Origin of the sequence: Neglectibacter caecimuris, assembly GCF_034335015.1 — a bacterium.
In the GTDB taxonomy this organism is placed as follows: domain Bacteria; phylum Bacillota; class Clostridia; order Oscillospirales; family Acutalibacteraceae; genus Acutalibacter; species Acutalibacter caecimuris_A.
Map to the genome: position 1 here is coordinate 173,015 of NZ_JAWXXK010000006.1, position 57,671 is coordinate 230,685.

The following is a 57,671-nucleotide window of genomic DNA, read 5'->3' on the forward strand; positions in this document are numbered from 1 at the left end:
TTCTGTCACCGCTGGTGGCAAGCACCGTCAGGGTATCGGAAATTTTCTGGTACATTTCATCATTTGCCATAGCGCCCCGGTAGAGCTGGTGGAACACCTGGCCGTCCTTGATGAACAGCACCCGGTTGGCGCAGCTTGCCGCCTGAATGGAATGGGTCACCATCAGAATGGTCTGCCCGTCCCGGTTGATGCCGGAGAAGATCTCCATGATTTGCCCGGCGGAGCGGGAATCCAGTGCGCCGGTGGGCTCATCGGCCAGGATCAGCTGGGGCTTTGTGATAAGGGCCCGGGCAATGGCGGTACGCTGCTTCTGTCCGCCGGAGATCTCGTAGGGGAATTTTTGCAGAAGCTCTGCGATGCCGAGCTTTGCGGCAATGGGCTCCAGCCGGGATTTCATTTCCTGGTAGCGCTTGCCGGAAAGCACCAGGGGCAGGAAGATGTTATCCTGCACGGAGAAAGTGTCCAGCAGGTTAAAATCCTGAAACACGAAGCCCAGGTTATCCCGGCGGAAGGCAGAGATTTCTTTTTCTCCCAGGGTGACAATGTTCCGCATGTTGAGAAACACCTCGCCGCTTGTGGGCTTATCCAGCCCTGCCAGAATATTCAAAAGAGTGGTTTTGCCGGAGCCCGATTCGCCCATGATCGCCACAAATTCCCCCTGCTCTACCGCAAAGGTCACATTGGAAAGGGCTTGCACCTGCGTGCCGCCCAAACGGGTGGAATACACTTTCTTCAGGTTGTTTACATTTAAGAGAGCCATGTTATGATCCTTCCTTTCGCTGTCTTATTTCCAGCTCTTAGTATAAATTTGATTTCTTACAAAATCCATAAGACGGGCTTACAAAACAAAGGCGCAGTCTTACACTTTCGTAAGATTGCACCGGGATTAGATACTGGAAGGCAGACGTAATGAGGAATGAGCAATGAAGGGCAAGGGAAAAACAGCAGGTGGTGTGCGGTAAAGTATAGTTTATAATGCCCTTAGGCTCCACTTATTTATAAGGGGAGCTGTCACGGCAGCGCCGTGACTGAGGGGATCGTAACTAGAGATTCTATGATAGTCTCTGCGTGTGACTATCCCTTCCACCGAGTCTCACCTGTCGGTTCGGTCGGTTCGCACCAGCGTCCCAGTGGGACGCGCTCACCCGTCCGGCGATCCCCCTCCCCTTGCGGAGCAAGGGGAGACTAAGGGCAGATAGATTCCAACTTATCAAACTCAGCCCGCATTCGTAATTGCTAATTACTAATTCCCTTCAAAAGTGCTTCATCTTCTCCTTGTGAAGGAAAAGACGCACCTGGGTGCCCTTTCCCGGCTCAGAGGTGATTTCCATGGGGGTGCTGAGTTTTTTCAGGATCTGCCTGGTCAGATAAAGGCCCAGCCCGGAGGAGGTTTTTTCCTGCCTGCCGTTAAAGCCGGTAAAGCCCCGTTCGCAGATACGGGGAAGGTCCTCGGCGGAAATGCCGATGCCGGTATCCCGGATCGTCAGCACATCGTTTTCGTCCATGGAGATGGTGATGGTTCCGGTTTTTGTGTATTTCAGGGCGTTGGAAAGCAGCTGCTCCACGGCAAAGCCCAGCCACTTTTCATCGGTGAGGACCCGGTTTTCAAATTCCGGAAATTCCAGGGTCAGCTTTTGGTAGATGAACAGGGGAGCGAATTTTTTCACGGCCTGGCGGACAATATCATAAGCGGAGCAGGTTTCCAAACGGAGATCGGCGCTCATGGTTTCCATGCGCAGATAGCCCAGGGCCATTTCTACATAACGCTCCACCTTAAAAAGCTCCTGGGCCAGAGCCTCGCTTTCCGCGCCGGGAGCGGATTGTAAAATCAGCCGCATGGCGGAAAGGGGCGTTTTGATCTGATGGACCCACAGGGTATAATATTCCAGCATATCCTGCCCCCGCTCCAGGGAAAGCTGTTCCAGCTCCTTCAGGCGCTTACAGAGAAGTTCCAGGGAATCCAGCAGCACGGTTTCCGGCAAAGTGCCGGAAATGGCCGGGATCTCCCACAGGGTGGAAAGGTTTTCCTGAAGCTGCTTCAGCTTCCGCACTTTCCGGTGATAAAGTAAAAAATCCGGGATCGCGAAGCAGAGAACGGCAACAAACAGAATGGAAAAGGTGTAAAACAGGGGCTCTACTGGCAGGTCAAAAAGATAAAACAGAAAAACGGACAGCGCGGTAAGCACCGCGGCGCACAGCAGAGCCTTCCAGCGGTCCTTCCAATAATGTTTTAGCAAACGCATGCTGTCACCGGCTTTCTAAGATGCTGAAATGGGTAAGGACGGGAAGAAATGACGGCTCCTTTCAGGAAATCAAATACCCGATCCCCTTTTTGGTCGTGATGAAATTCGGCAGCCCCAGCTCCTCCAGCTTTTTCCGCAGCCGGGTCATGTTGACTGTCAGAGTGTTGTCGTCAATAAACGCGTCGCTTTCCCACAGCCGGGTGATCAGGTTGCCCCGGCTCACCACATGGCCCGCGTTTTCCATCAGCACCTGAAGGATCCGAAACTCATTCTTTGTCAGCTCCAGCTTCCCTCCGGGGCAGGAAAGAGTGCAGGCGGAAAGATCCAGCAAAACACCCTTGTGCTCGATGAGGTTGGTGCTGCCCCGGAAGGAATAGGTTCTGCGCAGCACCGCCTGGATCTTCGCGGTGAGCACAGGAAGATCAAAGGGCTTGGGGATAAAATCATCGGCGCCCAGATCGATGGCGGTGATGATGTTCATGTTGTCTGAAGCAGAGGAAAGAAAAACGATCGGAACCTTGGAGCGCTTTCTGATCTCCTCGCACCAGTAGTAGCCGTTTCGGTGGGGCAGCCCGATATCCAAAAGCACCAGGTGGGGAGAAAATTCCGTAAATTCCTCCAGCACCAGCCGGAAATCCTGCACGGTCCGGATCTCATACCCCCACATGGTCAGGTGGTTTTCCACTGCCTTGGCGATCACGGGATCGTCCTCAATGAGATAAATCTTATTCATTTCCACGGCGCCCTCCCTGCTTTTCCACAATTTGCTTACAGTCTGTACAGCAGCTCCAAAATTTCCTGATAGCTTTTTGCCTGATAGGTATAGGGCACGCTGCCGGAAGCGTCCTGCCAGGCCCCGGTGTACCAAATGCTGTCAAGCCCGGCGTTTACCGCGCCCTGCATATCGGAGGTAAGGGAATCGCCGATCACAACGGCCCGCTCCTTTTCAAAGCCGGGAATATGGTCAAATACATATTGAAAATACCGGGGATCGGGCTTTCCCACGCCTACGGCGTCTGAAACGAAAACGTCCCGCAGATAGGGAAGAAGGCCGGAGCGCTCCAGCCGGGTGCGCTGGGAAACGGCGTTGCCGTTTGTGATAAGATAGAGAGAGAAGTCCTCCGAAAGTTTCTTTACCAGCTCCAAAGCGCCGGGATATACCGCGCCGCCCTGACCCAGAAAGGTAAAGTACAGGAGGTTCATTTCATCGGGATCGCCGGAAAGGCCGGTTTCCGCGAGGAAGTCTACAAAACGGTTTCGGAACAGCTCCGGCTTTGTGCATTCCTGCTTCTCAAATTTGTCCCACCACCTGGTATTGCAGACTTCATAAGCTTCCAGCATAGCCGGGGAGTAGGGAATACGCTCAGAAAAACCGCAGCTTTCGTAAAGGCTTTGGAAGGCGGCGGTCATATCCGCGTCGAAATCCAGAAGCGTGCGGTCGGCGTCAAACAGAAGAAAACGATATTTCCGAAAGCTTGTCTGATCCGTCATGGGGGAAGCCTCCACAGCATAAATTTGTCCATATGATACTTCAAAATCATTTTGGTGTCAAATAGAAGAAAGCGCGGTTTTTCCCGCTTTTCAAAAAGAAAGGAACAGCAGCAATGGGAAAATTCAATTTGAAAAAATACAATTACGTGATCCTATGGCTTTCTTTGGTATTGACAGTGGGGATCGTATGGCTTTTCGGCAAAGGACTGCCAAAGGGAAATGCTCCGGCAAACAGTGCGCCCTTATCCTCTGTATCTTCCTCCGCTCCCGCACCGGCGGAAAGCATTTTGAATCTGCCGGCGGAGGAGACCCGGGAACAGACCATGCTTTCCGGCGTTTGGGTCCCTTATATGTCCCTCTCCACGGCGGAGCATACCCAGGCGGCCTTTGAGGAGAATTTTAAAAAGATCGCGGACTCTGCCAGGGAAAAGGGGATCAATGCCCTGTTTGTCCATGTGCGTCCCTTTTGCGACGCTTTGTACCCCTCCAAGCTGTACCCCTGGTCCCATATCCTCACCGGAGAGCAGGGAAAGGACCCCGGCTTTGATCCGCTGGCCTTTATGGTAGAATACGCCCACAGCCAGGGCATGGAATTCCACGCCTGGCTGAACCCGCTGCGGGTCAAGACCCCGGAGACTCCGGCGGAGCTGGGAGCGGAAAACCCCTATACGCTGCTGGGGGAGGAAAGTCCCTATTACTTTATGGAATACGGCGGCGGGATCTATCTGGATCCAGCCTATCCTTACGTGCGCGGGATGATTGCCGATGGGGCTGCGGAGATCGTGGAAAATTATGAGGTAGATGGGATCCATTTTGACGATTATTTCTACCCCAGCGAGGAGGAAGAACTGGATCGGGAAGCCTATGAGCTGTACACTCAGTCGGTGGAAGAGCCGCTTCCTCTTTTGGAATGGCGGCAGGCCAATGTAAGCGCCATGGTGCAGGAAGTATATGAAAAGGTAAAAAAAGCGAATCCAAAGGCGGTATTCGGTATCTCCCCCCAGGGCAATCTGGAAAATGATAAAAACATGGGGGCAGATGTGAAGGCCTGGTGTGCGGTCCCGGGATATCTTGATTATATCTGCCCCCAGCTTTACTACAGCTTTGAAAACCCGGCGCTGGGGTATTCCCAGGCGCTGGAGGAGTGGACTTCTCTCACTAGGCACGATGGGTTGAAGCTTTACGCAGGCCTGGCGCTCTATAAGGCCGGAAGCGACGCGGACAGCGGCACCTGGCAGCTGTCCGGCGATATCATCAAGCGGCAGATCGAAGAGGCTAAGGCCGCCCAGTGCAGCGGCATTCTGCTGTATTCCTCCGATTATCTCGATACAGAGCAGACAGCGCAGGAAGTGCAAAACGCCGTGGAGGTGCTGGCGCCCCCAGCGGCCGGGGAGGCTGATCCGGAAAAATAAGTAATTAGCAATTAGCGGTTAAGAATGTGGGCAGAATTCGGTAAATTGGGATTTTCGGTGAGGCACCGCAGCCGCTCGTGAAGCTGATTGGTGCGGGAAGTTGATCACTGACCCGACCGTTAGTAAGCAGATAAATTGGAATTTGGCGGTTATTCACTCACCTCTCTCCTGTCATCCTGAGCAGACAAGCACAAAAAGCTATAGCTTTTTAACCTTGCTTTCTCGGCGAAGGATCTCGTCCTTTGGCTCTTTACTCAGGAATTAAGGGCGAGATTCTTCGTCACGCTGTTCCTCAGAATGACAAGGAGGGCAATTAGTACGATAAATTGGAATTTGGCGGTTACTTGCTCATTTTCCAACTGTCATTACTGAGCAGAAAGCAAGGAGAACCTTGCTTTTTGCTCAGTAATGACAAAGGAGGGGGCCTGCTCTTTTCTAACGACTAACAACTAACGGCTAACGACTAGTTCGCTCAGCTCCCGCCTTTCATTCCTGTCAAAAATTTTTGGTTATCCGCGGCTGATTTTATCAAAAGAACCTATAATGAACCGAAGAACGCTTCCTCTATTGACGGAAAGCGCCGGAAAGTGCTATACTTTTTGCGGCTAAATTAAGAACCTGTATTCACAACCTGCAAACGCCGTCTGAGCGGACTTCTTCGTGCTGCTCGTCGTTAAATTTGTTTGCCATACGACAGTATGCCTGCCCAAATTTGCCTAGAGCAACACGAAAAATTCTCGCTCTTCCGGCATCTTCGGTTATGAATACAGGTTCTAAGAAAAAGGAGTAAGGGATATGAGCGAGATCAACGAGATCGGGGCCCGCCTGCGGGAGCTGCGGGAAGTCAGCGAATATACGGTAGAGCAGGTCGCTGCCGAATTGGGGCTCGAACCGGAACTGTACCGCTCTTACGAGGAAGACGGCAAGGATATTCCCATCAGCGTTATTTTCGGGGTAGCCAATATGTTCGGCGTGGATTTCACGGAGATCGTCACCGGCTCTCCCGCCCGGCTGGATACCTACCACATCGTAAAGCGCGGGGACGGCAAGGTGGTAAACAGGAACCCGGAATACCACTTTGAGGATCTGGCGTACCGCTATGCGGACAAGATCATGCAGCCGCTGCTGGTCACACTGGAGCCCACAGATACGCCCGCCAAGCTGATCACCCATTCCGGCCAGGAATTCAACATGGTGCTGGAGGGCACGGTGATCCTCTGTATCGGAGATAAGGAATTTTCCCTGACGGCGGGAGATTCCATCTATTTCAACCCCGCCATTCCTCACGGCCAGCGCTGCGGCGGCACAGAAAAAGCCAGGTTCCTGACAATGATCGCCGAGTAGGCGATCATTTGGATCGCTGAATAGACGGCGGTTTACGCCCATCGGAATTTGAAAACAGCTGCTGCCGCGATTTGCTGACCGGCAGGGCAAGGAAGGAAGAATGCCCCATGGATATGCTGCTCAAAAAATATCTTCCCAGGATCGAGTTCGATTCCTATGAGGATTTCAAAAATAATTTCAAAATAAACGCGTCGGAGGATTTCAACTTCGGTTACGACGTAGTGGATGCCTGGGCCGAAGCCGAGCCGGAGAAGCGGGCGCTGGTCTGGTGCAACGAGGCCAATGAAGAAAAGATCTTTACCTTTACGGAGATCAAGCGGCTTTCCAATCAGGCGGCAAATTTCTTCCGCGGCCTGGGAGTGAAAAAAGGCTCGGTAGTTATGCTGATCCTGCGCCGACGCTGGGAATACTGGATCTGTGCCACGGCGCTGCACAAGCTGGGGGCCACTTTGATCCCCGGCACCCTGCAACTGACGAAAAAAGATATCGTATATCGGGGCAATTCCGCTCAGGTGTGCGCCGTGGTATGCGTCAACGACCCCTTTGTGGTCTCCCAGGTGGAGGCCGCTGAGGGAGAGATCCCTTCTCTGAAAAACAAGATCATGGTGCAGGAGCACCGGGAAGGCTGGCTGGATTTTAACGATGAGATCGCGAAATTTCCGGAGGAGTTCCCCCGCCCCACAGGGGAGGAAGCCACCCGGTGGAGTGATATCATGCTGGTGTATTTCACCTCCGGCACCACGGGAATGCCCAAAATGGTACAGCACAATTTTCTGTATCCCCTGGGCCATATCATCACGGCAAAATACTGGCAGAGAGTGGAGGAAAACCGCCTGCATATAAGCGTGTCCGATTCCGGCTGGGCAAAATTTGGCTGGGGGAAGATCTATGGGCAGTGGCTTAGCGGCGCCACGATTTTCTGCTATGACATGGAGGGCAAATTTGAGCCGAAGCACCTGCTGGAAAAGGTGGAAAAGTACAAGGTGACCACCTTCTGCGCACCTCCCACTACCTTCCGCTTCATGCTTCAGGAGGATCTGTCAAAGTATGATCTTTCCTGTATTCACCACTGCGTTACCGCCGGAGAGCCCTTGAATCCGGAGGTCACCAAGCGCTGGAAGGAGTATACGGGCCTACAGATCTACGAGGGCTTCGGCCAGTCCGAGGGCCCGGTGCTGCTGGCGAATTTCTATCCCTGGGTCACGCCGATCCCCGGCTCTACCGGAAAGCCCTCTCCGCTTTATGATATCCAGCTGGTGGATAAGGACGGCAAGCTCTGTGAAGACGGCGACGAGGGCTCTCTCACCATCATGGACGTAAAAAATCACCCTCCTGTGGGTTTGTTTACCGGGTATTTCCGCAACCCGGAAATGACGGAGGAGCACCTGGGCGGCATAGGCTATAACACCGGCGATATGCTATGGCGGGACAGCGACGGCTATTTCTGGTTTGTGGGCCGCAACGACGACGTGATCAAATGCTCCGGCTACCGCATTGGGCCCTTTGAGGTGGAATCCGCCCTGATCGAGCACCCGGCGGTGGTGGAATGCGCCATCACTGGCGCGCCCGACCCCATTCGGGGCCAGGTGGTAAAGGCCACCATCGTGCTGGCGAAGGGCTATGAGGGCACTCCTGAACTGACAAAGGAGCTGCAAAACTATGTGAAAAAGGTCACCGCGCCTTATAAATACCCCCGCGTGGTGGAGTATGTGGAAGAGCTGCCCAAAACCCTGGGCGGCAAGATCAAGCGGGCGGAGATCCGCAAAGCGGACGAGCAGAAGTGAGAGGGTTTTCATGAAGGCAGGGCAGAAGCCGAAAAACACGTGGTTCGACTGGCTCTTGACCGTTTTGGGCTTGGGCGCTCTGGCGGCGGTAAGCCTTTATGTTGCCCTTTGCTGGGAACAGCTTCCGGCGGAGCTTCCCACCCATTTCAACGCCGCCGGGGAGATGGACGCTTTCGGCGGAAAAGCTTCCCTTCTGGGGCTTTTGGCCATCGCCTGGGCACTGTACGGGATCATTTCCTTGATCGAAGCGATTCCCGCTGTGTGGAATACCGGGACAAAAACCACTCCGGAAAACAGCAGAGCCGTATATCGAACTGTCAAAACCATGCTGTCCGTCCTGAAGCTGACGCTTGCCCTGTTTTTCGCCTATGTAATCTTGTGCGCCGCCCTGTGCAGACCCTTAACCCCCTTTGCCATGCCGGTGTATCTTCTCGCCATTTTCGGCACGCTCCTATGGTGCGGCATTCGCATTTTCAAAAAACGATAAAATATAGAAAGGCTGCTTCCCACCGGGAAGCAGCCTTTTTTCTAACTACTAACAATTAATTACTAACAACTAACCGTGGCAAGCCTCGCACTCCGGAATTTCCCCCACAATGGGCGTGGGGTCAATGCCCTGCCGCCTGTAGTAATCCGCCACGGCGGATTTGATGGCCTGTTCCGCCAGTACGGAGCAATGCACCTTTACCGGCGGCAAACCGTCCAGGGCCTCCATGACCGCCTTGTTGGTGAGCTTCAAGGCGTCGTCAATGGACTTTCCCTTGATCATTTCGGTTGCCATGCTGCTGGTGGCGATGGCCGCCCCGCAGCCGAAGGTCATAAAGGAAACATCGGTGATGATGTTGTTTTCCACCTTGAGATACATTCTCATGATATCGCCGCATTTCGGGTTTCCCACCTCGCCCACGCCGCTGGGGTCTTTCATTTCTCCCACATTTCTGGGATTGGAAAAGTGATCCATTACCTTTGCGCTGTATGCCATATTACATTTCCTTTCCTGAAAGCTGTACGCTTTATTATTATAAATCGTAGTTTACTTTTCCCTGCTGAATGGCGTCCCACAGGGGGGACATGGAGCGCAGGCGCTCGATGATAGGGGGCAGGGTCTCCAAAATGTAGTCCACGTCCTCTTCCGTGTTGCAGTCCCCCAGGGAAAGCCGCACGGAGCCGTGAGCCACCTCATGGGGCAGCCCAATGGAAAGCAGCACATGGCTGGGGTCCAGAGAGCCGCTGGTGCAGGCGGAGCCGGAGGAAGCGCAGATCCCTTTGAGATCCAGCATTAAAAGAAGAGACTCTCCCTCCACGCCCTCAAAGCAGAAGCTGACGTTGCCCGGCAGCCGATGCTCCCGGTCGCCGTTCAAGTGGCTGCGGGGAATTTTGGAAAGCCCCTCGATCAGCTTGTCCCGCAGGGGCGTCAGCCGGGCGGCCCGTTCCTCTATGGTGGAGCAGGCGTGCTTCATGGCAACGCCCAGCCCAACGATCCCCGCCACGTTTTCTGTGCCGGCCCGTTTTCCCCGTTCCTGGGCGCCGCCGTCCAGAAGGGTTTGAAGAACCGTGCCGTTTCGCACATACAAAGCGCCCACGCCCTTGGGCGCATGGAGCTTGTGGCCGCTGAGAGAAAGCAGGTCGATATTCTGCTCTTTTACGTTGATTTCCACATTCCCCACAGCCTGTACCGCGTCGGTGTGAAACAGCACGCCGTGCCGCTTGCAGATGGCTCCGATCGCGGCAATGGGCTGAATGGTGCCGATCTCATTGTTGGCGTACATAATGGTGACAAGAGCCGTTCGATCCGTGATGGCGGCCTCTACTTCTTCAGGACGGACAATGCCGTTTCTGTGTACGTCCAGATAGGTGACGGAAAAGCCCTCTTTTTCCAGTGCGGCACAGGTGTGCAGCACCGCGTGATGCTCGAAGGCGGTGGTGATAATGTGATCTTTGCCCTTGCTTCGAAGGGTTCGGGCCGCACCCTTAATGGCCCAGTTGTCGCTTTCACTGCCGCAGCCGGTAAAATAGATCTCTCTTTGGTCGGCCCCCAGGCACTGAGCTGCTGTGGCTCTGGCTTCCTCCAGAGCAGCCTTTGCCTCCTGCCCCAGCCCGTAAAGGCTGGAGGGGTTTCCGTAAGCCTCCCGGTAAAAGGGGAGCATCGCTTCCAGAACCTCGGGCGAAACAGCGGTGGTGGCGGCGTTATCCGCATAAACCGTTTTCCTCATAGGAATGACCACGTTCCTTTCCTTATTTTCAGGCAGCCCGCACAACTCTAAGGTGCGGCGTTGCCATAGTTTTTGTCAGAACAGGTTTAATATACACCTTTTTAGTATACTTTTCAATACCCCAAAGCGGACTTTGAAAAAATTTTTTCACGCTTTCAGGCAAAAAGCGGAATAACAGTCACGATTTCGGCAAAAACTGGAAAAGAAAGAGTCTTGTGAGGCGGGGAGCGAAGGCTTTCCAAAAGAATCCGGCTTGACAGCATTGCCCGGAAAAGGTAAAATATAGGAAAAGCAAAGTCAGACGGGGATAGGATCCGCGTACTTTTGCTTTTCCAGTTTTGGATCATTTTGCGGTGAGACCGCTTTTGATAGAACGGATTCAGAAAAGGCAGCGGGTGAACATTCGCCTGCCGGAAGCGCCGAAGGCTTCCGGGCCGGATCGTCGAAAGCAGAAAACAGGCAGAAAGCGCCGGGGAAATATCCGGCGCTTCTGGTGTTATTCCGTTTTTTGAGGGTCCGGCAGGCCGTTGTGCGCAAAAAAGCAGCGCCACGGTATTTTGGTAAAGCAGGGAAAAGCCGCTGCCATTTTGTGAAGACAAATTTTTAATTTTACTTTGAAAAAACAGGAGGAAATTACAGTGGCAGAGAAAAACAGCCGCCCCCGCCGGACGCCGGCAAGCAACGGAAACACAGGCAGGAAGCAGGATCAGGTTCTCAGCGGCGCCGTGGACGCGCCTCAGATCGGAAAGATCGCCGGGCCGAAGAAACCGGCTGCGGGGCAGCGGCGGAAGCCGGAAAGCGGAGCGAAGCGTTCGCAGTCCGGGGAAGCCGGACAGGAAAAGACCCCTAAAAACAGTTCAGCGGGAAAGAGCACGCCGAAGGCTGGAACAGCCAGGCGTACCCCGCCTAAAAAAGCGGGAGCTCCCAAAGCGGAACCCGCACAGAAAACGGAACAGAAAAAAGCGGCAGGAAGCCGGGGCGGCCAGTCCCGCAGGCGCCAAAACCTCGGAACCGCGCCCATCGCCGCGGCACAGCAGGCACAGGCCGCTCAACAGGCGGCCGCGGCGGAAGCCTCGGCGCGGCCCCAGCAAAAGAAGGGAAGGGGCCGGCAGAAAGTGAAGCCCCCCATTCGGGCCTATTTTCTGGGAGGCCTCAACGAGATCGGCAAGAATTTTACCGTGTATGAATGCCAGGGCGATATGGTCATCGTTGACTGCGGCCTCAGCTTTCCCGATGAGGAAATGCTGGGGGTGGATCTGGTGATCCCGGATTTCACCTTTGTGGAAAAAAACAGAGATAAAATTCGGGGCATCGTGATCACCCACGGCCATGAGGATCATATCGGAGCGATCCCTTATCTTTTGAAAAAGCTGAATGTGCCGGTATACGCCACCGCGCTGACGGTGGGACTGATCGAAGGAAAGCTTCAGGAGCACGGCCTTACCGGGTCTGCCCGGCTTTTCGTGACCCCTCCGGGTTCCAGAATCCGCATGGGGTGCATGGAGATCGAATTGATCCATGTAAACCATTCTATTGCGGACGCCGTGGCGCTGGCCATTCACAGCCCGGCGGGCGTGGTGGTGCACACCGGAGATTTCAAAATAGATTGCACCCCCGCCGAGGGCAGAATGATCGACTTAGCCAGGTTCGCGGAGCTGGGAAAGGAAGGCGTGCTGGCCCTGCTGGCGGATTCCACCAACGCGGAGCGCCCCGGCTATACCCAGACAGAGCAAACGGTCAATAATTCCCTGGACGCCCTGTTCCAGCGGGCGGAAGGCAAGCGCATTATCGTGGCGACCTTCGCTTCCTCCATCAGCCGGGTGCAGATGATCATCAACTGTGCCGTGAAGTATGGGCGCAAGGTGGCCCTTTCCGGCAGAAGCATGGTGAATGTGATGGGCATTGCCAGCGAGCTGGGGTATCTGCATATTCCGGATGGCGTGTTGGTGGATCTGAACCTCATCAACCGCTATGAGCCGGGGCAGCTGGTGCTGATCACTACAGGAAGCCAGGGAGAGCCCATGTCCGCCTTGACCAGAATGGCATTTTCCGACCACCGGCAGGTGGCCATCAATCCCAATGATTTTATCATTCTCTCCGCCCGGCCCATTCCCGGCAACGAAAAGACCGTAGGGGCCGTGGTAGATGAGCTTTTGAAGCAGGGCTGTACCGTGATCTATGAATCCATGTACGAGGTACATGTGTCCGGCCACGCCTGCCAGGAGGAATTGAAGCTCATGCAGGGGCTGACAAAGCCCAAATACTTTATTCCCGTTCACGGTGAGCAAAAGCACCTGCAAAAGCACGCCGGGCTGGCTATGGCCATGGGAATGCCGAGGGAGAATATTTTTATCGGTACCATTGGCAATGTGCTGGAGCTGCATGAGGACCATATGCGGCAGCTGGGAGACGTTCCCGCCGGCAGCGTCATGGTGGACGGCCTGGGCGTTGGCGATGTGGGCAGCGTGGTACTGCGGGACAGAAAGCATCTGGCGGAGGACGGCCTGATCGTGGCGGTCTGCTCTATCGATTCCAACTCCGGCCATGTGGTTTCCGGCCCGGATATCGTATCCCGGGGCTTTGTGTATGTCAGAGAATCAGAACAGCTTATGGACGAAGCGCGAAAGCTGGTGTATAATACTCTGGAAAGCTGTGCAAGAGAGCACGTCCGTGACTGGACGGGGCTGAAGCAGAATGTGAAGGAAGAGCTTTCCCGGTTCCTGTACCGGAAGACCCAGCGCAATCCGATGATCCTGCCGATCATTATGGAAGTGTAAGGGCTTTTACCGCAAAAAGGAACGGCGAGGAAGGCGAAAGGGCGGGGTGAAGTACAGTGCGCAGGAAAAAGGTTTGGGTGATCTCTCCTCTTTTTTATCTGATGGCGGCGGGCATGATTGTTATGGCGGTCATCACCTATCGCTTTAATAAGATCGCCGCCGCGGTGGAGTTGACGGCGGCGGTGCTCGCGCTGCTTTCTGTATTCACCTCCGACATTTTGTACCGCAGAAATGTGTCTCTGGCTGTAAAAAGCGCGAAGCGGGTGCTGACCGCCGAGGAACGGCATGCCCTTGATGAATTTGCCCTGCCTGTGGCGGTGGCGGCCCCGGCGGGAGATATTGTATGGGCCAACGAGGCATTCTCCGCCAGCCTGTGCGGCGGCGGAGAATATCTGGGAGAAAATATCCTTCGGTTCCTTTACCCCAAAACCTTTCGGCAGGTCATGGGGGAGAAGGGCGCGGCGGTTTCCTACCGGGGGCGGGAATATACGGTATACAGCGCCCGGGCAAAGGCAGGTTACATTTTTTATTTTGTGGACGATACCTACTTTAAGGCCATTCACAAGGAATACCGGGAAAAGAAAACGGTAGTGTGTGTGGCGGTATTTGATAATCAGGAAGAATTGATCCGAAACAGCTCCGGCGGCGATGATTCCCGGATCACGGCCGATGTGGAGGCCGTGCTGCGCCGTTGGGCGGTGGAGGATATGGGCGGCTTTATCCGCCGGCTGAACAACGGCCGGTATCTGGTGGTCACAGACGACGCCCATGTGGAGGCCGCCAAGCAGCGGCGATTCCGCATGCTGGACGATGTACGGGAGGTAAAAAGCGCCAGTGGCATGAGCGCCACGGTGTCCATCGGCGTGGGCCGGGGCGCGGATACCGCCGCGGAAAGCGAGCGCTGGGCCCGGCAGGCCCTGGATATGGCTCTGGGCCGAGGCGGCGACCAGGTGGCGGTAAAGCAGCAGGGCGATACTTACGAGTTTTTCGGCGGCCTTTCCAAGGGTGTGGAAAAGCGGGATAAAGTGCGTACCAGGGTCATTGCCGCCACGCTCTCCGACCATGTAAAGGGCAGCGACCATGTGTTTCTCATGGGCCACAGAAATTCCGACCTGGACAGTATCGGCGCCGCGGTGGGAATGTGGGCGGCTATTCGCAAGGGGCTGGAAAAGCCCGCCAGCATCGTCCTGAACAGGGGACAAACGCTGGCAGGAGCGCTGGTGGACCGTGTAGAGGAAGCCTATGGGCAGGAAGAGGCCCTGTTTATTTCTCCCGCTGAGGCAATGCAGAGCGCCACGGAGCGCTCCCTGTTGATTGTAGTGGATACCCACTCGGTGAATTTTGTAGAGAACTCCGATCTGCTGGAGCATATTCCCCGGATCGTGGTGATCGACCATCACAGAATGATGATCTCTCACATCAAAAACGCTCTGATCTTCTATCATGAGCCCTATGCCAGCTCCGCCTCCGAAATGGTAACAGAGCTGGTGCAGTACATCAGAGGCTCCGCCATTGACAGCATCGATGCCGAGGCGCTGATGGCCGGCATTGCGCTGGATACGAAAAATTTTGTGCTGAAAACAGGTGTGCGAACCTTTGAGGCTTCCGCCTTCCTGCGCAGGCGCGGAGCTGATACCGTAACGGTAAAGAAGCTGTTTTCCAATACGCTAGACAGCTATAAGCAAAAGGCCCAGCTGGTGTCCGGGGCGGAGCTTTATAAGGGCTGCGCCATTGCCACCTCCAACTGGGATTTTGAGGATCTGCGGGTAGCGGCGGCCCAGGCTGCCGACGAGCTTTTGTCCATTCAGGGGGTGCGGGCTTCTTTCGTGCTGTACCGCACCGGGACCGATGTGAATATCTCTGCCCGAAGCCTGGGAGATATCAATGTGCAGGTGATCTTGGAGGAATTCGGCGGCGGCGGCCATTTTACCCAGGCCGGAGCCCAGATCAAGAACATCAGCATGAGCGACGCCCGCCGGGCGCTGGTTCGCACGCTGGACGTGAAGCTTCAGGAAACTGCGGCAAATTAGAGAGGTGCTCGCAAAATGATATACGATGAGTTTGATTCGGAGCGCCGGGCAATTATCAATCCGGAGGAATGCTGCCGCCCGGTAGAGGGGTTTCCAGAGCTCTGTATCGGCGTTTTTTCCAAGCCGATTATGGACTGGGTGCTGAAACGCTTTGGAGGTCTGGAAATCAGCCGCTTTAGTTGCTGTACCGGCACATTTCCAATTTATGAGGTAGAGGCCTATGGCGCCAAGGCGGCGGTATACATGCCCATGATAGGCGGCCCGGCCGCTGCTTCCGTCCTGGAGGAAAGTATCCCCAAGGGCGGAAAGTATTTTGTGTTTTTTGGCGCTGCGGGAGTGCTGGTAAAAAATGTTTCTCACGGAAAATTGCTGCTGCCTACCGCCGCAATCCGGGACGAGGGCCTGTCTTACCACTATCTGCCTGCGTCAGATGAGGTGGAGCTGTCTCCGGCGGATGTGAACGCCTGCCGGGCCGCTATGACGGAGCTGGGAGTTCCCTATACGGAAGGAAAAACCTGGACTACCGATGCCTTCTACCGCGAGACCCGCGCAAAAGCCTCCAGGCGGAAGGAGCAGGGCTGCATTTCGGTAGAAATGGAATGCGCCAGCCTGGCGGCAGTCGCCCGATTCCGGGGAGTGCACTTCGCGGAGTTTTTCTACGCCACTGATACCGTGGACGATGCGGGCTGGAATGGCGGTATTTTACATGAAAAGGGCGCCGGCTTGGAAGAAATATGTTTCCGCACAGCGGTAGAGACCGGAAAACGGATGAAACTGCTAGAAAGTACATAAAAATTCTGTCAGGAAAGGATGAGCAAAGATGAAGGTAGTATTGCTGCAGGACGTAAAGTCCATTGGAAAAAAAGGAGAGCTTGTCAATGTCTCCGACGGGTACGCAAGGAATTTCCTGCTGCCCAGGAAGCTTGCGAAGGAAGCCAACGCCCAGGCCATGAACGAGCTGAAAAACGCCGAGGCGGCCAAGGAGTATAAGATCAAAACTGAAACAGAGCAGGCGCAGAAAAACGCCGACGCTCTTTCCGGAAAGACCCTGAAGATCTATGGGAAAGCCGGACAGGGCGGAAAGCTGTTTGGCTCTGTTACCGCAAAGGAGATTGCCGAGGAGATCGGAAAGCAGTTTGGGGTAGAGGTGGAAAAGCGGAAGATCGTGCTGGAAAATGATATCAAGGCTTTTGGTACTTACAATTTCGACGTGAAATTCTACAGCGGCATTACCGCCACCCTGAGTGTGGCGGTCTGCGAGAAGCAGTAATTAGTCGTTAGTTGTTAGTCGTTAGAGAAGGGCAAAGCAATTAGGAATTAGCAACGAGAAATGAGCAATTATTAAGGCAAAATCAGTGACTAATCGTAACTTACTTGTAGGGACAGCCCTCCGGGCTGTCCGCAAGTTACGTGCAAAGCCCACAGACAGCCCGGAGGGCTGTCCCTACAGTGTGTTGTCCTTTTTTATCAAAGCGCTGCGCAGCGCCGCCACCGTCCACCGTCCAGCATCTAGCATCTGGAATCTAGTATATCTATAACAAGGGGGGAATCCTATGCCCTACGAAACAAACAGCCAGGCGGAGCCGGGGCTCAGCATGCCCTTTAGCCTGGAGGCGGAGCAGTCTGTGCTGGGCGCTGTGCTGCTGGAGCCCTCCTGCCTTGCCACGGTGGCGGAGATCCTGCCGAAGGCAGAGTATTTCTACGCGGTGAACAATCAGATGATCTACGGGGTCATGCTGGAAATGTTCACCCTGGGCCTGCCGGTGGATTTTGTCACCGTGCTGGAAAAACTGAAGGAAAATGAGGAATTTGACGAGGCCACCGGGAAGGTATATTTAACTCAGCTGGCCCAGCTGGTCCCTTCCCTTTCCAATGTGGCGGTCTATGCCAATATCGTTCGGGACAAGTACGATGTGCGCACGCTGATGCAGGCGGCCCGGCATATTCTGGACGATGCCAGCGAGGGCACGGAGGAATCCTCCCTGCTGCTGGATATGGCGGAGCAGCGGATCTTCGATATCCGTCAGGGAAAGAACATGCGGGGGCTTCAGCCGGTGCGGGAGATCCTGCTGGAGACCTTTGACCGCCTGGATCTGCTCAATTCCCCGGACAGAGATAAGTATAAGGGGATCCCTACCGGCATTGGAGAGCTGGATGCGCTGATCACGGGCCTGAACCGGTCAGATCTGATCGTTTTGGCCGCCCGTCCCGGTGTGGGAAAGACCAGCTTCGGCCTGAATATTGCCCGGCACGCTTCTGTTACCGGAAAGCGGCGGGTGGCCTTTTTCTCCCTGGAAATGGGCCGGGAGCAGCTGGTTTCCCGTCTGTTGTCCGCGGAAGCCGTGGTAGAGGGCAATAGGCTCCGCTCCGGAGACCTGACCGAAGGAGATTGGGTCAAGCTGGTGGAAGCGGGAGATATTCTCTCCAAGGCGGAAATGTATTTTGACGATAACCCCAGTATCACCGTGCCGGAAATGAAGGCAAAGCTGCGCAGGCTGGGCGGTGTGGATCTGGTGCTGGTGGACTATTTGCAGCTGATGAATAGCGCCCGGCGTATCGATAACCGAGTGCAGGAAATTACTGAAATTACCCGAAGTCTGAAAATCATGGCAAAGGAATTGGACGTGCCGGTGATCGCCATGTCTCAGCTGCGCCGTCCTACTGATCGGGCAAAGGATCACAGGCCCGGCCTTTCCGAGCTGAGAGATTCCGGCTCTATCGAGCAGGATGCCGATATCGTGATCTTTCTCCATAGAGAAGCCTACAATGCCACCAGTGAAGGCGGGGAGATCACAGAAAATATGGACACGAACGCCGCGGAGATCATCGTGGCAAAAAACCGCCATGGCAGTACGGATACCATTCCGGTCCACTGGCAGGGTGAATATATGCGCTTTACCTCACGGGAGGTCATTCGCCATGAGTGAGGTCTTCTTTTCCGCCGGGGATCTTTCCGGACTTCCGGAAACGGGCCTTGTAGTCGTGGGCTTTTCCGGTGGAGCGGATTCCACCGCCCTGGCCCATTGGCTTACAACAAAAATTTCGCCGGAGCGTATCATTCTGGCCCATGTGAACCACCTGCTTCGGGGGAAAGAAGCAGAACAGGACGAAGCCGCCGCCGGGGCCTTTGCCCAGAGGCTGGGGCTTCGTTTTGCGCTTTTGCGGGAAGATGTAAAAGCCCTTGCCGAAAAGAAGGGAATGGGCCTGGAGGAATGCGGCAGAGAGGTGCGGTACAGCTTTTTTTACTCTCTCGCAAAGGGGGAAAGCGACAGAATTCTTACCGCACACCATGCCGAGGATAATGCGGAAACCATGCTCTTAAACCTGTGCAGGGGCACAGGGCTCGACGGCCTGTGCGGGATCCCCCAAAGCAGGGGAAAGGTGCTGCGCCCGCTGCTGCGGGCAAGCAGAAATGAAATCGAGGCCTATTGCGCCTTTTATCAGCTTTCCTATGTAACGGACAGCAGTAATTTTTCCGAAGAATACACAAGGAATAAGCTTCGCCTGGAGGTGCTGCCCGTGTTGAGGGAACTGAATCCCCGGATGTCCCAGGCCTTTTCTCAGGCAGCGGAGCTTCTGAAAATAGATCGGGAATTTCTGGAGCGGGAAAGTGGAAAGCTTTTGGAAGCTGTGAAAGGAGAATACGGGCTGAACGCGGAAGCTTTGCTGGAAGCGGAGGAAGCCCTTTCGATGCGGGCGGTAAAGCTGTGGTTAGAAGGCCTGGGCTGCGGCAGATTGGAAAAAAAGCATCTGGACGCGGTAAAGACATGCCTGAAGCAGGGCGGCGCGGCTTCTCTGCCCGGCGGTGTCACGGTGCGCAGGGCCCAGGGGACCCTTTCCGCTTTTCGAAAGGAGAAAGCGGAGCCTTTTTTTCTTCCGGTAAGCTTGGGGGAAACCCCGCTTCCAGGGAGAAAACTTCTGGTTTTGGAGATAAAGGAACTGCCTTTTGCGGAAAATAGGCAAAAAATTCATAATTTGTTATTCAAAAACGCTCTGGATTATGATATAATTACAGCCAATTTAATAGCCAGAAGCCGCCGGGAGGGGGATAGATTTTCCCCCCCGGGCAGAAAGCTTTCCAAAAATCTGAAGCAGGTGTTTCAGGAATGCGGCATGCCGCCGGAAAAGAGAAAAGCCGCGGTACTGCTGGAATGTGACGGAAGGCTCGTCTTCTGTGAAGGGGTCGGCGTTTCTCAGGAAGCGAGGGTTACGGAAAAAACCCGCCGGGCGCTTTTTGTGACGATCCGGGAGAAAGAGCCAAAACCGGCCTGCGGCTGTTAAACCGAAGCAATGAGGGCTTTGAGGATATTTGCGAAGAGGGAAAGGGTCGAGACTATGGTAGAACGCAGCGCAATGATGGAGGACATTCAGGAAGTGCTGTTTACCGAGCGGCAGATCGCCGTTATGGTAGAGCGTGTGGGAAAAGAGATCTCCCGGGACTACAAGGATAAAAATCTGCTGCTTGTCAGCGTGCTGAAGGGCTCTGTGGTATTTATGGCGGATCTGATGCGCTCCATCAACATTCCCGCTAAGATCGATTTTATGGCCACCTCCAGCTATGGCTCCGGCACAAAGACCAGCGGTGTGGTAAAGATCATCAAGGATCTGGATATCCCTCTTTCCGGCTATGACATCGTTTTGGTAGAGGATATTCTGGACAGCGGCAAGACTTTGAGCTACCTGATCGAACTTTTGCGAGATAGAAACCCGAAAAGCATACAGATCTGTACGCTGTTTGACAAGCCCGAGCGCCGGGAGGTGGAGATCAAGGCCGCTTACGTGGGCTCTGTGATCCCGGACGCCTTTATTGTGGGCTATGGCCTGGATTATGCCGAAAAATACCGCAACCTGCCTTTTGTGGGTATCCTGGAGCCTTCGGTGTACGAATAACCGGCGGAAAAAGGGAGAAGGTTATTGTTTGAAAGCGGGCGGCCTTTCTTTGGCTTTGCCACGCAGGGTCCCTTAATAACTGGGGAAACAAGACGGCGCTGGTTTTTGCTGGTGCTGTCTGGTGATAAGCAATAGAGTTTAGGAGGACAAATTTTTGAACAGCAATCGAAAAACGCTGCGCACGCTTCTCTTGTATCTGGGGATCCCGGTGGTGGTGCTGTTTATCATCATCTTTTTGCTCCAGGGCCGGGGGCCTGAGCAGGCGGCGTATAAGTATTCCGACATTATTGACTATTTCGAGACCGGGCAGGTCACGGAATACAAGCTGAATCTGGGAACGGGAGACCTGCGGCTGAAGTTGAATAACGATGCTGGCACACAAATCGATTTCGAGCTTCCCAGCGTGGATCTGTTCTATCAGAACGTGTCCCAATCCATTCGGGAGTATAACGAAGAGCACCCCGACGCCAAAATGGTGCAGGATATTATCCGCCCGGTGGAAACCAGCTGGTTTTTAAGCCTGCTTCCCACCCTGATCCTGTTTGCGGGGCTGATCATCTTCTGGGTGTTTATGATGCGCCGCCTGGGCAACAGCATGGGCGGCGGCGACAAGCAGATGAACTTCGGCAAGGCGAAGATCAAGCAGATGAGCGATGAAAAGCGCAAAACCACCTTTGCCGATGTGGCCGGGGCCGATGAGGAAAAGGAAGAGCTGCGGGAGATCGTGGAGTTCCTCCGCAATCCGGCAAAGTACAATTCCCTGGGCGCCCGTATTCCCAAGGGCGTGCTGCTGGTGGGCCCTCCCGGCACCGGTAAAACTCTGCTGGCCAGGGCTGTGGCGGGAGAAGCGGGTGTGCCGTTCTTCTCTATTTCCGGTTCCGATTTTGTGGAAATGTTTGTAGGCGTAGGCGCTTCTCGCGTTCGCGACCTGTTTGAGAAAGCGAAAAAGAACCACCCTTGCATTATCTTTATCGATGAGATCGACGCCGTAGGCCGCCAGAGAGGCGCGGGCCTGGGCGGCGGGCACGATGAGAGAGAGCAGACCCTGAACCAGCTGTTGGTGGAAATGGACGGCTTCGGCGCCAACGAGGGCGTGATCATGATCGCCGCCACCAACCGCCCCGATATTCTGGATCCCGCCCTGATGCGTCCCGGCCGTTTTGACCGCCAGGTGACGGTGGGCTATCCCGATGTCAGGGGCCGTGAGGATATTCTGCGGGTACACGCCAAGGGGAAGCCCCTGGCCCCCGATGTGGTGCTTTCCACCATTGCCAAGTCCACCGCGGGCTTTACCGGGGCGGACCTTGAAAATCTTCTGAACGAGGCCGCTCTGCTGGCCGCCCGGAAAAACCACAAGGCTATCACCATGCCGGAAATCGAGGAAGCCACCATTAAGGTGGTGGTAGGCACCGAGAAGAAGAGCAGGGTGATGAATGAAAAGGAAAAGAAGCTGACCGCCTATCACGAGGCGGGCCATGCCATCGCCACTTATTATTGCGGCACCCAGGACCCGGTGCACCAGATCTCCATCATTCCCAGAGGCATGGCAGGGGGCTATACCATGCACCTGCCTTCTGAGGATCGCACCTACCGCAGCCGGAACGAAATGCGGGAAGAGCTCATCGTTCTGTTGGGTGGCCGGGTAGCGGAAGCACTGGTGCTGGACGATATCTCCACCGGAGCTTCTAACGATATCGAGCGGGCTACAAAAATTGCACGTGCCATGGTCACAAAATACGGCATGAGCGAAAAGCTGGGGCCGATCACCTATGGCTCAGACGATTCCAACCCCTTCCTGGGCAAAGAAATGGGCCATATCAGCAACTATTCCGAGCAGACCGCCTCCGAGATCGATGAAGAGATCCAGAAGCTGATCTCCACTGCCTACCAGCAGACTGAGCAGATCTTAAAGGAGCACATCGATGAGCTGCACCGCCTGGCCGGCGTACTGTACGAAAAGGAAAAGCTGGACGGCACAGAGTTCCAGGAGGTTATGAACGGCACGCTTTTGCCCGGCGGCCAAAAGGAAGAAAAACTCCCCGCGGAAGCCGGTTCCGAAGAAAATACGGATACGACACAGGCGCCTGCCGAAACCCAGAAGGAAGAGTAAAAGCTGTAAGTTCAAAAAAGCATTCGTTTCAAAGAGCCCGCTGTAAAGCGGGCTCTTTTTTGTGTCGGTATGAGAAAGAAGCAAGCTCTTCAATTTTGTTCGGAATCATAACAAAGCGCAGGGCGTTTATTAGATGCTGGATGGCGATAACTGCTATGCAGAAAGCACCTTATGTGATTCGGGTGCTTTCAGGCAACGAGAGAACGTCAACAGATATAATAGGTAATGCGAAATGAGAAATTAGCAATGAAATACAAAGCAATATATAGTTTAGCAAACTAGTCATTAGTTGCAAAATGTTAGTTGCTAAGGGAAAAAAGTCACCCGGTTGTCATCCTGAGCCGCCGAAGGCAGCGAAGGATCTCGTCCTTGTGCCCTTGTCTTTTCCGGCAACTAACTACCTACGACTGATCGCTGATTATAGAAGCTGTCATTTACCACTTTTTTCACGCCTGACAGGGTGATGGAGATCGCAGCTAAAACGCACAGTATAACAGCGGCCGCTATGGTTGAGGATAGTTTCATAACAGGAAATCGCGCGTGCTTCAAAAGATAAGTCACAAAAGCATTGGGCAGGTTTACGAAGTAATCAACGATCAGGCTGTTGCCGGAAAGCTTATAGGCGGCGGCAAAGCGACACCCACTGCGAATAGCAGGAGAATGCTTCCGAAATCGCGAAACCCGGGATATCCTAAGTGGTAAAGAGAAAACATCAAGCCGGAAAGAAAAATTGTGGGCAGCATACCGAATTCTTTTTCAAACTTGCTCTGAAAAAAGCCGCGGAATAGGAACTCTTCAAAAAAGTGGTCATGATAAGCGGCAAAATTCCCATGGGAAGAAAACTCCATGGAACAGCTTTCCCGGAAATGACAACGGGGATCAGCTGTCCTCCCACTGAAAAGACAACAAATGTTGCCAGAACGGCGATTTGCTCTTTGTTCAGCTTCTGTATTCTCAAAAAAGCAGCCGTGCTTTTCTCTTTCCGTAATAGGAAAAGGAGTAGGAAAAAGCTAAACGCTATGCCAGATCGTACGGTTTACAAGCCTTTCGGAAAAAGGGAGAGCCGCATTTCTCGATACACTGAAAGCCTCTATCCCGCAATTCAGCTATGATACGAATATCTTTTCCATTGCTGCGTTTTTTCTGGACACCTTCCCTCCTGAGGAGCAGAGATGGCTTTTACGGCAGCGTCTTGAAATTCTGCAAAAATACCGCATAGGGGTCGAAAACCAGGTTACGCCCTTATGGGAAAATGAAGTTCCCGCCATTCACGCCGTCAACGTAAAAAGAATGATCGACCTGGTAAGCGCCGAGATCTTAGGAACTAACCGCTTGCTTGAAAATTGCTCTCAAAAGCAGCGATAAGACTTTGTTAAACCACTGGATTGTTTACAAGTCCATTGGTTTTTTATACCTGTAAAAAAGTTATCTGAAATGCAGGGGCCAAATGGATTTAAGAAAGGGGAAAGCGACCTTTTGGGTCTTCCGTTTTTTTGCGTCAAAAAGCGGGAGGTTGTTTAGAGCGGTGCCATCTGTTTTGTGGCTGGGTATGGTTGCTTTTGCGGGAAAGTGGTTTTGAGAAATTGCAGAATGTCTGAGAACATGTTTCTTGATCAGCAATGTTGTGACTGCCTTTTCATGGATCGCAGACCGAAAAAAAGGGGCATAAAATTGATTTATTTAATATGATTAATGATATAAACATTGAAGTCTAAAAAGTAAAACGCATAGCAAGCGTTGTGCGTTTTGCACAAAACTAAAACAAATTATTGTTGGATACCTAGAAGTTGCGGTAATTTATCAAAAGGTGTTGACTTCTTGCACCAGGAAAGTTATTATATATACAAAATTAAGCTAAAAAATAAAATTGACTGCCGGGTATACATTGCTGTCCTTCATTTAAGTATGGTGATTAAAGAATTTGAAAATACCGGCTTTGCCAGGAAGGGGGAGGGATATTCTGGAAAGAATAGTGAAGAAAATTCGCTCGTCTAAAAAACTTCCAAACGTGGTCGTGGGCTTTGACGGATATGTAGACAGCATTCTTCGGGTTTGCCGGCAGACGGGCGGTACGGAAGCTGAATTCTTTGATACCATGGAAGAGTTTGGAGACCATATTAAGGAAAGATCCTGGAAAAGCTGTTCCATGGAGCTGAAGCTGCAAACGGAAAAGCTGGGAGGGAACGCGCCCATTTTCTCGCAAACCATTGCCTGCCTGGGGGCGCGCGTGGACTGCATCGGCGCTTTTGGAACACCCCGGCCGCTCCCGGTGTTTCGTGGGCTGGAAAAGCTTTGTGTATTGCACAGCCTATGTGATCCGGGTCTTTGCGAGGCGTTGGAGTTTCGGGACGGCAAGGTGATGCTGGCGCGAAATGACCGGCTAAAGGTGGATTATCGGTGCCTGACCAAGCTGCTTTCTGTTCCCCGCCTTTTGGAGATGATGGAAAAAGCCCAGCTGCTGGCGTTTTTTAACTGGAGCGAGCTGCCAGGCGCAACCTCGATCTGGCAGGGGTGTTTGCAGGATGTTTTTCCAAAGCTTACTGCCCGGAAACGTCTGATGCTGGATCTTTCAGACTGCTCTCAGAGGACGGAACAGGAAGTGGGAGAGGCTGGTGAGTTGATTCGGGAATTCTCAAAATACTTGAATACGGTTTTGAGCCTGAATCAGAATGAAGCCGAGACCCTGGCGAAAAGCCTGGGGATCGTTTCAAAAGAAAAAGCCGCCCTGGCTGCGGCGCTGCGAGATCGACTTGCCTGTGAAATGGTGGTGATCCACCTGCTGGATAGAGCCTATTGCGCAACGGAAGCGGAAGTTTCCTGCCATGTGGGCCGTCAAATTCAGGATCCTTTGCTTTCCACCGGCGGCGGAGATAATTTTAACGCTGGCTTTGCCTTTGCTTTGCTTCAGGGCATGTTACCTGAAGAAGCGCTGGCGGTGGCCAACGGCGTCTCCGGGTTTTATGTGTCTCAGGGCAGAAGCCCTGACCGGGAGGAGCTGGCGGCCTGGCTGGAGGAGAATTTCACGGGAAAAAATGAACAACAGAAAGGAAAGATTTGTTATGAGAGCGCCTAAGATCGTATTTATCGGAGCGGGCAGTATGTCCTTTGGCACGCCTACCTTCCGGGATATCTTTACCACACCTCAGATGAAGGGAGCCACCCTGTGCCTGGTGGATATCGACGAGGAAAACCTGGACAGGATGTACGGCTTGGCAGCTAAGCTCAACGAGCACAGCGGCTATGGCCTGAAGATCGAAAAGACCACCGAGCGCCGTGAGGTACTGCCGGGAGCGGATTTTGTTATCAATTCTCTGGCCATTGAGCGCTGCGAGCTGTGGAAGCAGGATTTCAATGTTCCCAAGAAGTACGGCGTGCGCCACTGCCTGGGAGAAAACGGCGGCCCGGGCGCCCTCTTCTTCACCATGAGGACCTTCCCGGTGATCATGGATATCGTTCACGATATGGAAGAGCTTTGCCCCAACGCCTGGTTCCTGAACTTCTCGAACCCGGAGACCAGGATCATTCTGGGCGTGAACATGTACTCCAAGATCAAGTGTATCGGCCTGTGCCACGGCATCTTCATGGCCCAGCACGATATGGCACAGATCCTGGGCAGAGACCCTGAAACGATTGAAGTGTTCGGCGCCGGTATGAACCATTTCCAGTGGATCATGTCTGTGCGGGATAAGGAGACAGGGGAGGATCTGTACCCCGAGTTCCGGGAAAAGGAAAAGAGCTTTGATCCTGCGTTTATGCCCTATTCCAGAAAGATGTTCCACTTCTTCGGCCTGTATCCCACCTGCTCTGACGACCACCTGGGCGAATACCAGGCTTATGGCTATGAGGCGGGCGAGCATGGCTACGACTTTGACTGGGACGCTCAAGACAGAGTGGAGATGAAAAAAACCATCGCCGCATTAGTCAACGGCGAACAGGATATCGACGAATGGCTGGTCCCCTCCGGCGAGCAGGCCATCAATGTAGTCACCAGTATTTTCTTTAACGACCGCAGAAACATTCCTTCCGCCATTGTGTATAACGATGGCGCCTTAAGCCAGCTTCCCGGAGATGTGGCGGTAGAACTGCCCATCACGGTGGACGGAGACGGCGTGCACAAGCGGGTAGTTCGCGATATGCCCGACGGTGTGATCGGCTTAATGAACCAGCAGGTCTCCCCCCAGCGGCTTTCCATTCGGGCGGCGGCCCAGGGCTCTAAGGAGCTGGCCCTCCAGGCGCTGCTGTGTGACCCCACCATCAACAGCACGGACGCCGCGGTGAAAATTGTGGATGAACTGTTTGAAATCAACAAGCAGTACATTAGGAAATGCATCTAAACCTCTATTTGAGAAAGGAAGAAAAACATGAAAAAGATAGTGGCACTTCTTCTCGCCGTTATGATGATCCTTGGGCTGACAGCCTGCGGCGGAAACGGAACATCGAGCACTGACGCCAATCCGAGCAGCAAGGGCGGCGAATCTTCGTCCGCATCTTCCCAAACGGGAGCCGGAGACGACGAGCCCTACAGCGGCCCCATGACCCTGGAGGAGGTTCCCTCTCCTACAAAAGACCCTTTCGGAAAGTATGATCCTCCCATTAGTGTGACCACGATCCATACTTCCAATGACGGCGGCTTCTGGTTCCCCGAGGGGGATTCCTGGGAAGACAATGTTTACACACGTACCTGGTCCGAGCGGTTGGGCATCAACTATGAATTCAAGTGGACCTGCCCCGGTTCTCAGGCTGCTGAGAAGATGAACACCATGCTGGTATCCGGCGACCTTCCCGATTTTCTGTCTGTAGACAGAACTACCTTTGAAAAAATGTATGCGGGCGGCCTTCTGGAAGACATTACCGTACCGCTTCTCGAGTATGCCAGCGAGTACACCAGAAAGTATTTGACCGGTGATTATTCCTATCTGTTGGACGCGGCAACCAAGGACGGCAAGTACTATGGTATTACCAACGGCTTCAGTTATCAGGACGGCGCCGATATGTTCTGGATCCGCAAAGACTGGTTGGATAAGCTGAACCTGAAAGCTCCCGAAACGCTGGAAGACCTGGAGGCTATCATGGAGGCCTTCAAGACGCAAGACCCCGATGGAAACGGCGTGGACGATACTTATGCCATTGCCATGAACGCCAGTTCACAAAACGCCTGGCAGTGGACACTGGGCAACGCCTTCTTCAATATGTTCAATGCCTATCCCAATGCATGGTATGAGAACAGCAAGGGCGAGATCGAATCCGGCCTGTTCGGGGAAGAGGCCCGGGAAAGAACCCGCGCTGCTTTGGAAAAGGCTGCCGAGTATTATCAGAAGGGATATATTGCCCAGGATTTTGCCACGATGGACTTTGACATGCAGAACCAGGACATCTTCAACGGTAAGTGCGGCATCTTTGTTGGTGATGTATGGGCTTCTTACTGGCCGTTGAATCTTCATTTGGACGTTGACCCCGAAGCGGACTGGATCGCTGTTCCTGTTGTGAGCGGGCCTTACGGCGAAGGAAAGGTTGCTCGCGATGTTGCGCAGACACAGAACATTTTGGTTGCCACCAAAGGCTGTGAGCACCCGGAGGCTCTGGTCAAGATGACGAACCTTTACCATGATCTGAACAACAATCCTGAGACCATGGAGTTCAATACCTTTAATACCGATCCCACTGACAACAACCAGCCCTTCCTGATGTATCCGCTGCCGATCTTCAACCCCTCCTTTAACTACGAAGGTCATGTGGCGATCAAGGAAGCACAGAAGACTGGAAACACAGATGACCTGTGCGAGGCCTACAAGCAGTTCTATGACCAGGCTATGGCCTGGGAGAACGAGGGCGATAAGGCTGGCTTCCCCGCATATCGCGCGTATTTAACGGAAGGCACCTCCTTTGAGGTGATTGAGAACTATCTGGATAACAAGTTGATTGTATTCAACGAGTTCACCTCTGAGGAAACCCCCTTCATGATTGAAAACGGGCCTACCGTAAAGAAAATGTACGATGAAATGGCGGTTCAGATCATTACTGGAAAAGCTGATATTACCGCTTTCGACAGCTTCCTGAAGAGCTGGGACGAAATCTACGGAAACACTGCCACTGAGGAAGTGAACGAGTGGTTCCAGAATAAGGGCGGCGTAAGCGTTCAGAGCCAAATGAACTAAGGAACAAAAAAGCTTGCAGAGCCGGAGCGCTGTCTTTGCTCTGGCTCTGTAAAGCTTTTTAGGAAAAAAGGAAAACGCACGAGAAATTTTCCCGTTTAAAAGATGGAAGCTGTGACATGTGACAGGCGGGAAGATGAAGCAGATAAGGGAGGAGCACGGTTATGAAGAAATCCAGATCGGCATACCTCAAGCGTCAGATCCCCCTGTTCATGATGATGGCGCTGCCCGCGATTCTGGTATTGATCTATGCCTATGGGCCTATGGCGGGCCTTGTGATGGTATTTCAGAAATTCCAGCCGGCCAAAGGCTTTTTCGGGTCGGAATGGGTTGGGTTTGCTAATTTTGATCGCATTTTTCAGTTGCCCGATATTGGGACGATCGTATGGAATACCCTGTTTATCGCTACTATGAAGATCGGTTTAGGCATGATAGCCGCAATTTTAGTAGCCATTTTGCTAAACGAACTGCAAAGCAAGGTGTTCAAAAGAAGCGTACAAACGATCATTTACGCTCCTTACTTCCTTTCCTGGGTGATTCTGGGCGGAATTTTCCGGGAACTGCTTTCCAGAGACGGCTTGGTCAATCAGGTCATGGGAACTTTCGGCGTGTCCAGCGTTAATTTTCTGGGGGAAGCGGCAATTTTTCCCTGGGTACTGATCCTGACGGATCTGTGGCAGATGACCGGTTTTAACGCCATTGTCTATCTGGCGGCCATCACAAATATCGATCCTACCCTGTATGAGGCCGCCGCCATCGACGGCGCGGGAAGATTTAAGCAGGTGATGAAGATCACGGTTCCCGGTATCATGACCTATATCGTCCTTATGCTCATCTTGAATTTGGGTTATATTTTAAATGCCGGACAGGATCAGATCCTCATGCTTTATTCGCCAAGCGTGTACAGTACAGGAGACGTTATCGATACCTGGGTGTATCGGGCGGGCCTGAAGGACGCCCAATATTCCTTGGCGGCAGCTGTTGGATTCTTGCGATCTATTGTAAGCCTGGTGCTGGTGTCCACATCTTATCTGATCGCGAAAAAGAAATTTGACTACAACGTGTTTTGAAAGGAGGAAAAGCAATGGTCTCCAATACGGCCGGAAGAAAAGTGTTTCGGGTAATCAACGCCATCTTTTTCATTGTGTATGGCCTTATCTGTCTTGTTCCCATTATTCATATCATTTCCATGTCCTTCAGCTCCAGCGTTGCGGTCAATTCCGGTAGAGTTACTCTGGCCCCGGTGGAATTCACACTGAAGTCTTATGAATATGTGCTGAAGAAATCGGAGTTCTGGACAGCGTTCCGTATTTCTCTGGTGCGTGTGGTGCTGGGAGTATCCGTCAATATGCTGATGGTGATTTTTGCCGCCTTTCCCCTGGCAAAGACACGTCAGGAATTTTGCGCGAAGAACTTTTTCGTATGGTTCTTTATGATCACCATGCTGTTTTCCGGCGGCATGATCCCTACCTTTATGGTGGTGAAGTACACAGGCCTGCTCAATACCATTTGGGCGTTGGTGCTTCCGGGGGCTGTGCCGGTATTTAACGTGGTGTTGATGATGAATTTCTTCAAGGCGGTTCCCAAGGAGTTGGAGGAAAGCGCCTTTATGGACGGTGCGGGCTATTTTCGCATCCTGTTCCAGATCTATTTGCCCGTATCCCTGCCCGCCATAGCGACCTTGGTGGTTTTCTCTCTGGTCACCCATTGGAATTCCTGGTTTGACGGCATGATCTACATGAGCGACGCCAAAAACTACCCCATGCAGACTTATTTGCAGTCCATTATGGTTTCGCCGAACTCAAAAATGATGACTAAGGCGATGGCAAATCTGCTGCGATTCATTTCAGACCGTACACTGAAAGCGGCTCAGATCGTCATTGCCACAGTTCCGATCCTGCTGGTGTACCCCTTCCTGCAAAAATATTTTGTGGCGGGCATGACCCTGGGAAGCGTAAAGGGATAAGGTCCGGCAGCCAAAGGAGAGCTTATGAAAAATACGCCTGATTTCAGGGAGCATAATCGGGAGGTCAAAGAGCTGTGGGATGCTTACCGGAAAGGTACGCATACCCGTGTGCCCATGATCACCGGCATATCAGATCGGTTTTATGTGCTGAACCCTGTTACCAACCCCAAAAATGTTTCATTTTATGAGTATACGAAGGATCCGGATCTGATGTTCGACATGCAGTGCGCCTTCAGCGAATACGCCAGGTTCCACATTCCCGGAGATCACGAGCTGGGAATTCCGGAAGAGGGCTGGAACGTCAATGTGGATTTTCAAAATTATTATGAAGCGGCCTGGTATGGCTGCGAGGTGCGTTTTCCCGATGGAGAGGTTCCCTATGCCGTGCCGCTGCTGAACGATGACAAGAAAAATCTGCTGTTTGAAAAGGGAATCCCTGATCCCTTCGGCGGCTTTATGGCGAAGGCCAGGGAATATTACGACAGGTTTCGGGAGCGCATGAAAACGGCGGAGATCCTGGGCCAGAAGATCACCAGCCTGGGCGCATGGTTCACGGGCACCGACGGTCCCTTTACCATGGCCTGCGAGCTGCGGGGGGCCGATAAGGTCTGTATCGATATGTATGAGGAGCCGGAGTATTACCATCAGCTGATGGAATATCTCACGGAAAGTATCATCGTGAGAATGAAGGCCTGGAGAAAATATATGGGCCTGCCGGAAGTTTCCAAATCTTTTGGGTTTGCGGACGACAGTATCATGCTGCTGTCAACAGACATGTATCGGGAATATGTGCTGCCCTATCACAAAAAGATGGCTCGCGCTCTTTCCACCATGGAAGAGCGGGGCGGCGTACACCTTTGCGGGGACGCCACCCGGCACTTTAAGACCATACGTGATGAACTGAATATCTATAACTTCGATACCGGCTTCCCGGTAGATCATCGGGCTCTCTGTGAAGAACTGGGGGAAGAGGTAGCCATTCAGGGCGGTCCCCAGGCACAGCTGATCCATCAGGGCACGCCGGAGGAGATCGAAGCGGAATCCAAGCGGATCTTGGAAGCGGTAAAGCCGGTATCCCGGCGGTTCATTTTTCGGGACGGCAACGATATTCCGCCCTATACGCCCATGGAAAATATTCAAGCTTTGTATGACGCTTGCTTAAAGCATGGCAGATACGAATAGGATAAACTGTTACTGGAAAAGGAGAGTTCTCGTGAAAAGAATCAAAACTTCCATTGAGGTCCTGTCTCAGGACGAATTGATGCTGATCCATAACGCGGCCTTGAAAACTCTGGATCGGGTGGGAATGCGCGTTCCCAACGATGAGGTGCTGCAAATGTGCGCCGACCTAGGCTGTAAAATTGATCTGGAGACAAAACAGGTCAAATTCCCCACTGCCGTGATGGAGCAGTTTATCGACGGCATGCGGGCTGAAAGCACCATGAAGCCCAGCGAAAACGCTCAGGAGTTGAGGGGCTGGATCTCCACGCAGGTCTCTCTGGTGGACTATGTGAGCGGAACCCGCCGCTATGGCCTGCGGGACGACAACTTCAAGAATATCAAGCTGGTGGAAAAGCTGAAAAACATTCCCGCCTGCAACGCGGCCGTGGTGCCTTCGGATGTTCCCTATGAAATTGCCGATGTGGTGAGTATCGCGGATATTCAGAAATATTCCACCAAGCCGGGCGGCACCTATATCCTCACGCCCTTTGGCGCCAAGTATGTCAGCGAAATCAACAAGGTGCTGGGCTTGCGGGATAGCTACCTGTTTGAAACCATCAGCCCCCTGACCTTTAAGCAGGATACGGTGGAAATGGCGCTGGCCTTTGCGAAAAACGGCGGCGGCCTGGGAATTGCCCCTATGGCTATGAGCTCCGCTACCGCTCCGGTCACGATCTCTGGTACCCTGGTGATCGAAACAGCCGAGGTGCTGGGAAGCTGCTTCCTGGTGCACATGATGACCGGAGAATATCCCGGATTCTCTGCTTCCTGTCATTCCATTGACCCCCGCACCATGCTGTGCTCCTTCGGCTCTCCCAACCAGGCGCTGTTCGGCGTAGCGGTTTCTCAGCTTGGGAAATTCTATGGAATCCAGGGCGGCACCAATACCGGCCTGACCGACGCGCTGGTGCCTGATTTCCAGGGGGGGCTGGAAAAGGGTCTCACCGCTGCCTTCAACAGCATGGGCGGCATGCACAGCATTGGCTGCCAGGGCATTGTGGGAGCCGACCAGGGCTTCAGCTACGAGCAGCTGGTCATCGATAATGAATGGATCGATTACTATAATTATATCGTCAGGGGCTTCGATGTTACGGAAGATCATATCGGTTACGATATGATCGAGGAAGTGGGGATCGGCGGCAACTTCCTGGGAGAAGAACATACGGTGGAATATCTGCGGGAAAGCTACTGGATCTCCAACCTCTTTAACCGTGACGATTGGGTCAACTGGACGGCCAAGGGCTCCAAGAGTATTTATGACAGAGCCCACGAATTTGTGGAAGAGGTCACCGCGGGCTATCGGGAAATGGAGCCTGTGCTGGAGGCCGGCAAATGCGAAGAGCTGGATCGCATCGTTCAGGAAGCTTTCCGCGAAGCGGAAAGCAAGGCCTCTCGCTAAAGCTTCTAACGATTAAATATCAGAAGGGGGAAGAGCGCGAGAGGAAGATCACCAGAGAACTCCGGTGGAGACCGTTTCAATCCGTTCTCGTTTATCAACTCGGTTGTTACTGGACGTGTACTACCGCGCAGACTGTGAAGCAGTCTGTTTCCCCTCTGTAAATAAAGGGAAGCTAAGGGCAGATAAATTATAGTTTAGCGGACTAGTTGTTAGTCGTTAGAGAAGAGCAAGCCCTCTTCTTTTGTCATTCCGAGGAACGCAGTGACGAAGAATCTCGTCCTTACTTCCAGGGCAAAAGGACAAAGGACGAGATTCTTCACAAAGAAAGCAAAGCTTGCTTTGCTTTTTGTTCAGTAATGACAAGGAGGGGCCTTTTCCCCTTTCTAACAACTAACTACTCACGACTAGCAACTTACCTGCTAAATTCCAATTTATCGTTCTGCCTATGGTCGGGTCAGAAACCGGTTTCCCGCACCAAGCTGCTTCACGAGTTGGTGCAGCGGCACGCTGCAAATTCCAATTTACCTGCTTGCGGTCGGGCCGGAAACTGTCCGTTTGCACCAAGCAGCTTCACGAGTGGCTGCGGCGTCTCGCCGCTAAATTTCAATTTAACAAACTAACAGCTTCCTTGCTGTCGTTTCTGAGAGAAAGGAGCTTTGCGTCTCCATAAAGAATCTCGCCCTTCGTTCCTGAACAAAGGAACAAAGGACGAGATTTTTCATCAAGAAAGCAAGGTGGGCGGTTACGGTTTTGCTGTAACTGAAGGAATCATAGCCAGTAATTCTATGGTGCTTTCACACAACGAAATCAATGTTGGATATAAAAATTCAGCTTCATTCAGCCTTTTCTCCCTGTCACTTGCGTCTCTTTTCAGTATCGATCACCAGCGAAGCGGCTTCCGTGTCACACCAAAAGGCAGCGTGAGGCATATCCTTCAGCGCGGTTGCGGGAAGGCGGTTTGTAACGGGACTTGCCAAAACTTTTTTAACGATCTGTTTTTTTCTCTCGCCGTTTACCAGCAAAATTGCCCGCTTTGCGGCAGCAATATCGGCAATACCGATCGTTATGCCGCCGGTGAGCTCAGGCGCGGACTCAAAATACTTTGTCCCTACTTGTTGTGTTACGCTGTCCAGAGCGGTGGTGTGAACGGAAAGAGAAAAATCCACCCCCGGCTCGTTCAAAGCCAGGTGGCCGTTCATGCCGATCCCCAGCACGATCAGGTCAAAGCCGCCGACAGCTTCCACGTTTTTCTTGATCCCTGTGCATTCCGCCTGCAAATCCGGTGCTTTTCCATTTACAAGACGAATCCGTTCTTCGGGGAAATTTACTTGAGACAAAAAGTTTTTTACCAGAAAGTCGCCGCAGCTTCCCGGCGTGGTTTCATTCATGTTCGCCCATTCGTCCATGGCTGCAAAGCCCGCACGGGAAAAATCCACCTTCTTTTCCTGAAAACGTCTGATCAGCTCGCGGAATAGGCCCAGGGAAGAATGGCCCGCCGCAATGCACAGCAGAGCGTCCGGTTTTTCCTGCAAAAGCTCGCACACGGCGTCCGCGGCAGCGGCAGAGAGTATGCTCTCATTTTCAAAAACCTTAAATTCCATAAAGGTAACCTCCTAGTTTATTAATCTGATTAAATAATAAAGCTTTCAGCAGGGTAAGTCAAGAGAAAAATACGATTATTTTAAGAAAAGCATACTTTTTCTCATTAACTGAACAGTATGAATCAAAATTACAGCTTTGCCAAGCACCCTCTTCTGAGGTTGCAGTTAAAATATTTGTGGATCTGAAAGGATCTACTTGACAGAGCCCTGTTGTCCCTATATACTTTTAACAGAATTAAAAAATGCTGGGGGGAATACGATGAAGCCCTATGTCTCTTCTCATTTGAAGGATATGAACCGAAGAAATGTTTACGAGCTGCTTTGTAAAATGGAGGAAACCTCCAAAGCGGAGCTTTCTCACATTACAGGGATCAGTCCGCCCACGGTGATGAAGATCATACAGTTTTTGGCGGAAAAAGAGCTGGTAACTGAATTGGGAAAAGGGGAGGCTGCGCTGGGGAGAAAGCCCCAAATGCTCCGCTTGAACAAGAATCGCTATTATTTTATCGGAGCGATCCATGAGGGCGATTTTCTTCGGGTAGGGATCAGCAACCTGAAAAACGAGCTGGTGGCGCTGAAAAAAATTCGTGTCCATGCTGATTTTAAGCGTACCATGGAAGAAACCCTGTTTCAGGTGATCAATGAGCTTCTGGTAGAAAATGAGGTCTATCTTTCCGACGTGCTGGGGATCGGTCTGGGGCTGCCTGGCATCTATGATGTGGAACGGGAAAAGATTTTAACAGCGCCTTTGATCGGGATCTCCGGCGAAATGGAGATCGGCCCCATTCTTCGGAAAATAGAAGCTTATTACCACAAGTCGGTTTCTGTGGATAACGACCTGAATATGGATGTGCTGGGTGAATTTCTGGATCTGGAGCTTACCGCGGAAAACGATCTTTTGTATCTTTCCTTCGGCACCGGCATCGGCAGCGGCGTGATCTTAAACGGGAAACTGCGCAGAGGAAAGCACTACATGTGCGGCGAGGTGGGTTATATGACGTTTTTAGACGATTATGTAGCCGTCTCAGGCGGCGCCGGATGGCTGGAAAGCAAAATCAATCTGGGCGCGATCCAGGAAAAATTCGGTCTGCGGCCCGATGGCTCTATTTTAGAGGAGAACCGGGAAACCGCCACCGAGTATGTGGCGATCTGCGGCGCGCTGTGTATCAACAATATGATGATGTGTTACGATTGCGATCACATCTCCCTGGGTGGAGAGCTGTTCGATCTGCTGGGCGATCAGCTTTTTGATTCGATCCGGGAGAAAGTGGAAAAGATCTCCATCAGTGGGGTTCGTCTGCGGAAAAGCACCTGCGTGGATCCCGGCGTGCTGGGTGCCGCCGCCATGGCAAAAGAAAGGATCATTCCTCAGCTTTTGGCAGAGGAAGAAGAGAGATGAGGGAAAGAGACGCAAGCTTAGCTGCGGGCTTGCGTCTCTTTTTGCGGAAAGGGGAAATGAAATATCAAATGTGCGGCAATGCTTCAAAACTGAGGAAAGGGTGAGTGTATTGCTTCAGACAATGAGAGAATGGGCTACTTTTTCAGCGGATATCTGTATTTTGCTGATAACAGCTTATACATTTTATATTACTTTCATTTCAAAGAAGCTGAAGCTTCTTTCATTTTCAGTAAATAACTCTGACCGTGGAGATTCTTTCCATTTGGTGCTGGAAAATAGATCCTTTGCGCCTATCTGTATAGAAGAGATCTATCTTGTATTCAGCGGACAGCATAAAATAAAATTTGGAGAATATCAGCAGCCGGTCGTGTTAAACGCATTTTCAGCGATTGGCTTGAGTATGGAGCCGTTTTCTTTTCTTTATCCTTCTGTTTCAAGCTGGGAAGTGCGAAACGATTTGGTTGTTTGTGTTGTTACTTCCTGTAAAAACCTGTATTTAACATCGCGTAAACAGAAGAAAAAATTATCAAAAGAAATAAAAGCGGCGCCGCCAGATATCAGCGTTATCAGACGCGTATATGACGGACAGCTCGTAATGCCCGGGAATCGGTATGTTCTTCATCTCTTTCATGAGGGCAAAACACAGACGATATTCCTTCATAAACACGGCGTGATGAGCGAGAGTGTTTTAGGGTATAACGCACTGCCGGAAGCCGCGATGAAAGACAGAGCAACAGTGATGGAAGCGCTGGACTGTTTTCTGAAGCCTTATAAAATCGAATATGTTTTGGAAGATTTTATCGTAGACGCGGCAGAGCCCTTTAGCCAGCAATAGACCGATTCAATGCCGTATTTTGCTTCAGGAGGGCAATGAGAAGGAAATTGTCAAATGATCCAATCTTTAAGAAAAATGGAAAAGCCGGCAACATGTTTTATTGCCGGCTTTTCCGGTCACGGGGTGGGCGAGTATTCGCTGTAGTCTCAAAAGCGAGAAAGACGGAAGCAAAATTCTACTCCACAACGGGAGATATAGAAAACCGATCCCACAGGTGAATTCCCTGTTTCTTGCGACTTACTGTAAACAGATATTTCCACGGATCTGTTCACAATTCACTCTAACTCTCCAAAAATTGTTCCGGTCTTTCAATGAAAAGTGAAAATCGAATAGGGAAGAAGTAAAAATCGGCAAGTTCCTGAAGAGACTTTCCGATTTTTGGTCCGAGTGTTCATAACGGATTTGCTCAAAACAAGTTATTGGCAGCGACACACATTTTCAATTTGTACATTCGCAACATGGAACGAATCATAGTAGAATCGGATTACATTCCAACATAAGAGGTCATCAAGATGGAAAAATCATTATTTGATCAGATGGGCGGCACATACACTCGGCAAGGTGATTACTGCTTGCCCAATCTTGCCTTACCGTCGCAGGAAGAACGGCATATCGGTGTATGGGGAGAACGGCGGCGGAAGTACCTCAAGGAACACCGTCGTGTGTTGTACTACAGCCTTTTTACCAGTGGGAACCTCCACTCCCACCTTGCCGATGTAGAGGGACAGGCACAGGAAATGTTCGAGCAGCTGGCGAAGCAGATGGCGGAAAAGCAGGGCGTGACAGAAGCGCTGAAAGCTGCCGACATGATGGCGTGGGCAGGAAGAATGAACAATATCCGCAACGCTACGGAGGAAGCTATCTATAACGAAATCATCTATGCGTAAGAGGAAGGGCTGTGCCAAGCGGTACAGCCCTTCCTGGATCTTTAGCGCCTTTACAAGGATTTTACATTTCTCCGATAACCGATTTGACATTCGGGCGGTATGATTTGGGCGTAGTCCGAAATGAAAATCATGAAACGAGAAGGAGAAATGCAAAATGAAGTTTGGAAAGAAAATTCTGGCTCTCGGTCTTATGGGGGTACTTGCTCTTTCTGTGCTGACAGGCTGCGGAAGTACCGGCGGCACGGTATCCACGGATGGCTCCACCTCTATGGAAAAGGTGATTGGGGCGCTGAAGGAAACCTTTGAAAGCGAAAACAAGTCCATCTCTGTCACATACAACCCCACCGGCTCCGGCTCAGGAATTACGGCGGTGGCGGAGGGGCGCTGCGACATCGGTCTTTCCAGCCGTGACCTGAAGGATGAGGAGATCGCACAGGGGCTTGAGGGCACTGTACTGGCCTACGACGGTATCGCCATCATCGTCAATCCGGAAAATCCTGTCGCCGACCTGGATGTGGAAACCATCGGCAGGATTTTCACCGGCGAGATCACAAACTGGAGCGATGTGGGCGGAGCTGACGCCGAGATCGTCCTCATCGGCAGAGAGGCCGGCAGCGGCACCCGCGACGGCTTTGAATCCATCACCGGCACAAAGGACAGCTGCAAATACCGTCAGGAGCTGACCTCTACCGGAGACGTCATCACCACCGTGGCAGGCAATCCGGCGGCGGTTGGCTATGCCTCGCTCGCGTCGCTTAAGGACAGTGTGAAAGCGCTCACCGTGGGCGGCGTTGCGCCCAGCGACGAAACCATCAAGGACGGCAGTTATCCTGTGCAGCGCAATTTTGTACTGGTGACAAAAAAAGACGAAACCCTCAGTCCTTCGGCGCAGAAGTTCTTCGACTACATCACTTCCGAAGAGGCGGCGGAGGTCATCAAAAATGCAGGCGCAGTGCCTGTGAAGTGATAAATCCATGAAAAACAGAAAAGCGGCTTTTGAAAGATTTGTGTACGGAGTTTTCCTTCTGATTGGGCTTGTGACGGTGGGCTGCGTGCTGCTCATCACCGTATATCTGGTGATCGCCGGACTGCCGGCGATTCGTGAGATAGGGCTTGTGCAGTTCCTGTTCGGGAAGGTGTGGGCGTCCACTGCGGCGGAGCCGTCCTATGGGATCTTGCCCTTTATTCTCACCAGTGTTTACGGCACAGCCGGGGCGATCGTCCTCGGCGTGCCCGTGGGCTTCCTGACAGCGGTGTACCTGGCTAAGCTTGCGCCGAAAGGGGTGAAATCGGCGGTGGGTACGGCGGTCAGCCTGCTGGCGGGCATCCCATCGGTGGTGTACGGCCTGGTGGGTATGATCGTGCTGGTTCCCGCCATAAGCGAAGTCTTCCGGCTGCCCGATGGGGCAAGCCTCTTCGCCGCTATCATCGTGCTGGCGGTGATGATCCTGCCCTCTATCGTAAAGGTGTCGGTCACGGCGCTGGAGGCGGTGCCGAAGGAATATGAGGACGCTTCCCTGTCTCTGGGCGCGACGCCGGTGGAGACCTATTTCAGAGTGTCTGTCCCCGCGGCAAAAAGCGGCATTGCCGCCGCCGTGGTGCTTGGCGTGGGAAGGGCCATCGGTGAGGCTATGGCGGTCATGATGGTCTGCGGGAATGTGGCGAATATGCCCTCTCTGTTCGGAAGCGTGCGCTTTCTTACAACGGCTGTGGCAACCGAGATGTCCTATTCCTCCGGTCTGCAACGGCAGGCGCTGTTTTCCATTGCTCTGGTGCTGTTCCTCTTTATCATGCTGATTAACGCCTGCCTCAACTTCTTTTTGAAGCGGGACAAGGAGGGAGCCAAATGAGCGGAAAGCGCAGGGCTTATAGTATCGTAATGAAGCTGCTGATGTGGCTTTCGGTGGGGCTGACAGGCGCATTGGTTCTCTTCCTGGTCGGCTTCATCTTTGCGAAGGGACTTCCCAATATCACATGGGAGCTGCTGACCGAGAGCCCCAGCTACCTGCAAAACAGGATCGGTATTCTGCCGGATATCGTGAACACGGTCTATCTTGTGCTTGCGACCCTTATTATCGTTCTGCCGCTGGGCGTGGGAGCGGCGGTCTATCTGACGGAATATGCCCAAAACCGGCGCATTGTCAGCATGATCGAATATGCAGCCGAAACCCTTTCCGGCATTCCGTCCATCATATATGGTCTTGTGGGGATGTTGGCGTTTGCGAACAATTTCGGCAAATGCCTGCTGGCGGGTGCGCTGACGCTGGTCATCATGAATCTACCCACCGTGATGCGCACGACCCAGGAGAGCCTGAAAACAGTGCCACAGAGCTATCGCGAGGGGGCGTTCGGTCTGGGAGCCGGAAAGTGGCGGGTCATCCGCACCGTGGTACTTCCAGGCTGTGTGGACGGCGTGATCACCGGCTGTATCCTCACAGTGGGCAGGATCTTGGGTGAGTCGGCGGCACTGCTGTTTACGGCGGGCTTTGCCCATGCCCTCGGCGGTGTTGTAAGCACACTTTTCAGCTCGGGGTGCAGCCTTACGGTGGCGCTGTATGTCTACGCCAAAGAGCAGGGAGAGTTTGAGGCGGCCTTTGCCATCGCTGCGGTTTTAATGATACTGACGCTACTCATCAACCTTGCGGCGGCGCTTGTGAGCAGATATTTTCAAAGGAGGCGAACAGCTTGAGTGCAGTGATCACAGTGAACGATTTATGCCTGTGGTACGGCAAGACCCAGGCACTGAAAAATATTGATATGCAGATCCCGGAAAAGAGCATCACCGCCTTGATCGGTCCCTCCGGCTGCGGGAAATCCACCTTCCTCAAAACCCTGAACCGTATGAACGACCTGATCCCCGAGGTGAGGATCACAGGCGAGGTGCTGTACCAAGAGCGCAATATTTTTGAAAAATCAGTAGATGTCAACGACCTTCGGAAGAACATTGGCATGGTATTTCAGAAGCCCAACCCCTTCCCCATGAGCGTTTACGACAATATCGCCTACGGTCCCCGTACCCACGGTATTCGCTCCAAGGCGATGCTGGATGAGATCGTGGAGCGGTCATTAAAAGGGGCGGCTATCTGGGATGAGGTGAAAGACAGGCTGAAGAAGTCTGCCCTGGGACTCTCCGGCGGGCAGCAGCAGAGGCTTTGCATCGCCCGTGCGCTGGCGGTGGAGCCGGAGGTACTGCTGATGGACGAGCCCACCTCCGCCCTCGACCCAATTTCTACCGGCAAGATAGAGGAGCTTGCTCTTGAGCTGAAAAAGCGCTATACTATCGTTATCGTGACCCACAATATGCAGCAGGCGGTCCGAATCTCTGACCAAACGGCGTTTTTCCTGCTGGGCGAGCTGGTAGAGATGGGCGAAACGGAAGCTTTATTCTCCCAGCCCCGGGACAAGCGCACAGAAGATTACATCACAGGGAGGTTCGGATAATGCGTTCAAGGTTTGATGAGCAGCTTGATCTGCTGAATAAAGAGATGATCACCATGGGCGCCCTGTGCGAAAACGCCATCGCCATGTCCGCCAAAGCTGTGGCGGAAGGCGACCTCGCCCTGACCGAGTCCATACCTGCGCTTGCAGAGCAGATCGGGCAGAAGGAAAGGGAGATCGAAAGCCTTTGCCTGAAACTGCTTTTACAGCAGCAGCCGGTGGCGAAGGATCTGCGCATCATCTCCTCCGCCCTGAAAATGGTCACGGATATGGAGCGCATCGGACATCAGTCTGCTGACATTGCCGAAATCGTCAGGATGGCAAACCTCAAGGTGGGCGGTGATACGGAAGAAGTCCGTAACATGGCGCTTGCTGTGATAAAGATGGTCAGCGAGAGCATTGACGCCTTTGTAAAAAAAGACGACGCTATGGCACAGGCGGTCATCGCCTATGACGATGTGGTGGATGACTGCTTTGACCGTGTCAAAAAGCTGCTGATTGGCCGCTTCAGCCAACCGGGAATCGACGGTGAGCAGACCATCGACCTTTTGATGGTCGCAAAATATTTTGAACGAATCGGGGATCACGCAGTCAACATTGCAAAATGGGTGGTGTTCTCCATTACCGGAAGCAAGGGGTGAAAAAGATGATTTTTTGTGTGGAGGACGACAGCGGAATTCGTGACCTGATGATATATACTCTGAACGCCGCCGGCTTTGAAGCTGTCGGCTTTGGGGATGACGCAGCGTTTTGGGAAGCCATGAAGCAGCAAAGACCGGAGCTTATCCTGCTGGATATCATGCTGCCCGGCGAGGATGGTATTTCCATTCTCAAAAATCTGCGTTCCCAAATCGTGACAAAGGATATCCCCGTCATCATGGCCACCGCCAAGGGCACGGAATACGATAAGGTGACCGGGCTTGACCTGGGTGCGGACGACTATCTTGCAAAGCCCTTCGGCATGATGGAAATGGTGTCGAGAGTCAAGGCGGTTTTGCGCCGTACCGCCCCGAGAGAAGAACGGGAGCCTCTGCGTATCGGCGGACTGGAGCTTGACCCCGGGGCCTGCATCGTTCAGATCGACGGAGAGCGTGTGGAGCTTACACTAAAAGAATTTAAGCTGCTGTTCACCTTCATGGAAAACATCGGCAGGGTGTTCACCCGTGAGCATCTGCTGGAAACCGTTTGGGGGCTGGACTATATCGGCGAAACACGAACAGTGGATGTACATATCGGCACCCTGCGGACAAAGCTGGGGAAATATGGCAGCCTAATTGCAACGGTGAGGGGTATCGGCTATCGTATGGAGGATAAGCTATGACAAAACGGATTTTCCGCTCTATCGGCTTTGTCGCCATTGCCGTTTTTCTTGCCTCCCTAATCCTCATTATGGGTGTGCTGTACGACTACTTTTCGGGGGTGCAGCAAAGGCAGCTTCAAATGCAGTTAGAGCTTGCCGCACAGGGCGTCACCAATGAAGAAACCGCATATTTTGATGATTTGAAGGTGCGGGATTACCGCATCACATGGATCGCCGCTGACGGGACGGTGCTGTATGACAGCGACGCACTCAGTTCGGATATGGAGAATCATTTGGAGCGTGAGGAGATCAAAGAAGCCCTTGCCACAGGCCATGGGGAAAGCCGACGCTACTCCGCCACGCTGATGGATCGCTCTCTTTATGCGGCGCAGCGTTTGGAGGACGGAACCGTCCTGCGTCTTTCCATTGCGCAAAGCTCCATTTTAACGCTGGTACTTGGTATGGCACAGCCGATAAGCATTGTCATAGTTCTGGCGGTTGTCCTGTCCGTTGTCCTTGCTATCCGCCTTTCAAAAAACATTGTGAAGCCTTTGAATGAAATTGATTTGGATCATCCCCTTTCAAACGAGGGATATGACGAGCTTGCTCCCTTTCTCCGCAGGATCGACAGCCAGCAGAAACAGCTGCGCAGGCAAAAGACACGGCTGGAGCAGAAGCAGGCCGAGCTGGACACCATCATCGGCAGTATGAGCGAGGGTATGGTGCTGCTGAATGAGCACGGAAAAATCGTCAGCATCAATCCCGCCGCCATGGCTCTGCTGGGTGTGGAGAAAAGCCCGGTGGGAGCGGATATGCTGACGGTCAGCAGGAACCTCAGCCTAAACGACATTTTGCGGCAAACCTTGCAGGGGCAAAGCGTGGTTGAGACCGTAAGCCTTGAAACCGGGCAATACCAAATCAGCGCCAGCCCAATTATGTCTGAAGGAAAAGTTGCCGGTGCTGCTCTTTGCTTTTTCGATGTGACCGAAAAGGAAAAGGCGGAGCAGATGCGCCGTGAATTCACATCCAATGTGTCCCATGAGCTGAAAACGCCCCTGCACTCCATTTCCGGCTATGCGGAGCTGCTTCAAAACAACATGGTGAAGCAGGGGGATATCGTCCCCTTTGCGGGAAAGATATACAGGGAAGCCCAGCGCATGACAAGTCTGGTGGAGGATATCCTGAGCCTTTCCCATTTAGACGAGGGCGCAGAGGACATGGAGTGGACAGAGGTCGATTTGTATGAGCTTGCGGCGAAAGCCATTGCCGGTTTGGAGGCGGAAGCGAAAGCAGCGGAAGTGAAGATGTCTCTGCACGGCGAGTATTGCAGCCTGCACGGCGTTCCGCAGCTTCTCCACAGTATCCTCTATAATCTTTGCGATAACGCCATCAAATACAATAAAAACGGCGGCGAGGTAACCGTCAGCGTTGAAAGACAGGACGCAGACGCCGTTCTCACCGTTTCCGATATGGGTATCGGTATTCCCGCCCAGGAGCAGGCGCGCATTTTTGAGCGGTTCTACCGTGTGGATAAGAGCCGTTCCAAAGAGGTTGGCGGCACAGGGTTGGGACTCTCCATCGTCAAGCACGCTGTGCTGATTCATCACGGGACGATCGAGGTGGACAGCACAGTGGACGAGGGAACAACGATAACTGTCCGCTTGCCGATATAGAAAGGGTTAATCGCAGAGCGCTATGTTGCCCGAATTTGCACCTGAGAGACAAAGTAAAACTTAAAGAAAGTCTTGACAAACAAATGTTCCGTTGTTAAAATATAAGATGTCCGCAAGGAGAAAACCGGGCGATGATAAGGTTTGGTATCGTGCTACGGGGCTGCTCATCCATGAATGAGTATTGACATCCAAATGCCGCCTTTCCTTTAGCTGCGGAGAATCATCCGAACGGTAAACTGAATACTGTGAAATGATTTAAGTATCAAAAAGGCAAGCTTAGTGCCTTGGAGCCGCTTGATGCGTTGACTTCCTACGAGCCACTTGACTTTGACATACTCCCAAGGGAGTAGTCTGTCCAAGTGGTGTATGTCAACGGTCAAGTGGCTTTTTGTATTTTCAAGGATCGCATATGCTCATCGGCTCCGGGAAAGGAGGTTCGATGAGCATTTTTTGTTGGCTGAGTTCTGTGGCAAGGTATCCGTAAAATGGGGTCCCCGAAAAGTCGAGAGACTTTTTGGGGAGAGGAGAAACAGCAAAATGAGTGAGCCCTGCCACTTGTGACAGGGCGAAGGATATGGAGCTTGCTTCGACGAAGCGAGCAGACCATTTGTACTCCCAATGGAGTCCAAACGGTAGACTGCCGCCGGATGCCTGCGTCATCTTGGCGAGCAGTGCGTTTGTACTCCCAAAGGTCGCACAAACGCCTCGTTAGGGCGCTGCCCTAATACCCGTAGAAGGAGAAATGTATATGAGAAAAGGAATCAAAAGCAGTTTTGGCTGTCCGAAAAGGACGCCGCAGATCTGAAACGAAAAGCCCAAAGGTGCGGCGTCACGGAAACCTCTGTGATCCGGCAACTGCTCCACGGATATGAGCCGAGAGAGAAGCCGGACGAGCGTTTCTATGAAGCCATGCGTGAGATGTATGCCATCGGCAACAACCTCAATCAGCTTACCGCTAAGGCACATAAGCTGGGCTTTATCGACACGCCCATGCTTAGGGAATTGAGCAGGGCCTTTGCCCGGTTTCAGTTAAAAATCGAGCAGAACTTCCTGCTGCCCGTTAAAACCCAAACCAAAAAGGAGACCAATCAATGATAAACGAACAACCGAAAAAGAAATCAGCGCTGCTGCCCGTCAGTCAGCTCCACACCTTCGAGGGACACCCCTACAAGGTGCTGGACAATGAGGAGATGGACAGCCTGGTGGAGAGTATCAAAGAGCAGGGCATCCTGTCCCCGCTCATCGTCCGCCCGCTGGAGAACGGAGAGTATGAGGTCATCAGCGGACACCGCCGGCTTCATGCGGCAGAGAAAGCGGGACTTACCGAAGTACCGGCGCTCATCTACCCGTTAGACCGAATTCAGGCTATCCTTGCAGTAGTAGACAGCAACCTCCACCGAGAGCATATCCTGCCGTCCGAAAAGGCATTTGCCTACAAGCTCAAGATGGAGGCGCTCAAGCAGCAGGGCAAACGCACTTTGTCGCAAGCTGCAACAAAGACGGATACCGCCGCCGAAATCGGCAAGGAGACCGGTGAAAGCCGAGATCAGATCTTCCGCTATATCCGCCTGACCTGCCTGATCCCCGAATTGTTGGAGATGGTAGACAAGGGAAAAATCGCTTTCAGTCCAGCGGTAGAGCTGTCCTACCTCTCCGAAAAGGAGCAGCGTGAGTTATTGGACACCATGCAATGTGAGGACTGTACGCCCTCTCTTTCGCAGGCACAACAGCTAAAGAAAGCCAGCCAGAAGGCCGGACTTTCCGCCGACTATATCTTTGCCATGCTGTCCGAGCCAAAGCCCAACCAGCGGGAGAAGATCACCTTCAAGGTGGATGAGCTGCGGAGCTTTTTTCCCAAAAACTACACAACCGAGGATATACAGAAAGCCATCATTGGGCTGATCCTCAAACAGTATCAGGAGCAGGAAACGCAGCGTTTCCGCAAGCGCTCCGACAGAGGTGAGCGATGATGAAAAACAACTGGATCATTGGTTTGCCGCAAGGTGAGCGGGAATACAAAATCGGCGGTGTGACCTATCGTGTCACTTCTGCCTTTGCGCCAAGAAGCAGCGCAGTTACCATGCAGGAACGCTTAGAGCACTCTATCAGCAGCAGTTTCACACCTTTGACAGGGACAATTCCAAGCGCTATGATGACAAGCGAAAATGTGTGTTCCGGCTGCAAGACATCTTGCGATGTCTGAAAGGAGGACTAAATGTAGTCGAAGAAGAAACATGAACAGGTGGGCATCACTGCCCTGTACTGCCGCCTTTCCCGTGACGATGGAGCCGAGGGTGACAGTAACTCGGTGGCGAATCAAAAGCGATTGCTCCAGAGGTTCGCGAAAGAAAATGGTTGCGGGGGCAGGATTTGAACCTATGGTCTCGCCTGTTGGCTCGGTCGGGCCTGAACACTCGCCACTGGCGAGGAGGCCCCTTCGGGTTATGAGCCGCAGGTCAGAAGCGAGGAGATCCCAGATTCAAGTCTTGCTCAGAAACGAAAAATTCCAGCCAACCCACAAGGGGTTTGCTGGAATTCTTTGGTTGCGGGGGCAGGATTTGAACCTACGACCTTCGGGTTATGAGCCCGACGAGCTACCGAACTGCTCCACCCCGCGATATTTGATTTTGCTGACTCTCTTGAGATAGCTTATTTACTATAACACACCTTGCTGGAAAATGCAAGGGTTATTTTTTGTCAGATTTTCATTTTTTAAAGAGCTGCCTTTTTTGTGAGGAAATGGGAGGAAAAACCATGCGCGCTGCTTTTGGAAAACACGAAAGCGCGAGGTGGAGAGCAGGACAAAATAAAAAAGAGTTCTCCGGTTTCCTCTTTATTTTTTCGGCCATTTCGCTTATAATAGAAAAATAAGGGCTGTATTCATAGCCGAGGTGGCAGAAAAAGCGTGGGAAAAGCCTCGCTCTGTCGGCGCACTTCGGTTGTGAATACAGGTTCCAAGGCGTGGCAGTCGCTTTTTTGGCAAGCATATCATAACAGAGAGGAAGGGCGTAACCCATGACGGAAGAATACACGATCCCCCTTGCGAAAATTATCAAAGAACTGGCCCTTCAGGAGATGTATCTCCCGAAAAGCGCGGAAGAGATCAGGATCCGGTCGAAGGATGTCAACCGCCCGGGCCTGGAGCTGAATGGCTTCTGCGATTATTTTGATCCGCATCGTATCGCAATTTTGGGCCTTTCGGAAACGGCGCTTTTGGCGTCTCTGGGCGAAGAAAAGCAAAGGCAGTCTATCAATAACTTTTTTGCCCTGCGTCCCCCGGCAGTGATTGTTGCCCGCGGGATCGAGCCTCCTGATTACATGCTGGAGGCAGCGAAATCCTATGAGATTTCCCTACTTGCTTCAAAGGATTCTACCTCCAATGTGGTGGCGGATCTGGTTTCCCTTTTGAATGTGGAGCTGGCACCCAGAATTACCCGCCACGGCGTTTTGGTGGAGGTGTACGGCGAAGGGATCCTGTTGGTAGGTGACAGCGGTGTCGGAAAAAGCGAGACCGCCATCGAACTGATCAAACGCGGTCATCGGTTGATTGCCGACGACGCGGTGGAGATCCGCCGCACCTCCCGGAAGGCGCTGGTGGGGCAGGCCCCGGAAAATATCCGTCATTTTATCGAGCTGAGGGGCATCGGCATTATCAATGCCCGGCGGATCTTCGGTATGGGCGCCGTAAAGCTTACGGAGAAGATCGATATGTGCATCAATATGGAGCTGTGGGACGCCACTAAGGTGTATGACCGCATGGGGATCGACAGCGAATTCACAGAGATATTGGGCATTCGGGTGCCGGTGATCACCATTCCGGTGAAGCCCGGACGGAATCTGGCAATCATTATCGAGGTGGCCGCTATGAATAACCGCCAGAAGAAAATGGGCTATAACGCCGCCCAGGAGCTGCTTTCCAGCCTGGGCATGGATATGGCCGATCTGCAGGGTGCGGATATCAGAAAGGATCTGGATATTTGAGTATGACACGTTACCACCTGATCGCCGATCTGCACACCCACACGCTGGCCTCTACCCATGCCTACAGCTCTCTGACCGAGATGGTGCAGGCCGCGGCCAACAAAGGCCTTTCCGCCATTGCCGTTACAGATCATGCCGTTTCCATGCCCGGTGCTCCAAAGCCGGAGGAATTCTATTTTTCCTGTCTGCGGGAGCTGCCTCTCTATCATCGGGGCGTGATGACCATTGTGGGGATCGAAGCGAATATTATGGATTTTGAGGGAACGCTGGACGTTTCCGAAGCGGAATTCGAACGTCTGGATTGGGGCGTTGCCTCGATCCACCATTTGGGACAGGCAGGCTTGGAAGAGCCTAATGTGGAAAAGAGCACCCATCTTTGGCTTCAGGTGGCGAAAAATCCGCATATCAACGTGATCGCCCACAGCGGCGACCCGTTGTTTGCTTACGATGTGGAGAAAGTGATCCCGGCCTTCGGCGAGAACCACAAGCTGGTGGAGATCAATAATCACACCTTTGAAGCCAGAAAGCAGAATGCAGAAAACTGCAAAAAAATCGCGTTGGCCTGCAAAAAATACGGCGTTCCCATTGTGGTGGATTCCGACGCCCATTTTGAAACAAAGGTGGGAGAGTTCGGCTTTGCGCTTCGTATGTTGGAAGAAATCGACTTTCCCGAGGAATTGATCCTGAACGCTTCTGAGGAGCGGCTGCAGGCCTATCTTCGGGAGCATACGCATATTTTTACCAACAGAACCTATCTTGGCGAGGGAGAACACCGGCCATAAAACGGAGGGACTTTTTTGCGATTTGATTATTCGCGGCTTGACGGCGCCGTACAGAAGCTGGGCTGCGCCTGCCTGCGGGAAGAGCCCATGAGCCGCCATACCACCTTTCGCATCGGCGGCCCGGCTGATCGGTTTTTCATGGTGACAGACCAAAAACAGCTTACCGGCCTTCTGCGAATTTTAGAAGAAGAAAAGCTGCCGTGGCTGCTGCTGGGAAACGGCTCTAATCTGCTGGTTTCGGATCAGGGGATCCGGGGGGCGGTGCTCGCCTTGAGCGGTGATTTTAGCGGGATCGAGTTGCTGCCGGACAGAAAAACGATCCGCGCGGGAGCCGCCGCGCCGCTGGCTTCCGTGTGCGCTTTTGCCAGGGACCGCGGCCTTTCCGGGCTGGAATTTGCCTGGGGGATCCCCGGTTCAGCCGGCGGTGCGGCTTATATGAATGCTGGAGCCTATGGCGGCGAAATGAAGGACGTAGTGGAAAGCGTTACCCATCTTACCGCCCGGGGAGAGATCGTCGCCGTGCCCCGGGAAGAGCTGGCGTTTTCTTACCGGCACAGCCGGTATACGGGCGGGAGGGATGTGATCCTTTCCGTGGAGTATCAGCTTGTGCCGGGAAGCCGGGAGGAGATCTCCGCAAAAATGGAGGAACTCATGAGCCGCCGGAAAGAGAAGCAGCCCTATGATATGCCCAGTGCGGGCAGCATCTTCAAGCGTCCGCAAAACGGCTTTGCTGCCGCTTTGATCGAAGAATGCGGCCTCAAGGGCAAAACGGTAGGCGGCGCCCAGGTCAGCCCGAAACACGCCGGGTTTATTGTCAATACCGGCGGCGCGTCCTGCCGGGATGTGCTGGAGCTGATCGCCGTGATCAAGGAAACTGTGGCCGCCCAAAAGGAGATCATGCTGGAATGTGAGATTCGGGTCACCGGCGAGGAAAACGGCTGAAGGCGGAAGGAAAAACAGGAAAGGAAGTTGTTGGGCAGATGGAATTTGTGATTGTAACAGGGCTTTCCGGAGCCGGAAAAACAAGGGCGATGCACGCCATGGAGGATATTGGCTTTTTCTGTGTGGACAATCTGCCCCCGGCGCTGATCCCGGTTTTTTACGACCTCTGCATCAAATCAGAAGGGCTGCGCAACCGCGTGGCGGTGGTGACCGATACACGGGGTGGAGAACTCTTCAAATCTTTCTTTACCGCCATGGAAGCTTTGAAGCGAGACAAGAAGCCCTATAAGATCCTGTTTCTCGATTCCTCCGACGCTGTGCTGGTGCGCCGGTTCAAGGAGACCCGGCGGAAGCATCCCCTTTCCGACGACCTGAACGGCTCTCTGGAGCAGGCCGTTCGCCTGGAGCGGGAAATGCTGAAGCCTGTGAAGGAGTGCTCCGATTATGTGATCGACACCTCCGGGGTATCTCCCGCACAGCTGAAGGCCCGGATCACCGAGTTGTTTTTGAGCAGCCCAAGCGATTCTCTGGCGGTACACTGTATCAGCTTCGGCTTTAAGTTTGGGATTCCCATGGAGTCCGACCTGGTTTTTGATGTACGCTGCCTGCCCAATCCCTTTTATGACGAAGCCCTTCGGCCGCAGACCGGCCTTGACGCGGCGGTGCGGGACTATGTGATGGAAAAGGAAGAGACCATCGGCTTTGTTTCCCGCTTTACGGATATGGTGGACTACCTTCTGCCTCTATACAGCAAGGAGGGAAAGAGCCAGCTCGTGATCGCCGTGGGCTGTACCGGCGGGCATCACCGTTCGGTGGCTCTGGCCCAGTATATGTGCGATTACCTGGGGGAAAAGGGGATCAAAACCAGCGTAACGCACCGGGATATTCAGAAATTTTAAGGCAGTGCCGCACAAATAACAGCCAGCATTTTAAGCATATTTGGAAAAGAGAAATTTTTCTTTACTGTGGGTGAGTGGCAATGTCTTTTTCCTCAAGCATCAAATCTGAGTTATGTAAACTTGAAAACAAGAAAACCTGTTGCCTGCGTGCCGAATGCTATGGTATGTGGCTGTTTTCCAAATGTTTTTCTCTCAGGGAAACCGCTTATGTGACGGAAAACAGCGGTGTTGCCCGCCGTATGCTGGAGCTGGCCGCGGCTGCCGCCGGAGCGGGGGGAGAGCTTTCCTATGGTGTGAGCAGGCGAAAAAAGCCCGCCTATCGGGTCGCCCTGCAGGACGAGGATTCCCGGCTCCGCCTGCTTTCCGCCTTTGGCCATACCGGCGGGGAGACGAGCCTGCGCATCAACCGGGCCGTGCTGGAAGATGATTGCTGCCAGGCCGCCTTTCTCCGCGGGGCGTTTCTTACCTGCGGCACGGCGGCGGATCCTCAGAAGGGGTATCACCTGGAATTTGCCGTGCCCTACCAGAAGCTCGCAAACCAGCTTTACACCCTGCTAAGCGAGGTGACCGCCTTTCCGGTCAATCCCTTGCTTGCCTCCCGCAAGGGCAGCTATGTGGTTTACTGGAAGGAAAGCGGGCAGATCGAGGATCTGCTTACTTTTCTGGGAGCGGCGGGAGCTTCCATGGAGCTGATGCAGGTTCGTATGTATAAGGAAGCCAAAAACGATATCAACCGTAAGGCAAATTTCGAGACGGCTAATATGGATAAAACCTATTCTGCCTCTGCCCGGCAGATCGCCGCGATTGCGGTCCTGAACGATGTGGGGGAGCTTTCAAACCTTCCCGATGGACTGCGGGAGCTGGCCCGGCTGCGGCTGGAAAACCCGGAAATGACTCTGCGCCAGCTGGGAGAAGCCCTGGGGATCAGCCGAAGCGGCGTGAATCATCGGCTGGAACGGCTGCTGGAGCTGGGTGAGAAGTATCTGGAAACAGGCAAGAAGATTATGTAAACTTATATACAAAGCATTTCCAACGACCGGAGAGATACGGGAAGGAGAAAAATCAGATGAAGCATTATATACTTGCCTATGCCATGAATGACGCGCTGCCTAGTATCACCCGGGAGGATCTCAGCCGCCTAACTCATGTAAATCTGGCTTTTGGGCTGGTGAAGGATGGGCTGCTGGATCTCAGCGGGCTTACCAACATCGGCCTGCTGAAAAGGTTCCGGGAATGGAACCCGGAAATTCACATTGTGCTGTCGGTAGGCGGCTGGGGAGCGGGCGGCTTCTCCAACATGGCCATGACGGCGGCGGGGCGGGAGCGCTTTGCCCGATCCTGCGCGGAGGCGGTGGAACGTCTGTGCCTGGACGGCATCGATATCGATTGGGAATATCCCTGCAGCGACCAGGCCGGGATCGATTTTTCTCCTGCCGACCGGGAAAATTTCACTCTGCTGTTAAAAGCGTTGCGGGAGCAGCTGGGAGAAAAAAGCCTTTCCATCGCCGCGGGAGCTGGAGAGTATTTTGTGCGGGATACGGAGATGGACAAGGTAGCACAGATCGTGGACTATGTACAACTGATGACCTATGATATGTGCGGCGGCTTTTCTCATCGAACAGGGCATCACGCGGCGCTCTTTGCCACGGCAGGAGACGACAGAATGGTGAACACCAGAGATATCGTCACGCTGTTTCACAACGCCGGTGTTCCTCTTTCCAAGCTGGTGGTGGGCGCGGCCTTCTATTCCCGCCGCTGGACTGGCGTGAAAAGTGGAGAGAATCACGGCCTTTTGCAAGAGGCGGAAAGCGTGGGAATGGGCGGCCCCGCCTACAGCGACCTTACCCCGGAATTTCTGCAAAAGGGCGGTTTTACCCGGTATTGGGACGAGGAGGCTCAGGCGGCCTGGTTGTGGAACGGTTCGGAATTTATCAGCTATGAAAGCCCCGAGGCCGTGTCCCTGAAAGCGGCTTTTGTAAAGGAAGCGGGGCTTTTGGGCATCATGTATTGGGAGCACAGCTGCGACAGCACCCGGGAGCTTTTGAGCGCCATTCATCGGGAATTGGGCTGAGAAGCGGGAAAAGCGGCGGCATAGTTTCGGAAAGGGCGGTGAAAGCATGGCTTTTGCGCATCTGCATCTGCATACGGAATACAGCCTTTTGGACGGCGCCTGCCGGATCGAGCGGCTGCTGGATAAGGTTCAGGAGCTGGGCCAGACCTCGGTGGCCATCACCGACCATGGCTGCATGTACGGTGTGATCGAGTTTTACAAGGCGGCGAAAAAGCGGGGCATCAAGCCCATTTTAGGCTGCGAGGTCTACGTGGCCAAGCGTACCCGGTTTGACAGAGTGCACGAGCTGGACAGCGAAAACCGGCATCTGGTGCTGCTTTGTGAAAATGAAGCGGGCTACCGCAATCTGATCGCCATGGTATCGAAAAGCTGGACGGAGGGCTTTTATAACCGGCCCCGGGTGGACTTTGAGCTGCTGGAGCAGCACCATGAGGGTCTGATCGCCCTGTCCGCCTGCCTTGCCGGAGAAATTCCCAAGGCTCTTTCCCGAAACGATTATGCCGGGGCAAAGGAAGCCGCTTTGCGGTATCGGGAAATCTTCGGCCCGGAGAATTTCTTTTTGGAGATTCAGGATCATGGGCTGGAAAACCAGCATTATGTAAACCCGCAGATCATTCGCCTTTCCAAAGAGACCGGGATTCCGCTGGTGGTGACTAACGATTGCCACTATATCGAAAAAGAGGACAGCGCCATGCACCATGTCCTGATCTGCATTCAGACAGGGCGCACGGTGGAGGACGAGGATACGCTGGAGTTCGGCTCCGAGGAATTCTATGTAAAAAGCGAAGCAGAAATGCGGGCGCTTTTCCCGGAGCTGCCGGAGGCGGCGGACAATACCGCAAAGATCGCTGAGCGCTGCCGGGTGGAGATCGAATTCGGAAAAACAAAGCTGCCCAGATTTGACCCTCCGGACGGCAGCGACAGCGAGAGCTTCTTCAAAAGCCTGTGCTTTGAGGGCCTTAAAAAACGGTACGGAGAGCAGCCGGAGCAGTCTCTTTTAGATCGTTTAAGCTATGAGATCAGCGTGATCTCGCAGATGGGTTATGTAAACTACTATCTTATCGTGTGGGATTTCATTCGCTACGCGAAAAGTGTGGGGATCCCCGTTGGGCCGGGCAGAGGCTCCGGCGCGGGAAGCCTTTGCGCCTACTGCGTGGGCATTACCAATGTAGACCCCATTCGCTATGGCCTGATCTTTGAGCGCTTTCTCAATGCCGAGCGGGTGAGCATGCCGGATTTTGATATCGATTTCAGCGATGAGCGCCGGGACGAGATCATTCAGTATGTGCTGGATCGGTACGGTGCGGATCACGTGGCGCAGATCGTCACTTTCGGCACCATGGCCGCCAGAGGGGCCCTGCGGGACGCGGGCAGAGCCATGGCGATCCCCTATAACAAGGTGGATCAGGTGGCAAAGCAGGTGCCCATGGAGCTGGGCATCACGCTGGACGCGGCCCTGAAAAGCTCCCAGAGCTTCCGCGCGCAGTACGAAAGCGACGAGCAGGTAAAGGCCCTGGTGGATATGGCCCGAAAGCTGGAGGGCATGCCCCGCCATGCCTCCACTCACGCGGCGGGGGTGCTGATCACAGACAGGCCCGTTACAGAATACGTGCCCCTGGCAAAAAACGACGATGTGGTAGTGACCCAGTTTACCATGACCGCCATTGAAGAGCTTGGCCTTTTGAAAATGGATTTTCTGGGCCTGAGAAACCTTTCTGTGATCGATAACGCCCAAAAGCTCATTCGCCGCCGGGAACCGGATTTTTCCATAGAAGCCATTCCCGAAGACGATGGGGAAACCTTCCGTATGATGGCCCAGGCGGATTCGGTGGGGGTATTCCAGTTTGAATCCGGCGGCATGAAGCGTCTGCTTTCCCAGGCGGAGCCGGAAAGCATTGAAGACCTCATTGCCATTATTTCCCTGTACCGCCCCGGCCCCATGCAGTTTATTCCCATGTATATCGAAAACCGGAAACACCCTGACCGGGTGGTATACCGCCATGAAAAGCTGAAGCCAATTTTGGACGTGACCTATGGCTGTATCATTTACCAGGAGCAGGTCATGCAGATCTTCCGGGAGCTGGCAGGCTATTCTTTGGGACGGGCGGATATTGTACGCCGGGCCATGGCGAAGAAAAAGCGCGACGTGCTGGAAAAGGAACGGCAGATCTTTTTGCACGGGCAGCGGCGGGAGGATGGCTCCTGGGAGGTAGAGGGCTGCCTGAACCGGGGCGTGGATCAGAAAACGGCGGAAGAACTGTTCCGGGAGATCGAAAGCTTCGCTTCCTATGCCTTTAATAAGTCTCATGCCGCGGCCTATGCGGTGGTGGCCTATCAAACCGCTTACCTGAAGCGCCACTATCCCAGAGAATATATGGCTTCCCTGTTATCCAGCGTATTGGGCTGGGCGGGAAAGGTGGCGGAATATATGGAGGAATGCAAGCGCCTCAGGATCTCCGTGCTGCCGCCTCATGTCAACGAGAGCGATATGGGCTTTACTGTGGCGGGGGAAACGATCCGCTACGGCCTGCTGGCGGTAAAAAACCTGGGCCGGGCGGTGATCCTGCGCATGGTGGAGGAACGCCGCCGGAGCGGTGCTTTTATCTCCTTTTATAACTTTTGCAAGCGCATGTCGGGAAAGGACCTGAACCGCAAGGCCATTGAAAGCCTGATCAAATGCGGTGCTTTGGACGGCCTGGGAAATAACCGCCGGGAAATGCTGCTTTCGGTAGAGTCCGTTTTGAATTCCCTGGAAACGGACAAGCGCCGGAATTTGGAGGGTCAGATGGGCCTTTTTGATACGCCCGGCACGGAGGAGGGCGGAGAGCCCGCCCTGCAAAAGGCGGAGGAATTTTCTGTTGGCGATAAACTGGCCATGGAAAAAGAGGTGACCGGTATGTACCTTTCCGGCCACCCCATGATGGATCACGCGGAGCTTTATGAAACGGGCCGGTATGCCAGAAGCGATGAGATTTTCCGCAGCAGCCAGGGAGATTCCGAACTGTACCGGGACGGGCAGCAGGTAACGCTTCTTGTCATGATCGCGGAAATGCGAAGGAAAAACACGAAAAACGGCGGGACCATGGCTTTTCTCACTCTGGAGGATATGTATGGCGCCATCACCGGGCTGGTGTTTCCAAAAACACTGGAAGGCTTTGCGGATCTTCTGGAGGGAGGAGCCGTGGTGGAGGTCTCCGGGCGGCTGAGCTTTACGGAAGATCAGGAGCCGGAGCTGATTTGCATGAAGTTCTCCAAACCGGGCCAGGGGGGAACGGAAGGAAACGGAAGAAGGCCCGCGGCACAGTCCGGGGGTTCCGGCAGGCCCGGGCTCTACCTGAAGCTGGATTCCAAGGAGGATCCGAGGTACAAAAAAGCTATGGAATATCTGGCCATTTTCGATGAGGGCAGAACAGACGTGTACCTGTTTTTCCGGGACTCTCAAAAGTTGATGAAGGCTCCCGCAAGATTTCGCGCAGAGCTCAATGATACGCTTCTTTTCGCTCTCGAAAAGCTTTTGGGAGAAGAAAATGTAGCGGTTAGAAATTAGGTGTCAGTGGTTCACTGTCAAATCAGGTCAAAAAGCCGGTGCTTTTACTCTATTTTAAAAGCTTTAGCGAAAATCTTTCCGGGAACCTCTTGATAAATTTCTTTCTTTTGCTATAATATTCTAGAAACATATATTGTAGAGTCAAGGGTCAGCAGTGGCGACAGGCTCTGCGGGATCGAAACAGACGGAGGAAAACATATGGGTGCGAAAAGTATTGCAGTTCTGACCAGCGGGGGAGACGCCCCCGGCATGAATGCGGCGGTACGCGCTGTGGTTCGCTCTGCCATCTCCTTCGGCATGAAGGTATATGGCGTAAAGCGCGGCTATAACGGTCTGCTTCATGGAGACGTTCAGGAAATGAGCCTGCGCAGCGTTTCCGATATCATGCAGCACGGTGGCACAGCCTTGTTTACAGCCCGCAGCCCGGAATTCAACACGCCGGAGGGCGTGAAAAAGGCGGCGGATATGTGCAAAAGCCTGGGAATAGACGGCGTGGTGGTCATCGGCGGAGACGGCTCCTTCCGGGGGGCGCGAGACCTGACAAACGCCGGGGTGCTTTGCATCGGCGTACCCGGCACCATTGATAACGACATTGCCTGCACGGATTACACCATTGGCTATGACACCGCTTTGAATACCGCCATGGATATGATCGATCGAATCCGGGACACCACGGAGTCTCACGACCGCTGCAGCGTGGTGGAAGTTATGGGCCGCCGTTGCGGGGATATCGCTTTGCATACCGGCATTGCGGTAGGGGCCATCGCAACCCTGGTGCCGGAGGTTCCCTATGATTTTGAAGAGGACGTGATCGCCCGTATCCGTATGGCGCAGGGTACCGGAAAGCGTCACTTCATCGTGGTAGTGGCCGAGGGCGTGGGCCACACCCAGGAGCTTGCGGAAAAGATCCAGGCCGCCACCGGCATCGAAAGCCGCGCCACGATCCTGGGCCATGTGCAGCGGGGCGGTTCGCCCACCCTGCGGGATCGCGTGGTTGCCAGCCGCATGGGCTATCATGCGGTGGAGTTGCTGGAAAAGGGCCTGGGGAACCGGGTGGTCGCCATGAAGGGCGAGCAGATCGTGGATTTTGATATCACGGAAGCTCTGGAAATGCCCCGCGTCTTTGATGAAACGCTGTATCGCATTTCCGCAAAGCTTTCTATTTGAGAAGGCCAGGAAGCAAAACATGGATTTCCCCTGCGGTTCCTCCGGGAACGGCGGGGGTTTCTGTATCTGGCCAGAGGGCGCGGATGGGAGCCGGAGTAAGGAGGACGCCTTATGCAA

The 57,671-nt window shown here is 53.3% G+C and carries 49 protein-coding genes and 1 tRNA gene (2 of these 50 running past the window's edge); 41 read left to right on the forward strand and 9 right to left on the reverse strand.

Annotation, left to right across the window (positions count from 1 at the left end):
• The 4 genes from U8T64_RS10295 to U8T64_RS10310 all read right to left on the reverse strand — a co-directional run.
• Positions 1 to 760: the 5' portion of an ABC transporter ATP-binding protein gene (locus U8T64_RS10295; protein ID WP_322183325.1), read on the reverse strand. The gene continues 11 nt to the left of window position 1, outside the view; 760 of the gene's 771 nt are visible here — the first part of the coding sequence; it begins with the start codon at positions 758 to 760; its stop codon lies off the left edge, out of view.
• Between the two features lie 493 nt (positions 761 to 1,253).
• A complete protein-coding gene (locus tag U8T64_RS10300) occupies positions 1,254 to 2,243 on the reverse strand; it encodes a sensor histidine kinase (RefSeq protein WP_322183326.1) in 990 nt (329 codons plus the stop codon).
• A 61-nt stretch (positions 2,244 to 2,304) separates the two neighbouring features.
• Positions 2,305 to 2,976 carry a response regulator transcription factor gene (locus tag U8T64_RS10305; RefSeq protein ID WP_322183327.1) on the reverse strand — a complete coding sequence of 224 codons (672 nt, stop codon included), beginning with the start codon at positions 2,974 to 2,976 and terminating at the stop codon, positions 2,305 to 2,307.
• Between the two features lie 35 nt (positions 2,977 to 3,011).
• The gene (locus tag U8T64_RS10310; protein ID WP_322183328.1) at positions 3,012 to 3,734 is read right to left on the reverse strand and encodes a YjjG family noncanonical pyrimidine nucleotidase; all 723 of its coding nucleotides are present in this window, start codon (positions 3,732 to 3,734) and stop codon (positions 3,012 to 3,014) included.
• Between the two features lie 113 nt (positions 3,735 to 3,847).
• Between U8T64_RS10310 and U8T64_RS10315 the strand changes: the two genes are divergently transcribed.
• The 4 genes from U8T64_RS10315 to U8T64_RS10330 all read left to right on the forward strand — a co-directional run bounded on the left by U8T64_RS10315 (position 3,848) and on the right by U8T64_RS10330 (position 8,761).
• On the forward strand, positions 3,848 to 5,146 hold the full coding sequence (locus U8T64_RS10315; protein ID WP_322183329.1) for a glycoside hydrolase family 10-like protein: 1,299 nt from the start codon (positions 3,848 to 3,850) through the stop codon (positions 5,144 to 5,146).
• Between the two features lie 795 nt (positions 5,147 to 5,941).
• Positions 5,942 to 6,490: a helix-turn-helix domain-containing protein gene (locus U8T64_RS10320; protein WP_322183330.1), complete on the forward strand. Its 549-nt coding sequence runs from the start codon at positions 5,942 to 5,944 to the stop codon at positions 6,488 to 6,490.
• Between the two features lie 113 nt (positions 6,491 to 6,603).
• Positions 6,604 to 8,274, forward strand: a complete 1,671-nt coding sequence (locus U8T64_RS10325) for an AMP-binding protein (protein ID WP_322183379.1) — start codon at positions 6,604 to 6,606, stop codon at positions 8,272 to 8,274.
• Positions 8,275 to 8,284: 10 nt separating this feature from the next.
• Positions 8,285 to 8,761 (forward strand): DUF1648 domain-containing protein, encoded by a 477-nt coding sequence (locus U8T64_RS10330; RefSeq protein WP_322183331.1) that lies wholly within the window; start codon positions 8,285 to 8,287, stop codon positions 8,759 to 8,761.
• Positions 8,762 to 8,830: 69 nt separating this feature from the next.
• Here U8T64_RS10330 and nifU read toward each other — a convergent pair whose 3' ends face one another.
• Together nifU and nifS are read right to left on the reverse strand one after the other, a co-directional pair.
• Positions 8,831 to 9,256 carry a Fe-S cluster assembly scaffold protein NifU gene (gene nifU / locus U8T64_RS10335; RefSeq protein WP_322183332.1) on the reverse strand — a complete coding sequence of 142 codons (426 nt, stop codon included), beginning with the start codon at positions 9,254 to 9,256 and terminating at the stop codon, positions 8,831 to 8,833.
• Between the two features lie 37 nt (positions 9,257 to 9,293).
• Positions 9,294 to 10,487: a cysteine desulfurase NifS gene (nifS, locus tag U8T64_RS10340; RefSeq protein WP_322183333.1), complete on the reverse strand. Its 1,194-nt coding sequence runs from the start codon at positions 10,485 to 10,487 to the stop codon at positions 9,294 to 9,296.
• A 638-nt stretch (positions 10,488 to 11,125) separates the two neighbouring features.
• Here nifS and U8T64_RS10345 point away from each other — a divergent pair.
• The 8 genes from U8T64_RS10345 (at position 11,126) to ftsH (ending at position 22,294) form a co-directional block, all read left to right on the forward strand.
• Complete coding sequence (locus U8T64_RS10345) at positions 11,126 to 13,264, forward strand: ribonuclease J (RefSeq protein WP_322183334.1); 2,139 nt, start codon at positions 11,126 to 11,128, stop codon at positions 13,262 to 13,264.
• A gap of 56 nt (positions 13,265 to 13,320) precedes the next feature.
• Positions 13,321 to 15,294, forward strand: coding sequence for a DHH family phosphoesterase (locus U8T64_RS10350; RefSeq protein ID WP_322183335.1), 1,974 nt, complete (start codon positions 13,321 to 13,323; stop codon positions 15,292 to 15,294).
• 15 nt (positions 15,295 to 15,309) lie between these two features.
• Complete coding sequence (locus U8T64_RS10355) at positions 15,310 to 16,086, forward strand: nucleoside phosphorylase (protein WP_322183336.1); 777 nt, start codon at positions 15,310 to 15,312, stop codon at positions 16,084 to 16,086.
• A gap of 28 nt (positions 16,087 to 16,114) precedes the next feature.
• The gene (gene rplI, locus U8T64_RS10360; RefSeq protein ID WP_322183337.1) at positions 16,115 to 16,564 is read left to right on the forward strand and encodes a 50S ribosomal protein L9; all 450 of its coding nucleotides are present in this window, start codon (positions 16,115 to 16,117) and stop codon (positions 16,562 to 16,564) included.
• 283 nt (positions 16,565 to 16,847) lie between these two features.
• Entirely contained in the window at positions 16,848 to 18,221 is a 1,374-nt protein-coding gene (gene dnaB / locus U8T64_RS10365; RefSeq protein ID WP_322183338.1) for a replicative DNA helicase, read from the forward strand.
• Complete coding sequence (gene tilS / locus U8T64_RS10370; RefSeq protein ID WP_322183339.1) at positions 18,214 to 19,575, forward strand: tRNA lysidine(34) synthetase TilS; 1,362 nt, start codon at positions 18,214 to 18,216, stop codon at positions 19,573 to 19,575. Before dnaB ends, tilS begins: the two co-directional genes overlap by 8 nt.
• A 72-nt stretch (positions 19,576 to 19,647) precedes the next feature.
• On the forward strand, positions 19,648 to 20,184 hold the full coding sequence (gene hpt / locus U8T64_RS10375) for a hypoxanthine phosphoribosyltransferase (RefSeq protein WP_322183380.1): 537 nt from the start codon (positions 19,648 to 19,650) through the stop codon (positions 20,182 to 20,184).
• 154 nt (positions 20,185 to 20,338) lie between these two features.
• Positions 20,339 to 22,294 carry an ATP-dependent zinc metalloprotease FtsH gene (gene ftsH / locus U8T64_RS10380; RefSeq protein ID WP_367575418.1) on the forward strand — a complete coding sequence of 652 codons (1,956 nt, stop codon included), beginning with the start codon at positions 20,339 to 20,341 and terminating at the stop codon, positions 22,292 to 22,294.
• A gap of 596 nt (positions 22,295 to 22,890) precedes the next feature.
• On the opposite strand, the gene U8T64_RS10385 is transcribed toward ftsH, so the two are convergent.
• Complete coding sequence (locus tag U8T64_RS10385) at positions 22,891 to 23,142, reverse strand: CPBP family intramembrane glutamic endopeptidase (RefSeq protein WP_322183340.1); 252 nt, start codon at positions 23,140 to 23,142, stop codon at positions 22,891 to 22,893.
• A 1,124-nt stretch (positions 23,143 to 24,266) separates the two neighbouring features.
• Between U8T64_RS10385 and U8T64_RS10390 the strand changes: the two genes are divergently transcribed.
• The 7 genes from U8T64_RS10390 to U8T64_RS10420 all read left to right on the forward strand — a co-directional run bounded on the left by U8T64_RS10390 (position 24,267) and on the right by U8T64_RS10420 (position 33,032).
• Positions 24,267 to 25,367, forward strand: coding sequence for a PfkB family carbohydrate kinase (locus U8T64_RS10390; RefSeq protein ID WP_322183341.1), 1,101 nt, complete (start codon positions 24,267 to 24,269; stop codon positions 25,365 to 25,367).
• Positions 25,354 to 26,628, forward strand: coding sequence for a family 4 glycosyl hydrolase (locus tag U8T64_RS10395; protein ID WP_322183342.1), 1,275 nt, complete (start codon positions 25,354 to 25,356; stop codon positions 26,626 to 26,628). The genes U8T64_RS10390 and U8T64_RS10395 overlap by 14 nt, the downstream gene beginning before the upstream one ends.
• A gap of 27 nt (positions 26,629 to 26,655) precedes the next feature.
• A complete protein-coding gene (locus U8T64_RS10400; RefSeq protein ID WP_322183343.1) occupies positions 26,656 to 28,449 on the forward strand; it encodes an extracellular solute-binding protein in 1,794 nt (597 codons plus the stop codon).
• A gap of 161 nt (positions 28,450 to 28,610) precedes the next feature.
• Positions 28,611 to 29,516, forward strand: a complete 906-nt coding sequence (locus U8T64_RS10405) for an ABC transporter permease (RefSeq protein WP_322183344.1) — start codon at positions 28,611 to 28,613, stop codon at positions 29,514 to 29,516.
• 14 nt (positions 29,517 to 29,530) lie between these two features.
• Positions 29,531 to 30,412 carry a carbohydrate ABC transporter permease gene (locus U8T64_RS10410; protein WP_322183345.1) on the forward strand — a complete coding sequence of 294 codons (882 nt, stop codon included), beginning with the start codon at positions 29,531 to 29,533 and terminating at the stop codon, positions 30,410 to 30,412.
• Between the two features lie 24 nt (positions 30,413 to 30,436).
• A complete protein-coding gene (locus U8T64_RS10415) occupies positions 30,437 to 31,594 on the forward strand; it encodes a uroporphyrinogen decarboxylase family protein (RefSeq protein ID WP_322183346.1) in 1,158 nt (385 codons plus the stop codon).
• Positions 31,595 to 31,625: 31 nt separating this feature from the next.
• Positions 31,626 to 33,032 carry a trimethylamine methyltransferase family protein gene (locus U8T64_RS10420; RefSeq protein WP_322183347.1) on the forward strand — a complete coding sequence of 469 codons (1,407 nt, stop codon included), beginning with the start codon at positions 31,626 to 31,628 and terminating at the stop codon, positions 33,030 to 33,032.
• Positions 33,033 to 33,886: 854 nt separating this feature from the next.
• Here the strand turns inward: U8T64_RS10420 and U8T64_RS10425 are convergent.
• Positions 33,887 to 34,633: a 6-phosphogluconolactonase gene (locus U8T64_RS10425; RefSeq protein WP_322183348.1), complete on the reverse strand. Its 747-nt coding sequence runs from the start codon at positions 34,631 to 34,633 to the stop codon at positions 33,887 to 33,889.
• A 259-nt stretch (positions 34,634 to 34,892) separates the two neighbouring features.
• Here U8T64_RS10425 and U8T64_RS10430 point away from each other — a divergent pair, with 259 nt between their 5' ends.
• The 13 genes from U8T64_RS10430 (at position 34,893) to U8T64_RS10490 (ending at position 46,368) form a co-directional block, all read left to right on the forward strand.
• Positions 34,893 to 36,032 (forward strand): ROK family transcriptional regulator, encoded by a 1,140-nt coding sequence (locus U8T64_RS10430; RefSeq protein ID WP_322183349.1) that lies wholly within the window; start codon positions 34,893 to 34,895, stop codon positions 36,030 to 36,032.
• A gap of 109 nt (positions 36,033 to 36,141) precedes the next feature.
• Positions 36,142 to 36,867 (forward strand): hypothetical protein, encoded by a 726-nt coding sequence (locus U8T64_RS10435; RefSeq protein ID WP_322183350.1) that lies wholly within the window; start codon positions 36,142 to 36,144, stop codon positions 36,865 to 36,867.
• 512 nt (positions 36,868 to 37,379) lie between these two features.
• Positions 37,380 to 37,754 carry a TnpV protein gene (locus U8T64_RS10440; protein ID WP_322183351.1) on the forward strand — a complete coding sequence of 125 codons (375 nt, stop codon included), beginning with the start codon at positions 37,380 to 37,382 and terminating at the stop codon, positions 37,752 to 37,754.
• 154 nt (positions 37,755 to 37,908) lie between these two features.
• On the forward strand, positions 37,909 to 38,721 hold the full coding sequence (locus U8T64_RS10445) for a phosphate ABC transporter substrate-binding protein (protein ID WP_437126002.1): 813 nt from the start codon (positions 37,909 to 37,911) through the stop codon (positions 38,719 to 38,721).
• Positions 38,722 to 38,728: 7 nt separating this feature from the next.
• Positions 38,729 to 39,604, forward strand: coding sequence for a phosphate ABC transporter permease subunit PstC (gene pstC, locus U8T64_RS10450; RefSeq protein ID WP_322183352.1), 876 nt, complete (start codon positions 38,729 to 38,731; stop codon positions 39,602 to 39,604).
• Entirely contained in the window at positions 39,601 to 40,443 is an 843-nt protein-coding gene (pstA, locus tag U8T64_RS10455) for a phosphate ABC transporter permease PstA (RefSeq protein ID WP_322183353.1), read from the forward strand. Before pstC ends, pstA begins: the two co-directional genes overlap by 4 nt.
• Positions 40,440 to 41,195 carry a phosphate ABC transporter ATP-binding protein PstB gene (gene pstB / locus U8T64_RS10460; protein WP_322183354.1) on the forward strand — a complete coding sequence of 252 codons (756 nt, stop codon included), beginning with the start codon at positions 40,440 to 40,442 and terminating at the stop codon, positions 41,193 to 41,195. Before pstA ends, pstB begins: the two co-directional genes overlap by 4 nt.
• Positions 41,195 to 41,833 carry a phosphate signaling complex protein PhoU gene (gene phoU / locus U8T64_RS10465; protein ID WP_160578013.1) on the forward strand — a complete coding sequence of 213 codons (639 nt, stop codon included), beginning with the start codon at positions 41,195 to 41,197 and terminating at the stop codon, positions 41,831 to 41,833. The genes pstB and phoU overlap by 1 nt, the downstream gene beginning before the upstream one ends.
• 5 nt (positions 41,834 to 41,838) lie before the next feature.
• A complete protein-coding gene (locus U8T64_RS10470) occupies positions 41,839 to 42,513 on the forward strand; it encodes a winged helix-turn-helix domain-containing protein (protein WP_322183355.1) in 675 nt (224 codons plus the stop codon).
• A complete protein-coding gene (locus U8T64_RS10475) occupies positions 42,510 to 44,165 on the forward strand; it encodes a sensor histidine kinase (protein WP_322183356.1) in 1,656 nt (551 codons plus the stop codon). The genes U8T64_RS10470 and U8T64_RS10475 overlap by 4 nt, the downstream gene beginning before the upstream one ends.
• A gap of 651 nt (positions 44,166 to 44,816) precedes the next feature.
• The gene (locus U8T64_RS13920; RefSeq protein WP_437126003.1) at positions 44,817 to 45,260 is read left to right on the forward strand and encodes a plasmid mobilization protein; all 444 of its coding nucleotides are present in this window, start codon (positions 44,817 to 44,819) and stop codon (positions 45,258 to 45,260) included.
• Positions 45,257 to 46,135, forward strand: a complete 879-nt coding sequence (locus tag U8T64_RS10485; RefSeq protein WP_322183358.1) for a ParB/RepB/Spo0J family partition protein — start codon at positions 45,257 to 45,259, stop codon at positions 46,133 to 46,135. The genes U8T64_RS13920 and U8T64_RS10485 overlap by 4 nt, the downstream gene beginning before the upstream one ends.
• Positions 46,132 to 46,368, forward strand: coding sequence for a hypothetical protein (locus tag U8T64_RS10490; RefSeq protein ID WP_322183359.1), 237 nt, complete (start codon positions 46,132 to 46,134; stop codon positions 46,366 to 46,368). Before U8T64_RS10485 ends, U8T64_RS10490 begins: the two co-directional genes overlap by 4 nt.
• Positions 46,369 to 46,705: 337 nt before the next feature.
• On the opposite strand, the gene U8T64_RS10495 is transcribed toward U8T64_RS10490, so the two are convergent.
• Positions 46,706 to 46,782, reverse strand: a tRNA-Met gene (locus U8T64_RS10495).
• Positions 46,783 to 47,180: 398 nt separating this feature from the next.
• Here U8T64_RS10495 and hprK point away from each other — a divergent pair.
• From hprK to U8T64_RS10540, 9 genes are all read left to right on the forward strand, one after another.
• Positions 47,181 to 48,146 (forward strand): HPr(Ser) kinase/phosphatase, encoded by a 966-nt coding sequence (hprK, locus tag U8T64_RS10500; protein WP_322183360.1) that lies wholly within the window; start codon positions 47,181 to 47,183, stop codon positions 48,144 to 48,146.
• Positions 48,147 to 48,148: 2 nt separating this feature from the next.
• Complete coding sequence (locus tag U8T64_RS10505; protein WP_322183383.1) at positions 48,149 to 48,928, forward strand: phosphatase; 780 nt, start codon at positions 48,149 to 48,151, stop codon at positions 48,926 to 48,928.
• A 15-nt stretch (positions 48,929 to 48,943) separates the two neighbouring features.
• Positions 48,944 to 49,870 carry a UDP-N-acetylmuramate dehydrogenase gene (gene murB, locus U8T64_RS10510; protein ID WP_322183361.1) on the forward strand — a complete coding sequence of 309 codons (927 nt, stop codon included), beginning with the start codon at positions 48,944 to 48,946 and terminating at the stop codon, positions 49,868 to 49,870.
• A gap of 38 nt (positions 49,871 to 49,908) precedes the next feature.
• Positions 49,909 to 50,769, forward strand: coding sequence for an RNase adapter RapZ (gene rapZ / locus U8T64_RS10515; RefSeq protein WP_322183362.1), 861 nt, complete (start codon positions 49,909 to 49,911; stop codon positions 50,767 to 50,769).
• A gap of 80 nt (positions 50,770 to 50,849) precedes the next feature.
• On the forward strand, positions 50,850 to 51,779 hold the full coding sequence (whiA, locus tag U8T64_RS10520) for a DNA-binding protein WhiA (RefSeq protein ID WP_322183363.1): 930 nt from the start codon (positions 50,850 to 50,852) through the stop codon (positions 51,777 to 51,779).
• 56 nt (positions 51,780 to 51,835) lie between these two features.
• On the forward strand, positions 51,836 to 52,840 hold the full coding sequence (locus U8T64_RS10525) for a glycoside hydrolase family 18 protein (protein WP_322183364.1): 1,005 nt from the start codon (positions 51,836 to 51,838) through the stop codon (positions 52,838 to 52,840).
• Positions 52,841 to 52,886: 46 nt separating this feature from the next.
• Complete coding sequence (locus U8T64_RS10530; protein ID WP_322183365.1) at positions 52,887 to 56,387, forward strand: DNA polymerase III subunit alpha; 3,501 nt, start codon at positions 52,887 to 52,889, stop codon at positions 56,385 to 56,387.
• A gap of 198 nt (positions 56,388 to 56,585) precedes the next feature.
• On the forward strand, positions 56,586 to 57,554 hold the full coding sequence (gene pfkA / locus U8T64_RS10535) for a 6-phosphofructokinase (protein ID WP_322183366.1): 969 nt from the start codon (positions 56,586 to 56,588) through the stop codon (positions 57,552 to 57,554).
• 111 nt (positions 57,555 to 57,665) lie between these two features.
• Positions 57,666 to 57,671, forward strand: partial view of a deoxyguanosinetriphosphate triphosphohydrolase family protein gene (locus U8T64_RS10540; protein ID WP_322183367.1) — the 5' end (the start) only. 1,245 nt of this gene lie beyond the right edge of the window; only the first 6 of its 1,251 coding nucleotides appear in the window; it begins with the start codon at positions 57,666 to 57,668; the stop codon falls past the right edge of the window.

Excerpts from the sequence above, each read along its gene's own strand:
- pstC (WP_322183352.1), top strand. The coding sequence starts at position 38,729 with ATGAAAAACAGAAAAGCGGCTTTTGAAAGATTTGTGTACGGAGTTTTC.
- U8T64_RS10425 (WP_322183348.1), bottom strand. The coding sequence starts at position 34,633 with ATGGAATTTAAGGTTTTTGAAAATGAGAGCATACTCTCTGCCGCTGCC.
- nifS (WP_322183333.1), bottom strand. The coding sequence starts at position 10,487 with ATGAGGAAAACGGTTTATGCGGATAACGCCGCCACCACCGCTGTTTCG.
- U8T64_RS10415 (WP_322183346.1), top strand. The coding sequence starts at position 30,437 with ATGAAAAATACGCCTGATTTCAGGGAGCATAATCGGGAGGTCAAAGAG.
- U8T64_RS10330 (WP_322183331.1), top strand. The coding sequence starts at position 8,285 with ATGAAGGCAGGGCAGAAGCCGAAAAACACGTGGTTCGACTGGCTCTTG.
- rapZ (WP_322183362.1), top strand. The coding sequence starts at position 49,909 with ATGGAATTTGTGATTGTAACAGGGCTTTCCGGAGCCGGAAAAACAAGG.
- U8T64_RS10310 (WP_322183328.1), bottom strand. The coding sequence starts at position 3,734 with ATGACGGATCAGACAAGCTTTCGGAAATATCGTTTTCTTCTGTTTGAC.
- U8T64_RS10430 (WP_322183349.1), top strand. The coding sequence starts at position 34,893 with ATGAAGCCCTATGTCTCTTCTCATTTGAAGGATATGAACCGAAGAAAT.
- pstA (WP_322183353.1), top strand. The coding sequence starts at position 39,601 with ATGAGCGGAAAGCGCAGGGCTTATAGTATCGTAATGAAGCTGCTGATG.
- U8T64_RS10325 (WP_322183379.1), top strand. The coding sequence starts at position 6,604 with ATGCTGCTCAAAAAATATCTTCCCAGGATCGAGTTCGATTCCTATGAG.
- U8T64_RS10400 (WP_322183343.1), top strand. The coding sequence starts at position 26,656 with ATGAAAAAGATAGTGGCACTTCTTCTCGCCGTTATGATGATCCTTGGG.
- dnaB (WP_322183338.1), top strand. The coding sequence starts at position 16,848 with ATGCCCTACGAAACAAACAGCCAGGCGGAGCCGGGGCTCAGCATGCCC.
- U8T64_RS10355 (WP_322183336.1), top strand. The coding sequence starts at position 15,310 with ATGATATACGATGAGTTTGATTCGGAGCGCCGGGCAATTATCAATCCG.
- nifU (WP_322183332.1), bottom strand. The coding sequence starts at position 9,256 with ATGGCATACAGCGCAAAGGTAATGGATCACTTTTCCAATCCCAGAAAT.
- hpt (WP_322183380.1), top strand. The coding sequence starts at position 19,648 with ATGATGGAGGACATTCAGGAAGTGCTGTTTACCGAGCGGCAGATCGCC.
- U8T64_RS10410 (WP_322183345.1), top strand. The coding sequence starts at position 29,531 with ATGGTCTCCAATACGGCCGGAAGAAAAGTGTTTCGGGTAATCAACGCC.
- U8T64_RS10385 (WP_322183340.1), bottom strand. The coding sequence starts at position 23,142 with ATGGAGTTTTCTTCCCATGGGAATTTTGCCGCTTATCATGACCACTTT.
- U8T64_RS10440 (WP_322183351.1), top strand. The coding sequence starts at position 37,380 with ATGGAAAAATCATTATTTGATCAGATGGGCGGCACATACACTCGGCAA.
- U8T64_RS10485 (WP_322183358.1), top strand. The coding sequence starts at position 45,257 with ATGATAAACGAACAACCGAAAAAGAAATCAGCGCTGCTGCCCGTCAGT.
- U8T64_RS10395 (WP_322183342.1), top strand. The coding sequence starts at position 25,354 with ATGAGAGCGCCTAAGATCGTATTTATCGGAGCGGGCAGTATGTCCTTT.
- rplI (WP_322183337.1), top strand. The coding sequence starts at position 16,115 with ATGAAGGTAGTATTGCTGCAGGACGTAAAGTCCATTGGAAAAAAAGGA.
- hprK (WP_322183360.1), top strand. The coding sequence starts at position 47,181 with ATGACGGAAGAATACACGATCCCCCTTGCGAAAATTATCAAAGAACTG.
- U8T64_RS10320 (WP_322183330.1), top strand. The coding sequence starts at position 5,942 with ATGAGCGAGATCAACGAGATCGGGGCCCGCCTGCGGGAGCTGCGGGAA.
- U8T64_RS10505 (WP_322183383.1), top strand. The coding sequence starts at position 48,149 with ATGACACGTTACCACCTGATCGCCGATCTGCACACCCACACGCTGGCC.
- U8T64_RS10475 (WP_322183356.1), top strand. The coding sequence starts at position 42,510 with ATGACAAAACGGATTTTCCGCTCTATCGGCTTTGTCGCCATTGCCGTT.
- U8T64_RS10530 (WP_322183365.1), top strand. The coding sequence starts at position 52,887 with ATGGCTTTTGCGCATCTGCATCTGCATACGGAATACAGCCTTTTGGAC.
- U8T64_RS10445 (WP_437126002.1), top strand. The coding sequence starts at position 37,909 with ATGAAGTTTGGAAAGAAAATTCTGGCTCTCGGTCTTATGGGGGTACTT.
- pfkA (WP_322183366.1), top strand. The coding sequence starts at position 56,586 with ATGGGTGCGAAAAGTATTGCAGTTCTGACCAGCGGGGGAGACGCCCCC.
- U8T64_RS10305 (WP_322183327.1), bottom strand. The coding sequence starts at position 2,976 with ATGAATAAGATTTATCTCATTGAGGACGATCCCGTGATCGCCAAGGCA.
- U8T64_RS10470 (WP_322183355.1), top strand. The coding sequence starts at position 41,839 with ATGATTTTTTGTGTGGAGGACGACAGCGGAATTCGTGACCTGATGATA.
- U8T64_RS10490 (WP_322183359.1), top strand. The coding sequence starts at position 46,132 with ATGATGAAAAACAACTGGATCATTGGTTTGCCGCAAGGTGAGCGGGAA.
- tilS (WP_322183339.1), top strand. The coding sequence starts at position 18,214 with ATGAGTGAGGTCTTCTTTTCCGCCGGGGATCTTTCCGGACTTCCGGAA.
- U8T64_RS10525 (WP_322183364.1), top strand. The coding sequence starts at position 51,836 with ATGAAGCATTATATACTTGCCTATGCCATGAATGACGCGCTGCCTAGT.
- U8T64_RS10315 (WP_322183329.1), top strand. The coding sequence starts at position 3,848 with ATGGGAAAATTCAATTTGAAAAAATACAATTACGTGATCCTATGGCTT.
- whiA (WP_322183363.1), top strand. The coding sequence starts at position 50,850 with ATGTCTTTTTCCTCAAGCATCAAATCTGAGTTATGTAAACTTGAAAAC.
- U8T64_RS10300 (WP_322183326.1), bottom strand. The coding sequence starts at position 2,243 with ATGCGTTTGCTAAAACATTATTGGAAGGACCGCTGGAAGGCTCTGCTG.
- U8T64_RS10405 (WP_322183344.1), top strand. The coding sequence starts at position 28,611 with ATGAAGAAATCCAGATCGGCATACCTCAAGCGTCAGATCCCCCTGTTC.
- phoU (WP_160578013.1), top strand. The coding sequence starts at position 41,195 with ATGCGTTCAAGGTTTGATGAGCAGCTTGATCTGCTGAATAAAGAGATG.